The organism is Rhizobium aethiopicum (assembly GCF_014197535.1).
Classification (GTDB): Bacteria; Pseudomonadota; Alphaproteobacteria; order Rhizobiales; family Rhizobiaceae; genus Rhizobium; species Rhizobium aethiopicum_A.
Genome location: NZ_JACIFV010000001.1, coordinates 567,606 through 624,426, shown reverse-complemented (window position 1 = coordinate 624,426; position 56,821 = coordinate 567,606). Strand labels below are relative to the sequence as shown.

The 56,821-nt window shown below is 59.7% G+C and carries 53 protein-coding genes and 1 tRNA gene (1 of these 54 running past the window's edge); 26 read left to right on the top strand and 28 right to left on the bottom strand.

Going from position 1 to position 56,821, the window contains the following annotated elements; translation table 11 throughout:
- The 4 genes in view from GGD53_RS03130 to GGD53_RS03115 are tightly spaced (at most 12 nt apart) and all read right to left on the bottom strand, a layout consistent with a single transcriptional unit that may run on beyond the window.
- Positions 1–600, bottom strand: partial view of an RNA polymerase sigma factor gene (locus tag GGD53_RS03130; protein WP_184453448.1) — the start only. It extends 642 nt beyond the left edge of the window; only the first 600 of its 1,242 coding nucleotides appear in the window; its start codon is at positions 598–600; the stop codon falls past the left edge of the window.
- Positions 601–610: 10 nt separating this feature from the next.
- On the bottom strand, positions 611–970 hold the full coding sequence (locus GGD53_RS03125; RefSeq protein ID WP_184453447.1) for a YciI family protein: 360 nt from the start codon (positions 968–970) through the stop codon (positions 611–613).
- A gap of 2 nt (positions 971–972) precedes the next feature.
- Positions 973–1,332, bottom strand: coding sequence for a YciI family protein (locus tag GGD53_RS03120; protein ID WP_184453445.1), 360 nt, complete (start codon positions 1,330–1,332; stop codon positions 973–975).
- Positions 1,333–1,344: 12 nt separating this feature from the next.
- Positions 1,345–1,695, bottom strand: a complete 351-nt coding sequence (locus tag GGD53_RS03115) for a YciI family protein (RefSeq protein WP_184453443.1) — start codon at positions 1,693–1,695, stop codon at positions 1,345–1,347.
- 156 nt (positions 1,696–1,851) lie between these two features.
- Between GGD53_RS03115 and GGD53_RS03110 the strand changes: the two genes are divergently transcribed.
- Positions 1,852–2,067, top strand: a complete 216-nt coding sequence (locus GGD53_RS03110; protein WP_246717689.1) for a hypothetical protein — start codon at positions 1,852–1,854, stop codon at positions 2,065–2,067.
- A gap of 9 nt (positions 2,068–2,076) precedes the next feature.
- Here the strand turns inward: GGD53_RS03110 and GGD53_RS03105 are convergent, their stop codons facing one another.
- The 3 genes from GGD53_RS03105 to GGD53_RS03095 form a co-directional block, all read right to left on the bottom strand.
- Entirely contained in the window at positions 2,077–3,579 is a 1,503-nt protein-coding gene (locus GGD53_RS03105) for an AMP nucleosidase (RefSeq protein WP_184453440.1), read from the bottom strand.
- A gap of 87 nt (positions 3,580–3,666) precedes the next feature.
- A complete protein-coding gene (locus tag GGD53_RS03100; RefSeq protein WP_064809967.1) occupies positions 3,667–3,846 on the bottom strand; it encodes a hypothetical protein in 180 nt (59 codons plus the stop codon).
- 215 nt (positions 3,847–4,061) lie between these two features.
- Complete coding sequence (locus GGD53_RS03095) at positions 4,062–4,400, bottom strand: DUF2147 domain-containing protein (protein WP_085858965.1); 339 nt, start codon at positions 4,398–4,400, stop codon at positions 4,062–4,064.
- 444 nt (positions 4,401–4,844) lie between these two features.
- Between GGD53_RS03095 and GGD53_RS03090 the strand changes: the two genes are divergently transcribed.
- Both GGD53_RS03090 and GGD53_RS03085 read left to right on the top strand, forming a co-directional pair.
- On the top strand, positions 4,845–5,114 hold the full coding sequence (locus tag GGD53_RS03090) for a sel1 repeat family protein (RefSeq protein WP_011424668.1): 270 nt from the start codon (positions 4,845–4,847) through the stop codon (positions 5,112–5,114).
- A gap of 197 nt (positions 5,115–5,311) precedes the next feature.
- Positions 5,312–5,749, top strand: a complete 438-nt coding sequence (locus tag GGD53_RS03085; RefSeq protein WP_184453437.1) for a VOC family protein — start codon at positions 5,312–5,314, stop codon at positions 5,747–5,749.
- 61 nt (positions 5,750–5,810) lie between these two features.
- On the opposite strand, the gene GGD53_RS03080 is transcribed toward GGD53_RS03085, so the two are convergent.
- Both GGD53_RS03080 and GGD53_RS03075 read right to left on the bottom strand, forming a co-directional pair.
- Positions 5,811–6,923: a pyridoxal phosphate-dependent aminotransferase gene (locus tag GGD53_RS03080; protein WP_184453435.1), complete on the bottom strand. Its 1,113-nt coding sequence runs from the start codon at positions 6,921–6,923 to the stop codon at positions 5,811–5,813.
- 169 nt (positions 6,924–7,092) lie between these two features.
- Entirely contained in the window at positions 7,093–7,518 is a 426-nt protein-coding gene (locus GGD53_RS03075; protein ID WP_184453433.1) for a PilZ domain-containing protein, read from the bottom strand.
- Positions 7,519–7,935: 417 nt separating this feature from the next.
- On the opposite strand from GGD53_RS03075, the gene GGD53_RS03070 reads away from it, so the two are divergent.
- On the top strand, positions 7,936–8,382 hold the full coding sequence (locus GGD53_RS03070; RefSeq protein ID WP_184453431.1) for a host attachment protein: 447 nt from the start codon (positions 7,936–7,938) through the stop codon (positions 8,380–8,382).
- A 54-nt stretch (positions 8,383–8,436) separates the two neighbouring features.
- On the opposite strand, the gene GGD53_RS03065 is transcribed toward GGD53_RS03070, so the two are convergent.
- A complete protein-coding gene (locus tag GGD53_RS03065) occupies positions 8,437–9,303 on the bottom strand; it encodes a LysR family transcriptional regulator (RefSeq protein ID WP_184453429.1) in 867 nt (288 codons plus the stop codon).
- Positions 9,304–9,392: 89 nt separating this feature from the next.
- Here GGD53_RS03065 and GGD53_RS31585 point away from each other — a divergent pair, with 89 nt between their 5' ends.
- Complete coding sequence (locus GGD53_RS31585) at positions 9,393–9,641, top strand: hypothetical protein (RefSeq protein WP_246717688.1); 249 nt, start codon at positions 9,393–9,395, stop codon at positions 9,639–9,641.
- Here the strand turns inward: GGD53_RS31585 and GGD53_RS03060 are convergent.
- On the bottom strand, positions 9,592–9,924 hold the full coding sequence (locus tag GGD53_RS03060; protein WP_184453427.1) for a hypothetical protein: 333 nt from the start codon (positions 9,922–9,924) through the stop codon (positions 9,592–9,594). The genes GGD53_RS31585 and GGD53_RS03060 overlap by 50 nt on opposite strands.
- Positions 9,925–9,985: 61 nt before the next feature.
- Here GGD53_RS03060 and GGD53_RS03055 point away from each other — a divergent pair, with 61 nt between their 5' ends.
- The 3 genes from GGD53_RS03055 to GGD53_RS03045 all read left to right on the top strand — a co-directional run bounded on the left by GGD53_RS03055 (position 9,986) and on the right by GGD53_RS03045 (position 12,161).
- A complete protein-coding gene (locus tag GGD53_RS03055; RefSeq protein ID WP_184453425.1) occupies positions 9,986–10,165 on the top strand; it encodes a hypothetical protein in 180 nt (59 codons plus the stop codon).
- Between the two features lie 113 nt (positions 10,166–10,278).
- A complete protein-coding gene (locus tag GGD53_RS03050; protein WP_184453423.1) occupies positions 10,279–10,713 on the top strand; it encodes a glyoxalase superfamily protein in 435 nt (144 codons plus the stop codon).
- An 83-nt stretch (positions 10,714–10,796) separates the two neighbouring features.
- On the top strand, positions 10,797–12,161 hold the full coding sequence (locus tag GGD53_RS03045) for an MATE family efflux transporter (RefSeq protein ID WP_184453421.1): 1,365 nt from the start codon (positions 10,797–10,799) through the stop codon (positions 12,159–12,161).
- A gap of 45 nt (positions 12,162–12,206) precedes the next feature.
- On the opposite strand, the gene GGD53_RS03040 is transcribed toward GGD53_RS03045, so the two are convergent.
- The 8 genes from GGD53_RS03040 to GGD53_RS03005 all read right to left on the bottom strand — a co-directional run bounded on the left by GGD53_RS03040 (position 12,207) and on the right by GGD53_RS03005 (position 20,627).
- Positions 12,207–12,368, bottom strand: coding sequence for a hypothetical protein (locus tag GGD53_RS03040; RefSeq protein ID WP_164517773.1), 162 nt, complete (start codon positions 12,366–12,368; stop codon positions 12,207–12,209).
- A 98-nt stretch (positions 12,369–12,466) separates the two neighbouring features.
- Positions 12,467–13,306, bottom strand: coding sequence for a helix-turn-helix transcriptional regulator (locus tag GGD53_RS03035; protein WP_184453419.1), 840 nt, complete (start codon positions 13,304–13,306; stop codon positions 12,467–12,469).
- A 72-nt stretch (positions 13,307–13,378) separates the two neighbouring features.
- Positions 13,379–13,600 carry a DUF1127 domain-containing protein gene (locus GGD53_RS03030; RefSeq protein ID WP_184453417.1) on the bottom strand — a complete coding sequence of 74 codons (222 nt, stop codon included), beginning with the start codon at positions 13,598–13,600 and terminating at the stop codon, positions 13,379–13,381.
- Between the two features lie 88 nt (positions 13,601–13,688).
- Complete coding sequence (gene iolB, locus GGD53_RS03025; protein WP_184453416.1) at positions 13,689–14,486, bottom strand: 5-deoxy-glucuronate isomerase; 798 nt, start codon at positions 14,484–14,486, stop codon at positions 13,689–13,691.
- Positions 14,487–14,690: 204 nt separating this feature from the next.
- Entirely contained in the window at positions 14,691–15,608 is a 918-nt protein-coding gene (gene iolE, locus GGD53_RS03020) for a myo-inosose-2 dehydratase (RefSeq protein WP_184453414.1), read from the bottom strand.
- A 68-nt stretch (positions 15,609–15,676) separates the two neighbouring features.
- Entirely contained in the window at positions 15,677–17,527 is a 1,851-nt protein-coding gene (gene iolD, locus GGD53_RS03015; RefSeq protein WP_184453412.1) for a 3D-(3,5/4)-trihydroxycyclohexane-1,2-dione acylhydrolase (decyclizing), read from the bottom strand.
- A gap of 198 nt (positions 17,528–17,725) precedes the next feature.
- On the bottom strand, positions 17,726–19,660 hold the full coding sequence (locus GGD53_RS03010; RefSeq protein WP_184453410.1) for a bifunctional 5-dehydro-2-deoxygluconokinase/5-dehydro-2-deoxyphosphogluconate aldolase: 1,935 nt from the start codon (positions 19,658–19,660) through the stop codon (positions 17,726–17,728).
- 91 nt (positions 19,661–19,751) lie between these two features.
- Positions 19,752–20,627 carry a MurR/RpiR family transcriptional regulator gene (locus GGD53_RS03005; protein WP_184453408.1) on the bottom strand — a complete coding sequence of 292 codons (876 nt, stop codon included), beginning with the start codon at positions 20,625–20,627 and terminating at the stop codon, positions 19,752–19,754.
- A 208-nt stretch (positions 20,628–20,835) separates the two neighbouring features.
- On the opposite strand from GGD53_RS03005, the gene GGD53_RS03000 reads away from it, so the two are divergent.
- The 4 genes from GGD53_RS03000 to GGD53_RS02985 all read left to right on the top strand — a co-directional run bounded on the left by GGD53_RS03000 (position 20,836) and on the right by GGD53_RS02985 (position 25,102).
- Complete coding sequence (locus tag GGD53_RS03000) at positions 20,836–21,951, top strand: Gfo/Idh/MocA family protein (protein ID WP_184453406.1); 1,116 nt, start codon at positions 20,836–20,838, stop codon at positions 21,949–21,951.
- An 86-nt stretch (positions 21,952–22,037) separates the two neighbouring features.
- Complete coding sequence (locus GGD53_RS02995; RefSeq protein ID WP_184453404.1) at positions 22,038–23,255, top strand: NAD(P)/FAD-dependent oxidoreductase; 1,218 nt, start codon at positions 22,038–22,040, stop codon at positions 23,253–23,255.
- A gap of 169 nt (positions 23,256–23,424) precedes the next feature.
- Positions 23,425–23,515 (top strand) — tRNA-Ser (locus tag GGD53_RS02990).
- A 564-nt stretch (positions 23,516–24,079) separates the two neighbouring features.
- Positions 24,080–25,102 (top strand): porin, encoded by a 1,023-nt coding sequence (locus tag GGD53_RS02985; RefSeq protein ID WP_184453402.1) that lies wholly within the window; start codon positions 24,080–24,082, stop codon positions 25,100–25,102.
- 181 nt (positions 25,103–25,283) lie between these two features.
- Here the strand turns inward: GGD53_RS02985 and gmd are convergent, their stop codons facing one another.
- Genes gmd through GGD53_RS02960 form a run of 5 tightly spaced genes read right to left on the bottom strand, consistent with a single transcriptional unit; the run spans position 25,284 to position 31,818 of the window.
- On the bottom strand, positions 25,284–26,375 hold the full coding sequence (gmd, locus tag GGD53_RS02980) for a GDP-mannose 4,6-dehydratase (RefSeq protein WP_184453400.1): 1,092 nt from the start codon (positions 26,373–26,375) through the stop codon (positions 25,284–25,286).
- A 52-nt stretch (positions 26,376–26,427) separates the two neighbouring features.
- Positions 26,428–28,635, bottom strand: coding sequence for a GumC family protein (locus GGD53_RS02975; RefSeq protein WP_184453398.1), 2,208 nt, complete (start codon positions 28,633–28,635; stop codon positions 26,428–26,430).
- Positions 28,632–29,777, bottom strand: coding sequence for a glycosyltransferase family 4 protein (locus tag GGD53_RS02970; RefSeq protein ID WP_184453395.1), 1,146 nt, complete (start codon positions 29,775–29,777; stop codon positions 28,632–28,634). Before GGD53_RS02970 ends, GGD53_RS02975 begins: the two co-directional genes overlap by 4 nt.
- Entirely contained in the window at positions 29,768–30,871 is a 1,104-nt protein-coding gene (locus GGD53_RS02965; protein WP_184453393.1) for a glycosyltransferase family 4 protein, read from the bottom strand. The genes GGD53_RS02970 and GGD53_RS02965 overlap by 10 nt, the downstream gene beginning before the upstream one ends.
- Positions 30,868–31,818 (bottom strand): glycosyltransferase family 2 protein, encoded by a 951-nt coding sequence (locus GGD53_RS02960; protein WP_184453391.1) that lies wholly within the window; start codon positions 31,816–31,818, stop codon positions 30,868–30,870. Before GGD53_RS02960 ends, GGD53_RS02965 begins: the two co-directional genes overlap by 4 nt.
- Before the next feature lie 616 nt (positions 31,819–32,434).
- Between GGD53_RS02960 and GGD53_RS02955 the strand changes: the two genes are divergently transcribed.
- Both GGD53_RS02955 and GGD53_RS02950 read left to right on the top strand, forming a co-directional pair.
- Entirely contained in the window at positions 32,435–33,754 is a 1,320-nt protein-coding gene (locus GGD53_RS02955) for an O-antigen ligase family protein (RefSeq protein WP_184453389.1), read from the top strand.
- The gene (locus tag GGD53_RS02950) at positions 33,751–35,880 is read left to right on the top strand and encodes a right-handed parallel beta-helix repeat-containing protein (protein WP_184453387.1); all 2,130 of its coding nucleotides are present in this window, start codon (positions 33,751–33,753) and stop codon (positions 35,878–35,880) included. Before GGD53_RS02955 ends, GGD53_RS02950 begins: the two co-directional genes overlap by 4 nt.
- A gap of 135 nt (positions 35,881–36,015) precedes the next feature.
- Here GGD53_RS02950 and GGD53_RS31580 read toward each other — a convergent pair whose 3' ends face one another.
- Entirely contained in the window at positions 36,016–36,936 is a 921-nt protein-coding gene (locus GGD53_RS31580; RefSeq protein ID WP_246717687.1) for a phytanoyl-CoA dioxygenase family protein, read from the bottom strand.
- A 289-nt stretch (positions 36,937–37,225) separates the two neighbouring features.
- Here GGD53_RS31580 and GGD53_RS02935 point away from each other — a divergent pair, with 289 nt between their 5' ends.
- The 5 genes from GGD53_RS02935 to GGD53_RS02915 all read left to right on the top strand — a co-directional run bounded on the left by GGD53_RS02935 (position 37,226) and on the right by GGD53_RS02915 (position 42,768).
- Entirely contained in the window at positions 37,226–38,092 is an 867-nt protein-coding gene (locus GGD53_RS02935) for a WecB/TagA/CpsF family glycosyltransferase (RefSeq protein ID WP_184453383.1), read from the top strand.
- Positions 38,093–38,099: 7 nt separating this feature from the next.
- Entirely contained in the window at positions 38,100–39,554 is a 1,455-nt protein-coding gene (locus GGD53_RS02930; RefSeq protein ID WP_184453381.1) for a sugar transferase, read from the top strand.
- 46 nt (positions 39,555–39,600) lie between these two features.
- The gene (locus GGD53_RS02925) at positions 39,601–40,653 is read left to right on the top strand and encodes a UDP-glucuronic acid decarboxylase family protein (protein WP_184453379.1); all 1,053 of its coding nucleotides are present in this window, start codon (positions 39,601–39,603) and stop codon (positions 40,651–40,653) included.
- Between the two features lie 130 nt (positions 40,654–40,783).
- Positions 40,784–41,593 carry a glycosyltransferase family 2 protein gene (locus tag GGD53_RS02920; RefSeq protein WP_184453377.1) on the top strand — a complete coding sequence of 270 codons (810 nt, stop codon included), beginning with the start codon at positions 40,784–40,786 and terminating at the stop codon, positions 41,591–41,593.
- 128 nt (positions 41,594–41,721) lie between these two features.
- Positions 41,722–42,768, top strand: coding sequence for a glycosyltransferase family 2 protein (locus GGD53_RS02915; RefSeq protein WP_184453514.1), 1,047 nt, complete (start codon positions 41,722–41,724; stop codon positions 42,766–42,768).
- Between the two features lie 142 nt (positions 42,769–42,910).
- Here GGD53_RS02915 and GGD53_RS02910 read toward each other — a convergent pair whose 3' ends face one another.
- Positions 42,911–43,666 carry a response regulator transcription factor gene (locus GGD53_RS02910; protein ID WP_064801485.1) on the bottom strand — a complete coding sequence of 252 codons (756 nt, stop codon included), beginning with the start codon at positions 43,664–43,666 and terminating at the stop codon, positions 42,911–42,913.
- A 556-nt stretch (positions 43,667–44,222) separates the two neighbouring features.
- Between GGD53_RS02910 and GGD53_RS02905 the strand changes: the two genes are divergently transcribed.
- From GGD53_RS02905 to GGD53_RS02880, 6 genes are read left to right on the top strand one after another with little or no spacing between them, the layout of a single operon-like run.
- Positions 44,223–44,729: an acyltransferase gene (locus GGD53_RS02905; protein ID WP_184453375.1), complete on the top strand. Its 507-nt coding sequence runs from the start codon at positions 44,223–44,225 to the stop codon at positions 44,727–44,729.
- Positions 44,726–45,763, top strand: a complete 1,038-nt coding sequence (locus GGD53_RS02900; protein ID WP_184453373.1) for a Gfo/Idh/MocA family protein — start codon at positions 44,726–44,728, stop codon at positions 45,761–45,763. The genes GGD53_RS02905 and GGD53_RS02900 overlap by 4 nt, the downstream gene beginning before the upstream one ends.
- Positions 45,760–46,863, top strand: coding sequence for a DegT/DnrJ/EryC1/StrS family aminotransferase (locus tag GGD53_RS02895; RefSeq protein ID WP_184453371.1), 1,104 nt, complete (start codon positions 45,760–45,762; stop codon positions 46,861–46,863). The genes GGD53_RS02900 and GGD53_RS02895 overlap by 4 nt, the downstream gene beginning before the upstream one ends.
- On the top strand, positions 46,853–47,569 hold the full coding sequence (locus GGD53_RS02890; RefSeq protein WP_184453369.1) for an acyltransferase: 717 nt from the start codon (positions 46,853–46,855) through the stop codon (positions 47,567–47,569). Before GGD53_RS02895 ends, GGD53_RS02890 begins: the two co-directional genes overlap by 11 nt.
- Positions 47,566–48,540 (top strand): NAD-dependent epimerase/dehydratase family protein, encoded by a 975-nt coding sequence (locus tag GGD53_RS02885; protein ID WP_184453367.1) that lies wholly within the window; start codon positions 47,566–47,568, stop codon positions 48,538–48,540. The genes GGD53_RS02890 and GGD53_RS02885 overlap by 4 nt, the downstream gene beginning before the upstream one ends.
- Positions 48,537–49,754, top strand: a complete 1,218-nt coding sequence (locus GGD53_RS02880) for a DegT/DnrJ/EryC1/StrS family aminotransferase (RefSeq protein ID WP_184453365.1) — start codon at positions 48,537–48,539, stop codon at positions 49,752–49,754. Before GGD53_RS02885 ends, GGD53_RS02880 begins: the two co-directional genes overlap by 4 nt.
- Before the next feature lie 192 nt (positions 49,755–49,946).
- On the opposite strand, the gene GGD53_RS02875 is transcribed toward GGD53_RS02880, so the two are convergent.
- Complete coding sequence (locus GGD53_RS02875) at positions 49,947–51,452, bottom strand: O-antigen translocase (protein WP_184453363.1); 1,506 nt, start codon at positions 51,450–51,452, stop codon at positions 49,947–49,949.
- 19 nt (positions 51,453–51,471) lie between these two features.
- Entirely contained in the window at positions 51,472–52,788 is a 1,317-nt protein-coding gene (locus GGD53_RS02870) for a polysaccharide biosynthesis/export family protein (RefSeq protein ID WP_184453361.1), read from the bottom strand.
- Between the two features lie 625 nt (positions 52,789–53,413).
- Between GGD53_RS02870 and GGD53_RS02865 the strand changes: the two genes are divergently transcribed.
- On the top strand, positions 53,414–56,821 hold a 3,408-nt coding region (locus tag GGD53_RS02865), incomplete at its 3' end, for a DUF4082 domain-containing protein (protein WP_246717686.1).

Genomic DNA, 56,821 nt, shown 5'->3' with positions numbered 1-56,821 from the left:
TATACCTGACGAGGCGGAATAACCCTCGTTGAAGACGAGATAGATGACGTGCAGCACCTGATCGAGCCGCTGAGGCAGTGCGTCGCGGTCCGGCACTTCGTAGGGAATCTTCGCCGACCGAATCCTGTTCTTGGCGCGGACGATCCGCTGGGCGACCGTCGGCGCCGGAACGAGAAAGGCATGGGCGATCTCTTCGGTGGTCAATCCGCAGATTTCCCGCAGCGCCATCGCCGTCTGCGCGTCGGCGGGAATAGCGGGATGGCAGCAGGTGAAAATCAGCCGCAGCATGTCGTCTTCGATCGCTTCCATATCGCCGATCTCCGTTTCGTCGACGCTGTAGAGGCTGTCCTCGATGTGCTGCTGCGAGGCATCGAAGCGCGCTCGCCGCCGGATGGTGTCGATCGCCTTGAAACGTCCCGTTGAGACGAGCCAGGCGAACGGGTTACCGGGGATGCCATCCGTCGGCCATGTCCGGGCGGCCGCGGCAAAGGCATCCTGAAGCGCTTCCTCCGCCCGATCGAAATCTCCGAGCAGGCGGATTAGCGTCGCCAGCACCCGGCGCGAATGCTGTCGATAGAGGTCCTCGATCACCCGTTCCAAGTGCCTATCCTCACTGTGGCAGGGTGAGCGTTCTCACCGGCCGCAATTCGATCGCCCCGACCCGGACGCTTGGAATGCCCGCGACGACTTTGCGCGCCTCTTCGAGATCGGCGGCCTCGATGATGTAGATGCCGGCCAGATGTTCCTTTGTCTCGACATAGGGGCCGTCGGTCGAAGACAGAATGCCATGGCGCACTCTCAGCACCGAGGCGCTGTCAGGACCTTCCAATGCATCGGAATGGATCATGATGCCTTTGTGCTCGAGCTCCTCGTCATAGCGGAAATGCGCCCTCACGAGCTCATCGCCCTCGGCCTGGCTGAGTGTGCTGTCCGCGTCGGCGGGATTATAGATGAGGCAGACGAAGCGCATGGCTATTTCCCATCCTTGATCGAATAGGCCGGCCGGATTTCGATCGATGCATATTTGAGGATCGGGAAGGTGGAAATGATCGACTGTGCTTCCGCCATATTCTTGGCCTCGATCACCACGAAGCCGCCGAGATGCTCCTTGGTTTCGGCGAAGGGACCATCTGTGGCGGCGACGGAGCCGTTGCGAACCCTAAGCGTCACGGCCTGTTCCGGCTCATAGAGCGCCAGCGCGCTCAACATATGACCGCTGTCGCGCCAGTGGTCGTCACTGACGATGCATTCCTGCGTAACGGCCTCCCACTCCTCACGGGTGACACGTTTGCTCTTTTCGGTATCGAACCAGATCTGACCCAGAAACTTCATGATATGACCTCCTCAGCCGAATTCGTGTATTGGCCGCACTTCGATAGCGCCGAGCATAGCGAGCGGGATGCCGGCCGCAACGAGGATTGCTTCATTGAGATCCTTGGCCTCGATCAGGATGAAGCCGCCGAGCGCTTCCTTCGTCTCGGCGAAAGGACCGTCCGTCACTGACGTCTCACCGCTTCGTACCCGGACGGTCACCGCCGATGTCGGCGGCTGCAGCGCATGGGCGACGATCAGATGCCCGCTTTCGGCAAGCGCCTTGTCATAGTTGAGTGAGTCCGTGCCGAGTTCGGCCTTTTCCTCTTTCGTCCTGGCGCCGAGCACTGCGCCATCGAACCAGACCTGACAGAGATATTTCATCGCGGACAGCCTCCTTGTGCGTGTTCAACAACCCTGGACGACCGAGCCGCACGCATTTCGACAGCGGCGGAAAAAAATCTTTTGTGCCGGTCCGGCGTCGAAATCGCAAGACAGCACTCGACAACGCTTCGTCGAAACCTGTCGAGGAGAATGGCAATGAGTATTCTTGAAATCGCACTGGCAAGCCAGATCTGGGCGCGGCGCCATGAGAAGCGCGCGTTGGCATTCGACGAAAGCGGTGGCCTGAAGGCCCTTCTGCGCGTCGCTTTCATCTTCGTCGCTTTTACCCTGTTGATTGCAGTGCTGAATATTGCTGCCGGCAGGCCGCAGATGCCTGCCCAGAGTTCGGCGCCTGTCCTGACGGGCCGATGAAGAAACGGCCTATTGGAAGGCCGTTTCGAAGAAGCTGCGAAGTTTGCGCGAATGCAGCGCTTCCTTCGGCATGGCGGCCAGCTTCTGGACGGCACGGATGCCGATCTGAAGATGCTGGTTCACCTGCGTGCGGTAGAAGGCCGTCGCCATGCCAGGCAGCTTCAACTCGCCGTGCAGCGGTTTGTCGGAGACGCAGAGCAGCGTGCCGTAGGGCACACGAAAGCGGAAGCCGTTGGCGGCGATCGTGGCCGATTCCATGTCGAGCGCGATGGCGCGCGCCTGGGACAGCCGCTTCACCGGCCCTCGCTGGTCGCGCAGTTCCCAGTTGCGGTTGTCGATCGTGCCGACTGTGCCGGTGCGCATGATGCGCTTCAGCTCGAAACCCTCGTAACCGGTGATTTCGGCCACGGCCGCTTCCAGCGCCACCTGCACTTCGGCCAGCGCCGGAATCGGCACCCACACCGGCAGGTCGTCGTCGAGAACATGGTCCTCGCGCATATAGGCATGGGCGAGAACGTAATCGCCGAGCCGCTGGCTGTTGCGCAGGCCGGCGCAGTGGCCGAGCATCAGCCAGGCATGCGGGCGCAGCACGGCGACGTGGTCGGTGATCGTCTTGGCGTTGGAGGGGCCGACGCCGATATTGATCATGGTGATCCCGGCATGGCCCTTTTTCTTCAGATGATAGGCTGGCATCTGCGGCAGGCGGGTCAGTGTAGCATCCGTTTGCGGCACGCTCGAGCCGGGCAGGGTGACGATGTTGCCGGGCTCGACGAAGGCCGTGTAGCCATCGCCGCCCTGCGCCATCAGCTTGCGCGCCCAACTGCAGAATTCGTCGATATAGAACTGGTAGTTCGTAAACAGAACGAAGTTTTGGAAATGCTCGGCATGCGTCGCCGTATAATGCGACAGCCGGGCGAGGGAATAGTCGATGCGCTGCGCGGTGAATGGCGCAAGCGGCGAGGGCTCTCCCGGCGGCGGAATATATTCGCCGTTGGCGATCTCGTCGTCGGTGGTGTTAAGATCGGGCGTATCGAAGATATCGCGCATTGGAACGTCGACGAAGGCTGAGGCCGATGCTTCGACATGCGCGCCCTCGCCGAAGGCGAAGTGCAGCGGAATCGGCGTCGAGGATTCCGAGACGACGATCGGAACATTGTGGCTCCGTATCAAAAGCGACAGCTGCTCCTTCAGGTAATGCTTGAAGAGCTTCGGCCGGGTGACCGTCGTCGTGTAGATGCCGGGCGCCGTGACATGGCCGTAGGAGAGGCGCGAATCGACATGGCCGAAGCTCGTCGTCTCGATGCTGACCTGCGGATAGAAGGCGCGGTAGCGCGAGGCGATCGGAGCGCCCTGGGCAAGGTCGGTGAAGCTCTGGATCAGGAACGCCGTATTGCGTTCATAAAGCGCTGTCAGCGTCTCGACGGCCTTGGCCGGATCATCGAAACTCTCGGGCTGGAAAGGAGGCGGAGAGGATATGTCGAGGGGCGACAGAGGGGAGATTCGTTTGTTCATGACGCATTATAGAGAGTTGTTTTTGACAAGCAAACGACGCGCGCCGGCGGAATCCGATTTTTTATCTTCTCGCGAGTCTGATGCCGGTCACCGCACCGTGGGTGCGCAGAAGGTTCCGCTTCTCTCCAGGCAGGTATAGCTCGCACCGAAATGCGACTGCGTGCCGCCGCCGCCATTGTGCACGACGACCGCCGAAAATGTGACGGCGAAGATCGCCGCGAACAGCGTGATGATGGTGAAACGTCTTGCCAGAATATAGAAGTTCATCCCAGGCCCCCGATACGCAACCTAACCGTGACATGAGTTTTGCCACACCTCGGCTGAACGAGTGCTGAGATGCCGGTTCATCCGCCGTTCAGCTTGCGGGGCAGTTCGGGCGATTGCAGTGAGGATCGGCAAGCCGGAGAAGGCTTTGAGGCACGCCGGCATTTCGGCCGGCATGATTAGATGTTTGGGATGATTGTTGCGTCGGCCTTAGCGCGTCAGAGCCGCGTCCAGGTCTGCGTCTTGCAGAGGATATTCATCACGCAGCCCTGCATCTTCAGTGAATTGCCGGAAATCTTTCCTGAGCCGCTATAGGTCTTGTCGGCGGCGGGGTCGGTGATCTCACCGGCATAGCTGCCGCCGGTCCCGGCGAGGGTGCCGATCTTGCGGCCGGTATATTTGCCGGTTTTCAGCGTCACGCAATAACTCCCGCCGCAGGCGGCAATCACCGCCGTTTCGCCGGAAGCCGTCTTCCACTTGCCGACGATAGGTTCCTCGGCATGGGCTGTACCCGCGATCACGGCGATAGCGCCGGCAAGAATGAGACTGCGGATCATCTTTTCCTCCCTGATGTCCTCTGACCGGTCGCAAAAATAACTGACGCGAACGTAAAGGTAAATAGAGCCGGCTGTCCGTTCGCCGCTAGCTGAAAGCAGCCGAAAAGCCGACCGTAGAGCTTTTAAACCCGTCACCTGCTGATTTCATGATGAATGATCCGTTTATTTGGGAATCTGAATTTTTTGTAAAATTTGAGCGAAAATGCTTAAATCCCAGGGAATCCGATGTTTAACAAAAACCCAATTTTACCAAGCGTTTGCAGTTTGTTTGTCTCAAATTAATCATGCATTTTAGGCGTTTTTTGAAAGCCCTTTGGCATAGTCAAGCCATCAGACGAGCGGGGCCAAACCCGCCGGACCGGAAGGGCCGCAAAGCCGCGATAGACGGCAGGGTCCGAAGGTAAAACAGGGTAAGTCATAAACAGGCTAACAGGGATAAAACCGATGGCACGCTTTGAAATGCACAATGCTGAAACGGCCACCATGGGTGGCGACAACAACAGCGCCGATGTCTTCTGCGAAATGGGTCTGATGTACGCAACCGGCCGCGGCTGCGCCGTCGATCTCGTTGCCGCCCACAAGTGGCTGAACATCGCCGCGATCAAGGGCAACGACCGCGCCGCCGAGCTTCGCGCCGACGTGGCCGCCGCTATGAACAAGATGCAGCTCGTGGAAGCACTGCGCGCTGCCCGCGAATGGATGACGGTTCACTAACGCATCGACCGAAAATCTGAAGCGATTTCAGTCGGAATAATACCCCAATTCGACGTGTTGGAGCGCCGCGTGTCCAAAAGGACCTACGGCGCTCCAACAGACGTTTCTGAGGCTGTCGGTGTTGGGACGCCTCAGACGTCCTTTGTTGGACGAGGCGATACCTTGTCGATTGCAACGACACCTTGGAGATCAAAAACATGGCGCTCAAGCGAATGGACAATGTGGGAATCGTCGTCGAAGACCTCGGAGAGGCGATTGATTTCTTTCGCGAACTCGGCCTCGAATTCGAAGGGCGGGCCACGGTCGAAGGTGAATGGGCCGGACGGATCACCGGACTGGGCGATCAGCGTGTCGAGATTGCCATGATGCGCACACCGGACGGCCACAGCCGGCTCGAGCTCTCCCGCTTCCTGGCGCCTGATGTCGTCGCAGATCACCGGAACGCCCCGGTCAACGCCCTCGGCTACCTCCGCGTCATGTTCGCAGTGGATGACATTGACGAGACGCTTGAAAGGCTCCGCAGGCGCGGCGCGCAGCTCGTAGGGGAGGTCGTTCAATATAAGGACGCCTATCGGCTCTGCTATATCCGCGGACCTGAAGGGATTCTGATCGGCCTCGCCCAGGAACTCAGCTGACGCAATACGCAGGCAAATGCCGAAGACCTGACCATGTCGGCGATCGGGCAGAATGACAACCTCAGGCGAGCGTTTTCAGGACCTGCGGCAGCGCTTCCTCGAACAGCGCCATCTCAGCCTCCGGTCCGACGCTGACGCGGATGCAGCGATTGAGCGGCGCAACGCCCGGCATGCGGATGAAGATGCCGTGCTCCATCAAGCCATCGACGATCGCCCGCGCATGGGCGCCGTCGCGGCCGGTATCGATCGCCACGAAATTCGTCGCCGAGGGCAGCGGCTCAAGACCGTTTGCCCGGGCGATGCGGCCGATCCGCTCCCGTGCTGCATGGATTTTCCCGACCACCTCGGCCAGATAAGCCTGGTCCTTGAGCGCGGCCAGCGCTGCGGCCGTCGCCAGCCGGTTCATGCCGAAATGATTGCGGATCTTGTCGAAGGCCTGCGCCGTGCCTGAGGTCGAGATCACGTAGCCGGTGCGGGAGCCGGCAAGCCCGTAAGCCTTGGAAAAGGTGCGGGTGCGCACGATGTTCGGCAACTCGATGAGCGAAGCGATCGACGGCAGCGAATGTGCCGGCCCGGTTTCGCTATAGGCTTCGTCCAGCACCATCATCGTGGTCTCGGGCAGCGCCCGGGCGAAAGCGACAATGCTGTCGGCGTCCCACCAGCTTCCCATCGGATTGTCGGGATTGGCGAAATAGACGAGGGGCGCATTCTCGCGCCTGACCGCGTCGAGCAGCCCGTCGAGATCCTCGCGGTCGTTTGCGTAGGGGACGGTCACCAGCCGGCCGCCAAAACCGGCGACATGGAAATTGAATGTCGGATAGGCGCCGAGCGAGGTAACGACGGGCGCCCCCGGCTCGATCACCAGCCGGACGATCTGGCCGAGCAATTCGTCAATGCCGCCGGCGATGGCGATATTGGCGGCCGTCACACCAAGATGCGCGCCAAGCGCTTCCCTCAGCGCGAAATTTTCCGGGTCGTTGTATTTCCAGATGTCGCGTGCCTCTTCGCGCATCGCGGCAAGCACGGAGGGGGCCGGGCCGAAGCCGTTCTCATTGGCGCCGATGCGCGCCAGAACGGCACGTCCGCGCTGGCGTTCGATGGCCTCGGGGCCGACAAAGGGAACTGTGGAGGGCAGGCCGCTGATAAGGGGCGTGAAGCGCGAGAAGGCGGACATGCGAAGGCGGTTTCCCGGACATGTTGAGATCAGGCGCAACAATAGGCCCGGGCACGGCCAAGGCAAGCAAGATTATTCCGCAACCACAGCAGCCCGGCCCGCCTATTCAAACGCGGCAGGGACGGCGAGCGCTTTGAATCGCCGCCTGATTTCGTCTTCGATCGACGACTTATGCGAGACTGGCCGCCGGCCTCGTCTCGCGGAACATCGGTGCACGCCGGGCGTCGATCGCTTCCATATTGCCGACAAGGAAATCGGCGCGCACGACGCGGCGCAGAACCTCGGGGTCCAGGAGGTTGATGAACCTTACGCCGATGCGTTCTTTATTGCGATAGACCTCGGCGCAACCGATGCGATAGGCCAGGCCGAGAATGTTGAGATAATAATGTTTCGGCAGACCAGCCGTGGTCGAGACAATGAACGTCGCACCGCCCTGCGATATGTCGATGATCTCGGCGCTTCGCATCGAGACGCCGGTGAGGCACGGCCGGACGGCGACGATACGGGCCGGGCGCTTGACGTTGAACTCTTCCCAGCGCAGGTCGTAAATGGCGGACTTGACCGTTGCAAGGTGTGTGGCGCGGAGCATAGTCATCTTACATTCTCCGTCAGACAGGGCACAATTGGGGGTTCTTGCTCTGGAGCAAGCTGATCTTGCTTCAGCCACGGTCACATGAATGTTTTGCACATTCGTCAAATATAAAAAGACAATTTTAACGAGTTCAAATTTTGTTTCCATGCGGGACGCCGAATGTTCACAATCGGCACGCAGACTGTGCTGCCAAAACGCATTACGGACTGTGCCCCGACCGATTTCGGCGCAGTTTTCCCGAACTCTTTCAATGGCCGGGCGTTCTGCCTAAAGCATGTCGCCCAAAAGTGTCATCGGTTTTGCGGTAACGACATGCGTAAAAACAAACACCGAAAGCGCAAGGAGCGAATCTGAAAGATCGCGACGCGCTTTCGATCGATGAAGCGAGGGCGCTTCGATGACGACAGCGAGGAGTTGAAGATGACCGACATCAGAATCCCCGGGAAATCATGGGTCGTAGTCTGCAATGGAGCCAAGGCCCTGATTATGCAGAATGCCGGCGATGCCCAGCTGATGAACCTGAAGGTGTTGGAAACCCTGACGCAGCCGAACGAGCCCGATCGCGAGCTCGGCACCGACAAGCCTGGCCGCAGCCATGCCGCTGATGGATGGAGCCGCAGCGCTGTCGAAGAGACCAGCTGGCAGGAGCAGGCCGAAGCGCAATTTCTGAAACATGTGGCGGAGCGAATGGACGAGCTGACGCAGGCAAAGGATGCGCGCCGTATCGTCCTCATCGCGCCGCCGAAGGCGCTCGGCACCCTGCGGCCGGCGCTGAGCGCCGAGACGCAGGCAGCGATATTAGCGGAATTGGCGAAAGACTATACCAATCTGCCGATCGACGAGATCGAGCGGCATCTCGCCGCGTGATGAAACCAACCGGTGAGCTAACGCGGGCCCGGTGGCCCGCATTTCTTGTTCGCTTCAGACCAACGGCCTCTCTCCGGCAAACAGATCTTCATGATCGGCAAACAATGTGGCCAGGCGATCGATGACCGTCCTGACTTCAGGCCTTTGCCGCTCGTCGTCATGCGCGACGATCCACATCTCGTAGGTCAATTCATCGATGATAGGCCCGGCGCGGACGAGCTTGCGCTCCCGGTCGCCGATGAAACAGGGCATCACGCCGCGGCCGGCGCCGCCTCGGATCAGGTAAAAGAGCATATGCGGCGTGTTCGTCCAGCTGGTGATCCAATAATCCGGCTGTTCGAAAGTCCACTTGTCCGCCGGTGTGATGGCGATGTCCGTTCCGAGCGAGATCCAGTTGCAATTGGTCTCGTCATAATCGGCTGCCTGATAAACCGCATGCGCGACGTTGACTGAACGGCGGATCGCGACGTTGCCGCTGTCCGGCCGGCTGTGGCGAATGGCGATATGCGCCTCGCGATAGGTGAAATCGACACTCGCGTCACGGGTCTTGTAGCACATGCGAAAGCAGTCTTTCGGCGTCCAGACGCTGGCCAGGTGGTCGGCGATGAAGCGCGACGTCCAGCTGTCGACGACTGTCGACACAATCGGCAGCGTCAGAACTTCACCGCGCCAGTCGGAGATCGCCCGCGCCGCATCCTGCATCAGCCGGACGCGATCGAGCAGCTCCTGGCCGTCCTTGGCAAGCAGGTAGCCTGTGGGGCCGCGGTTGAACAGCGACCGGCCGGTCACCCGTTCGAGTCCCAGCATGCGCCGGCCGATCGTCGGCGCACTGAGCCCCGTCCGCGCCGCCGCTGCCGAAAGCCCGCCGCCGGTCGCGACATGGAAGAAAAGCTGCAGATCGTCCCAGCTCGCCTCTTTCATGGATGAAAACCCCCTTTCCTCCATGCCTCTACATAGCGAGGGCGTGAAGGCCTAGCTCAACTACTCCAGCAATAGATGGAGGATAGGCAATGCTTCTCAACTGGGTAGTTCTCTTCAACGAAGTCGCGTCCCGCAATTACCGGGTGCGCCGCGATCCCATGGCCGATCCGCTCGATGGCCCGGAATGGCGCGGACTTCTCTGGATCATACCGATCATTGCGCATCTCTCGGCAAGAAGAGGCGAGACGAGGAGGCCGCGCCACGATCGGGCGGCGATTGGAAGACGCCTCAGTTTTCGAAGCTCAGTCGTAGCACGTGGTGCAGGAATTCCGGATTGAGCAGCATGTTGAAGCTGATCGTCACCAGTTCGTTCTCGCGTTTGACCACGGTGGCGCCGATCTCGTCATGGATGCCGAGTATTTCGAGAAAGAAATGGCTCGGCATCTCCAGGCTCGGACTGACTTCGAGCACCGCGCCGGCAAGCGTGATCGTGCGGATCAGGCAGCGCACCTGCGTCCCGGTGCTGAGGTGATGGCCGACGAAGATGATATTGCCGGGCCTGTCGAGGTGAAACTCCCTGTAGGCACGTTCCGGCTTGGGGTGTTCTGTGTCGAGGTGCATCTGAAAGGCCCTTTTAGCCTCCGCTCATCGTAGGCAGAGAATAATGCAAGAGTGCTGACGATTGCTGAAGATCATCGTTAAGATTGAAGGCTGTTGCCAAGAATCGCTGGAAATCGCACCGATTTCGGCCAGATCTGCTCCAAATTCGCGCAATTCCGCGGGCAGCCGCGTCATTCTTGACATGCAGACGGCGATCGCGCATACAAAACCCCGGTTCGAGGCACCGGCCGCTCGCGGATGAAAATCCATGGTGAAGCCCTCGCGATCATGGTCACGGCCCCTTGTGCATGCTGACTGACGGCAATGCGAGCTCCCATTGACAGTCGAAGAGCATGCCTTGCGAAGGCTCACTCCATGACGACCTATCCCGGCATTGAAGAACTGAAGGCCCAGGCTAAGCGCCTGCGCCAGGCGATGAACGATCGCGGCACCGCGCTGACCCACAGTGCGGCCTTGGAAATGATCGCCCGCCAGCATGGCGTGCGTGACTGGAACACGCTGGCCGCTCTGGCGGCAAAGCCCAATGCGGCTGCGAAGACGCCGCTCATCGTCGGCGCCCATATTCGCGGCCGCTATCTCAATCAGCCGTTCACTGGCGAAATCCTCTCGCTTTCGGCTCTGCCGGGCGGCCTCCACCGGATCACCATCCATTTCGACGAAGCGGTTGACGTGGTCACCTTCGAGAGCTTTTCAGCCTTTCGGCGGCGCGTGACTGCGCAGATCGATGGCGACGGCGTCTCCCCCAGGAAGACCTCGAACGGCGTGCCTCATCTGGTGCTCGATCTCTGATTTGCTCCTCATCCTTTCCAGGCTGCCCGCATGCGCTTGTTCAAGCCGCAGCGGATGTCGCCCGATATCGCACGGATTTCCCCATGACCAATCCTTCCAAAGGCAATGCTTTCCTCACCGGCTGGCTGCCGGGCGTATTCATCAGGACTGCGGCGCCGATCGTCGCGATCACCACTGTCAACGGCCTCTTTGCTGTCGTCGACGCCTATTTCCTGGGCGCCTATGTCGGCCCCGATGCGCTCTCAGCCGTCAGCCTGATCTTCCCAGGGCTTATGCTGCTGGTCGCCCTGCAATCGCTCGTCTCGAACGGCATGGGAAGCATCCTCGCCCGTCGGCTCGGTGCCGGCGATCGGCAGGGCGCGCGCCGGGTATTTTCCGGCGCCCATACGCTGGCGCTCGCCGTCATTGTGATCCTCATCATAGTCTACTGGGGCCTCGGCGGGCGGATCATCGATGCCGCCGCCGGCAACACCGCCGTGGCCGAGGGCGCCATGCTTTTCATGGGCGCGATGATCGCCTCGACGCCAGTGAGTTTTCTCCTGTCACTGCATCTCGATGGGCTGCGCTGTGAAGGCAGGATCGGTTTCATGACGGCGGTCACGGCCTCGGCCTCGCTGCTCAACATCCTCGCCAACTGGCTGTTCATGGCAGTGATGCATTGGGGCGTGCTCGGTTCGACCGCAGGCTCCATCGCTTCGCAATTCGTCTGTCTCGCCGCCGTGCTCGTCTATCGCTGGCGCCGGCCGGCGACGCTCAGGCCTTCTCCCACATTCGCCCTTGTCGAATGGCGCGGCATCGTCGCCTTGGGCGCGCCCATGAGCCTCGGTTTCATCGGCATATCGCTTGCCTCGGCCGCGATTCTGGTCAACGTCTCGCTCTGGAGCACGCGTGATTATACCGCCACCATTGCCGCCTACGGCATCATCACCCGTATCCTGACCTTCACCTATCTGCCGCTGCTTGGTCTCAGCATCGCCCTGCAGACGATCGCCGGCAACAATCACGGCGCCGGCCTTGGGTTGCGCGTCGGCCGCAGCCTGCAGATCGCCATGCTCTCGGCGCTGGTCTATTGCAGCCTGGTGGAGATCACGGTGGAACTGCTGGCTGGTCGCATCGGCGCCGCCTTCGTCGGCGATCCCGCCATTATCGCCGAGGTCAGGCGAATTCTGCCCTGGACGATCGGCGCCTATTTTCTGTTCGGGCAGATGCTGATCCTGTCGTCCTATTTCCAGTCGATCGGCGATGCGCCGCGCGCGGCGATCTTCGGTCTGTCGCGACCCTATCTTCTCACCCTGCCTCTCACCTTCCTGCTGCCCTTCGTCTTCGGCGAGCAGGGAATCTGGATGGTGCCTGTTTTTGCCGAGGCAGGCATGGTGGTGCTTGCCCTGCTGGTGCTGTCTGAGAATGCCAGGCGCCGCGGCTGGCGATACGGGCTTCTGCCCGCCTGAGACGTGGAAGCCGCGCTTCCTGGCGCGGCCTCTGTCGATTGCCCTCTATTCCTTGCTGCTCTGAGCGGCCGACGTCGACGCTTCCGCCTCGTTGAGCGCCTCGGCGCATTCCTGACAGCAGACTTCGACGGTCCTGCCGCCCAGCTTGACGGTGATGATCTCGGCGCCGAGTTCGCAGTCGCAGGCAGCGCATGTGGTCTTCTTCATCGGGTAATCCTCCATTGATCGTCCCCGGATCGGGACAGCGTCATAAGAGCATCGAAGACCGCATCACCGCTGTCGAAAACTTTAGCGATCAATCGGGATTAGGGTCGGCGCCGCAGTTGCGCCGAGCGCTGAAATTCGGCCGGAGTCTGACCGAAGGCCTGTTTGAAAGAAGCGCTGAAATGACTGTGGCTGGAAAAACCGAGATCGAGGCCGAGTGAGGTCAGATCGTCATACTGGCCGAGCAGATCGAGCGCCCGGGCAAGCCGCAGCCTCAGCTGATAGCGATAGAGCGGCGTGGCCTCGACCTGCTGGAAGACCTGGGTGAGGTAAACAGGGGAAACGCCGACTTCCCAAGCGATTTCCGCGAGCGTCCAGCGTCTCGCGAGATCGGAGGAAAGCACCAGCTTTGCCCGGTCGACGAGTTTCTGCCGGCCGACGCTGGCGCCGGCTGCATGCGACGTGCGCTCGCCGAGCGAGCGGCGAACCAGCGTCAGGGCCAGCGTTTCCGCCTCGAGCGTTTCGGCGACGTTGCGCCTGAGGCCGTGACGCAGCAGCGCGATCAGCGCCTGCGCGCGCGGGTCGATCCGCCGGCGCTGGCGACGGAAGGAAAAGGCCGGGCCGGGCTGGGACTGCTCCTTCGGCGCCAGCTCTTCCAGCATGGATTCGTCGATCGACAGGTCGATGCAGGCGTCGCCGCCCTCGATCGGATGACTGATCCGATAGCCCTGACCGGCATTGAAGAACAACACCTGATTGGCTTCAGCCACCGTATCGGTGCGGCCGACATGGCGCATGAAGACGCCGCGATAGGGATAGACGAGGCTTGTCTTGTGCGCACATTCCTCGTCGCTCTTGTGGCGGCACTCGCCATTGCAGACAACGTCACGAATGGTGACGGTCTTTGTTTTCAGGAGCAGTGCTGTTGAAAACTGCGACATCGTATCGTCCGGGTTCAGACAGCAGCCCGACAAGGCTGCGCAGGGGCACAGTACCACAGCGAGTCTGATGCTTCAGTAGCGGCTGTAAACGTGCACGTCGCTTTCTGTCTGCCCGCGGGAGAGGCCGACATCCTTCAACTGAGCGTCGGAAAGTTCCATCAGCGCATTGTAGTTGCGCCGTTCGCTGATCTTGCGCCCCAGCCAGCGGACTGCTGTGGCCGCTGCAGAAAGAAGTCCGGGCCGCCGCGAAGAGCGGATATTGCTGGCCGGTATCGTGAAATGCGAGCTGTGCATGATGATACTCCATCCTCATTGGACGGAGGCAGTGAACCATCACCGACAGTTTGGCGCTGTCAGATTATTTAGCGATCGAGCGCGGCCTTCATGCCTTCAGCAGCCATTCGTGCTCGGCGGCATTGTGGAATTTCCAGATCCGCTTCGGCCCGGCCATGACATTGAGATAATAAAGATCATAGCCATGCGTTGCGGCGCAGGGATGATAGCCCTTCGGCACCAGCGTCACGTCGCCGTCCTCGATCGCCATCGCCTCGTCGAGCGAGCGGTCGTCGGTGTAGACGCGCTGGAAACCGAAACCCTGCGGCGGGTTGAGGCGGTGGTAGTAAGTCTCCTCCAAGAAGCTCTCGTTCGGGAGGTCGTTCTGATCGTGCTTGTGCGGCGGATAGGAGGAGGTATGGCCACCTGGCGTGATCACCTCGACGACGAGCAGCGAATGCGCCGAATTATCGTCCTCAGGCATGATGTTGTTGACGTAGCGCACATTCGTGCCCTTGCCGCGCGTCACCTGCGGATGCGTGCCGGGCGGGATCGCCTTTGCCTCATAGCCGCCGCCGCCGGGCGCCGAGCAGACAGCGAGCTCCAGATCGGTCTCCGCCGTGACCGACCATGTCGAGCCCATCGGGATATAAAGCGCATGCGGAGCCCCGTCGAAGGGGTTCATCCGCTCGCCGAGCGTCCCGAAATCCTTCGAGCCGGCCGACGCCTTGCCCTTGCCGGTCACCCAGACCAGGCAGACCTCGCGCTCGCCGGTTTCCCCAGAAACGGTCTCACCCGGTTTGATCCGATGCAGATCGAAGCCGACATAGGTCCAGCCGGCATTCTCCGGGGTGACATGCGTCACGCGGCCATGCGTGCCGGATGGTTTCACCTTGAGGTTTGGCATTGGCGTTTCTCCTCGTATGTTGGTGGGCGCGGCCCCCTCATCCGGCTGCCGCCACCTTCTCCCCGAGGGGAGAAGGGATATGCCGCGCCGTCGTATTTCGCTTCTCCCCATAGGGGAGAAGGTGCCCGAAGGGCGGATGAGGGGGCCGCTTGCTCCAGCGGTCCGGCCAGTTCGTCCCTCTTGTGAGAGGGGTCTTTCGTCTCGTTACCCCTTCGGGTAGCCTTCCGTTTCCACAGTATAGCCTGCCGCCGTCATCACCCGCATCAGTTCGGCATGGCCGATCTCGGCCATCTTCTGCGGCGGCGCCTTGCGCGGATCCTGTTCGGCCTCGACGACGAACCAGCCTTCATAGCCGTGGTCGGCGAAACGCTGGACGATGGCGCCGAAATCGAGCGAGCCGTCGCCGGGGACGGTGAAGGCGCCAAGCGCCACGGCGTCGAGGAAGGACCGGCGGCTGCGGTCGAGCCCGTCCACCACCGACTTGCGGATATCCTTGACGTGGACGTGGTTGATGCGGGCGTGGTGATTGTCGATGGCGCGCAGCACATCGCCGCCGGCAAAGGCCAGATGCCCGGCGTCGAGCAACAGCGGAATACCTTCGCCCGAATTGTGCATGAAAGCGTCGAGTTCCGGCTCGGTTTCGACGACGGCGGCCATGTGGTGGTGATAGGAGAGCGGCATGCCCTGCTCGGCGCACCATTCGCCGAATTCGGTGACGCGGCGCGCATAGGCCTTCATCTCGTCGTCGGAAAGGCGCGGCTTGGTCGCGAGCGGCTTGGACCGATCGCCCTGGATGGAACGGCCGACTTCGCCATAGACGATGCAGGGCGCGTTGACCGCCTTGAACAGCTCGATCATCGGCGCGATGCGGTCCTTGTTGGCCGCAAGCTCTTCATTGACAAGCGTGCCGGAGAACCAGCCGCCGCATAGCGTCACGTCGGCGGCGCGCAGGATCGGCAGCATTTCTTCCGGGTTGCTGGGGAAGCGGCGGCCTTGTTCCATGCCGGTGAAACCGGCACTGCGCGATTGCCGCAGGCATTCTTCGAGGGACACATCGTCGCTAAGCTCAGGAAGGTCGTCGTTCCACCATGCGATGGGCGACATGCCGAGTTTGGCCTTCATCAATATTCTCCTTAAAGACATGGCGGAGGAGCGGGTCCGCTCCTCCGGAAAAATGGGGCTAACTTGTTTCAGCCAATGCGCTGGGAGCCGCGGGCTTCGACATAACCCTTGCGCGCCTTGTTGACCTCTTCGCGCGGGCTGACTTCCGGCACCGCGACATCCCACCAGTGGCCGCCGGCCTCAGTGGTGATCAAGGGATCGGTGTCGATGACGAAGACGGACGTGCGATCGTTCTTCTTCGAATCGACGATCGCCTGCTCGAGTTCGGCGATGGAACTGACCTTGACAGCGATGGCGCCCATGCTTTCGGCATGCGCGCGAAAATCGATCTCCGGCATCACCTCGTGATAGGAGTCCTTGAGCAGATTGTTAAAGTTGGCGCCGCCGGTTCCCATCTGCAGCCGGTTGATGCAGCCATAGCCGCGATTGTCGAGCACGACGATGTTGAGTTTGACCCCAACCATGACGGAGGTCGCAATCTCGGAGTTCATCATCATATAGGAACCGTCGCCGACCATGACGACGACATCCCGTTCGGGGCGCGCCATCTTGGCGCCGAGCCCGCCGGCGATCTCGTAGCCCATGCAGGAGAAGCCGTATTCCATGTGATAGCTACCGGGCGCCGTCGCCGGCCAGAGCTTGTGCAGCTCGCCTGGCAGACCGCCTGCGGCGCAAAGCACCGTCGTGTTCTCGGCGCCGAGCGTGCGCGCCACCGCGCCGATCACCTGCGCATCGGAGGGCAGGGCGATGTTGGTCGCCGCCATAGCCTTGGTGACAGCCTCCATCCAGATTTTCTTTTCCGCCGTTGCCTTCTCGGCAAGTGCTGCCGGCGCCTTCCAGCCGGAAAGGCCTGCCGAAAGCGCCTTCAGCCCTTCGCGGGCATCGGCCACCACAGGGTGGCTGTCGTGCTTCACCGCGTCATAGGCGGCGATGTTGAGGCCGACCATCTTCAGGCTGTCGTTCTTGAAGAGCGCCCAGGAACCGGTCGTGAAATCCTGGCAGCGCGTGCCGACGGCGATGACGAGATCCGTCTCTTCGGCGATCGCGTTCGCCGCCGATGTGCCCGTGACGCCGACCGAGCCGAGCGCCAGCGGATGGGTCTCGTTGATCGACGACTTGCCGGCCTGGGTGACGACGACGGGGATGGCATGGGCTTCGGCGAAGGCCGCGAGTTCCTTCGTAGCCTGCGAATAAAGCACGCCGCCGCCGGCGACGATCACCGGCTTCTCAGACGCCTTGACCAGCGCGATGGCATTTGCCAGCTCGTCCGCATCCGGCTGCGGCCGGCGGGTCGTCCAGACCTTTTCTTCGAATAGGCTTGCCGGATAATCGAAGGCCTCGGCCTGAACGTCCTGGCAGAGCGACAGCGTCACCGGCCCGCAATCGAGCGGATCGGTCAGCACCTGCATGGCCCGCTTCAGCGCCGTGATGATCTGCTCCGGGCGGGTGATTCGGTCGAAATAGCGCGAAACCGGGCGGAAGGCATCATTGGCGGAAACCGTGCCGTCGCCGAAATCCTCGATCTGCTGCAGCACCGGGTCGGGCGCGCGGTTGGCGAAGACGTCGCCAGGGAGAAAGAGAACCGGAATGCGGTTGACATGCGCGACACCTGCGGCCGTCACCATATTCAGCGCGCCTGGGCCGATCGAGGTGGTGCAAGCCATGAAGCGCGTGCGGAAATTCGCCTTGGCATAGGCAATCGCAGCATGCGCCATGCCCTGTTCATTGTGGGCGCGATAGGTCGTCAATTCCCCGCGCACCTGGTAGAGCGCCTCGCCGATACCAGCGACGTTGCCGTGACCGAAGATCGCCCAGACGCCGCCGAAGATCGGCACCTTTTTGCCGTCGACAACCGTCATCTGTACTTTCAGGAAATGCGCGACGGCCTGCGCCATCGTCAACCGTATCGTCTTGCCCATCGGGGCCTCCCGCAATCTTCGCTCTAGTTGGTTTCCCCTCCCCAACCCCTCCCCACAAGGGGGAGGGGCTAACTCGTGTGGCTCACCGCATTTCACCGCAACCTTGCGTCCGCAAGAGAGCTCGTTTGTGGCGTAAAGCGATGCCTCAACGTAAGTCCCTCCCCCTTGTGGGGAGGGGTTGGGGAGGGGTCTTAATTCTCAGTGAAGCCCACGCGTCTTAAGCCAGGCCTCTGTCAATTGCCGGAAGCGGCCGGCCATGTCGGCGATCGCCTCCTCGTCGTTCATGTTGCCCGAGAGCCAGGCGCGCGCCGGATCGGCAAAGATCGTCCGGCCGACGGCAAAGCCCTTCACGGAGGGAGCTGCCAGCGTCGCCTCGAAGCAGGAGATCAGCTCGTCGGCGGGCGCCTCAAGTCCCAGGAGCACGATACCACGGCACCATGGATCATTTTTGGCGATGACCGCATCGATCTTCTTCCAGGCTTCGCCGGAAGCCTGCGGCTCCAGCTTCCACCAGTCCGGCTTGATGCCGAGCGCGTAGAGCTCCTCCAGCGCGGTCGCGATCGTATCGTCGGTGAGCGGTCCGTTCTTGCCGGCGATGATTTCCACCAGGAGCTCGCGACCGACCTTGCGCGCGGCCTCGAATAGGGTGCGCAGCTTCTCCTGCTGCTCCGTCTTCAATTCGGCTGGATCGTCGGGGTGATAGAAGCACAGGCATTTGATGGAATGGCCGAGCGGCCATTCGACAAGCTGCGAGCCGATATCCTGGCTGAATTCGAAGCGCAGCGGCTTCGAGCCCGGCAGTTCGACAGGCCGGCCGATCCAGGAGAAGTTCTTCGTCGCCGCATCGAAGAAGGCGTCGCGGCCGAAGCGTTCGTCGATCAGCATTCCGTAGCCATCGCGGCCGTTCGAAACGCGCGCTGCCGCCTCGACCGCCAGCCGCTTGAAGGCGACGATCTTGTCATGGCCGACGCCGAGTTCGTCGGCGACGCTGACAAGCTGCGAGCGGTGGTCGATCGCCAGCGCCATCAGCAGCGGGATTTCGCCGCGCCGCGTCGATGCCCAGTGGATATGATTGATCGCCTCGTCCTTGCGCAGCGCCCGATGTTTGCTGCCGGATTTCAGGAAGAAGTCGAGCTCCGCCCAGGTCGGATATTCCGGCGAGCAGAGCAGGCGGGAGACGGCGAAGGCGCCGCAGGCATTGGCCCAGGTGGCGCAGGTCTTCAGCGGCTCGTCGCGCAGAAAGCCGCGCAGGAAACCGGACATGAAGGCGTCGCCGGCACCGAGCACGTTGAACACCTCGATCGGGAAGCCCTGGCCGACGATGCCGGCTTCGAGGTCGTCGGCGATCGGCCCGTCATAGACGATGCAGCCCATGGCGCCGCGCTTGAGCACGATCGTCGCCGGCGTCAGGCGGCGGATTTCCTTCAGCGCGCCGAGCACGTCGTCGGCGCCTGATGCGATCAGGATTTCCTCTTCGGTGCCGACGATGAGATCGCAATCCGGCAGCGTCTCCTTCATCTTCGAGGAGACGCGGTCGGATTTCACATAACGCTCGAAACCTTCCGCATGGCCGGCAAGCCCCCAGAGGTTCGGCCGGTAGTCGATGTCGAAGATCACCTTGCGGCCGTTCTCCTTGGCGATGCGGATCGCCTTGCGTTGCGCGGCCTCGGTATTCGGCCGGGAGAAATGTGTGCCGGAGACGAGAACGGCGCGTGAGGATTTGATGAAGTTCTCGTCGATATCGCCTTCTTCGAGCGCCATGTCGGCACAGTCGGAGCGATAGAAGATCATCGGCGATACGCCTTCGGCCTCGACCGCCAGCAGCACCAGCGCCGTCAGCCGTTCCTTGTCAGTGACGATGCCATCCGTCGCCACACCCTCGCGCGCCGCCTGCTCGCGGATGAAGCGTCCCATCTGCTCGTCGCCGACGCGGGTGATGAGCCCGGACTTGAGGCCGAGCCGCGCCGTGCCGATGGCGATATTGGACGGGCAGCCGCCGACGGATTTGGCGAAGGAGGCGATATCCTCCAGCCGCGAACCGATCTGCTGGCCGTAAAGATCGACCGAAGAGCGGCCGATGGTGATTACATCAAGCGCCGGCTCCGGCTGTGAACCCGGATTCGATTGTACCATGATGTCCTCCCGCTAGATTTTGCGCGGCTTCCAGTGCCTGCGAATGTCGATAATGAAACATTGGTTCCGATATTTTGTCAATTCGGAATGTTTATTCCATTTTCTCTTTTCCAGCTTTGTGATGTTGACGCTTGCGACGCCGCTCGGCGATCGCAACCGGCAGCGCCATGGTGAGCGCCATCGAGGCTGAAAGCGAGCGGAAGCCGGCGAAATCCGCTTCCGCCACCTCGAACCAATGTGTGGCGCAGGCGGCAAGCGGCGAGAAGGCGGAATCGGTGATCGCAATGACCGGGACGCCGCGGTCGGCAAGCTCCTGGCTCTGGCTAAGGCTGTCGGCTGCATAGGGCGAGAAGCTCGCCGCGATCGCCGCATCCCTCGGCGATGCGAACTGCACCATTTCAGGATCGACTCCGTTCGGCGAGGCGACGATCTGGTGGCGGATGTTGAGCTTGGAAAATGCGTAGCTCATATGCGCCGTCAGCGGATAGGAGCGGCGCTTGGCGATCAGGTAGATCGTTTCGGCGGCGGCGAGGATATCCACCGCCTTCGTGAACGTCTCGCTTTGAACCGTCGCGGCCAGCCGGTTGACCGATTGGTTCGCCGCGGCAATGAATCCAGAAAGCAGGTTGGCGTCTTCGTCGTCGCCGCTCGTTTGCTCCAGCGTGACGAGCCGCTCTTCATAGCTCAGCGTCCGGTCGCGCAGCCTTTCACGGAAGATGCTCTGCAGATCGGAAAAGCCGTCATAACCGAGATGATGCGCCAAGCGCACCAGCGTCGACGGCTGGACCTCGGAGGCGGCCGCGATGCTCGCCGTCGTGCCGAAGGCGATTTCGTCGGGATTGCCGAGCGCGAAGGCGGCGACCTGCGCCAGCCGCTTCGGCATGTTCGCCTTGCGCTCGATGATAGTGCTGCGCAGGCTTTCGAAATCGCGCGGCACGCGCGCGTGCCTTTGGGGATCATTATCCATGCTTGCGGCTCACGGGATGAAACAAATATTCCATATTCCTGAGCATAGACGATTTCGAACGGCGCGCCTAATTGTTTTTAATCGCCTGTAATTGAAGGGTTTTGTACAATCGCAGCGAAGAATGAAGGCCATATGCCTGCCAACGGTCTCTTGTCAAAATGATCCAAATATTCCAAAAATCCGCGCACAGTTCTGGAGGAGACGGAAAATGAAGCCACTTGGCATCGGTTTGATCGGCACGGGTTATATGGGCAAGTGCCATGCGCTGGCCTGGAATGCGGTAAAGACCGTGTTCGGCGATGTCGAGCGTCCGCGGCTCGTGCACCTGGCTGAAGCCAATGCCGCGCTTGCCGAGGCCCGTGCCGGCGAGTTCGGCTTCGAGAAGGCAACGGCCGACTGGCGGGCGCTGATCGCCGACCCCGATGTCGACGTCGTTTCCGTCACCACGCCCAACCAGTTCCATGCCGAGATGGCGATCGCGGCCCTGGAAGCCGGCAAGCATGTCTGGTGTGAGAAGCCTATGGCGCCCGCCTATGCCGATGCCGAGCGCATGCTGGCGACGGCAGAGCGCTCCGGAAAGGTTGCCGCTCTCGGCTATAATTACATTCAGAATCCCGTCATGCGGCACATCAGGAAACTTGTCGGCGACGGCGCCATCGGTGCGGTCAATCATGTCCGCGTCGAAATGGACGAGGATTTCATGGCCGATCCCGACGTCTTCTTTTATTGGAAGAGCGAGCTTTCCGCCGGCTATGGTGCGCTTGACGATTTCGCCGTGCACCCGCTGTCGTTGCTCTGGTATCTTTTCGGCCATGTCGAGGCCGTCATAACGGATATGGTGAAGCCCTATGCCGACCGTCCGCTCAGCCAGGGTGGCCGCCGTGCCGTCGAAAATCACGATGCAGCCAACGTGCTGATGCGGCTTGGCGGCGGCATCTCCGCCGTGTTGATGGCGAATCGCGCCGCCTGGGGTCGCAAGGGGCGCATCGCCCTGCAGATTTACGGCTCGAAAGGCTCGATCCTCTACGACCAGGAGCGCATGAACGAGTTTGAACTCTATCAGGCAGAAGGGCCCGGTTCGGAGCAGGGCTTCCGCAAGATACTGGCGGCGCCTGCCCATCGGCCCTATGATCGCTTCATCCCGGCTCCTGGCCATGGCCTCGGTTTCAACGATCTGAAGATCATCGAGTGCCGCGAGCTGATCCGGGCAATATCAGGCGAGCCGTCGTCGATCGTGACATTTAAAGACGGTCTCAGGATAGAAAAGTCGGTGCATGCCATGGCACAGTCCTTCCACGAGCGTCGCTGGATCGAAATCGGCTGAATGTAAGAAGCCGCTTTCCGTTGACGGCGCATGGGGCAGGGGATAGGCCTGGCGTAAATGTCGAGCCTAGTTTCAGGAGTGAGATCGTGACGGATAGAGTGGTGATCATCGGCGCGGGACAGGCGGGTTTCGCCTTGGCAGCCAAACTGCGTGCTTTGAAGGATACGCGCCCGATCACCCTCATCGGCGCCGAGGATGTAGCCCCCTATCAGCGCCCGCCGCTTTCGAAGAAATATCTGCTCGGCGAAATGAGCTTCGACCGCCTGCTGTTCCGCCCGGAACACTGGTATGCCGACAACGACGTCGATCTTCGCCTTTCGACCTGGGCCGAGCAGATCGAGCGGGACAGCAAGCAAGTTCTGCTGCAGGACGGCTCTGTTCTCGACTATGGTACGCTGGTGCTCGCCACCGGCTCGACGCCGCGCCGGCTGCCGGCAGCAATCGGCGGTGATCTCGAAGGCGTCTATGTCGCCCGCGACAAGCGCGATGCCGATCTGCTGGCCGATGAAATGCGCCCCGGCCGTCGCGTTCTCATCATCGGCGGCGGTTACATCGGCCTCGAGGCTGCGGCCGTCGCTCGCCATCGTGGTCTCGAAGTCACGGTCATCGAAATGGCCGATCGCATCCTGCAGCGCGTCGCGGCGAAGGAAACGGCCGACCTCATGCGCGCCATCCACGAGAGCCACGACGTGGTGATCCGCGAGAAGACCGGCCTGAAACATCTGATCGGCAAGGATGGTCGGGTTTCCGGCGCCGCCCTTTCCGACGACTCGGTCATCGATGTCGATTTCGTCGTCGTCGGCATCGGCGTCGTGCCGAACGACCAGCTTGCCAAGGAAGCCGGCCTGGAAGTCGCCAACGGCATTATCGTCGACGAATTCGCCCGCACCTCCGATCCGGCGATTTTTGCGGCCGGCGATTGCGCCGCACTTCCATGGCAGGGTGGGCGCATCAGGCTCGAATCGGTGCAGAATGCCGTCGACCAGGCCGAAGCTGCGGCAGCTCTCATCGCCGGCGGCGACGAGCCTTATGAGCCGAAGCCTTGGTTCTGGTCCGACCAGTACGACGTCAAACTCCAGATCGCCGGTTTCAATCTCGGTTATGACGACACGCTTTTGCGTCCGGGCGCCCGCGAAGGGGCTCATTCGATCTGGTACTTCAGGGAAGGTCAGCTGATCGCTGTCGATGCGATCAATGACGCGAAGGCCTATGTGACCGGCAAGAAGCTACTGGAATCCGGAACCAATCCCGATCGAGCGATTCTCGCCGACGCCTCGGCCGATCTCAAGAGCCTATTGAGCTGAGTCCGCGAGCGCGCGCTACAAGGCGTGTGCGCCTGGAGGATCGATCGGCCGAGCTTTTGGGGGCAGGCGCTGTCCGTCAAAAGCCGAAACGCCGGCCCCTGCATTTCTTCTGGTGAAAACTCAAAAAACCCTTGCATTCACAGACCGCTCACCCTAGTTAGGCGGCACCGGAGAGGTGGCCGAGTGGTCGAAGGCGCTCCCCTGCTAAGGGAGTATACGTCAAAAGCGTATCGTGGGTTCGAATCCCATCTTCTCCGCCACTTTGATTTCCACCGCGTATCTCTGATCTCAACTTCCGTCGGCGAATCACGGCCGCTTAATCGGCTATCCCTGCCAGTCGCGCGCAAGGGAGAATCGCTTCGAAGAGAGAGATCGCTGGCGGGAATCACGTCCCGCGCTTCTGCCCTCAGGCGGTAGCGAGAGCGGATGGGTGAACGTCCGGTTACGCTTTCGGGAACTGCCATCTCCACCGCAATAGCCTGAACTTGTCAAAAACGTGTCCAAAATGCGTCGAAGGGCGCATGTCCATCTCTTTGTTTGGCTCGCCTAAGCTGCGGCAAAATCAGGCTTTTCTTAACAAAGCATAAAGGAAATCAGGGCCGGTTGCCCGACTTGTGTCCTTTCGGCAACAGAGTGTCGGGAAGGCTCCCGCAAACCACCCATTCGAGTAAGTTGGTGATTGCGTGACGGCCGCCGTCTTGTATTTTCACCCTCGGAAGCAAGGGCGACGGATCGTCCACTTCTTAAAACACGGGGATGGGGCAGGGAACGCTGCTCAGCGAAAGATCCCAAACCCGATCGAAACTTTGAATTGGAGGTCATTTATGAACATCAAGAGCCTTCTTCTCGGCTCCGCTGCTGCTCTGGCAGTAGTTTCCGGTGCTCAGGCTGCTGACGCTATCGTTGCTGCCGAGCCGGAACCGGTTGAATATGTTCGCGTCTGCGACGCTTACGGCACCGGCTACTTCTACATCCCCGGCACCGAAACCTGCCTGAAGATCAACGGTTACATCCGTTTCCAGGTCGACGTTGGTGATCAGCCGCTCAACGGCTCGGCCAGCAACGACAGCGACTGGGATGCCCGTACTCGCGGTCAGGTTCAGTTCACTGCTAAGAGCGACACCGAATATGGTCCGCTGACCGGCGTCATCGTCATGCAGTTCAATGCTGACAACGCATCGGATCAGGGCGCCAAGCTCGACTCCGCTTACCTCGACATCGCAGGCTTCCGCGCTGGTCTCTTCTACAGCTGGTGGGACGATGGCCTCTCTGGCGAAACCGACGATATCGGTTCTCCGGTCACGCTGCATAACTCCATCCGTTATCAGTACGAAACCGACGCCTTCTACGCTGGCATCAGCGTCGACGAACTGGAAGACGGCTTCTACAAGTCTGACGAAGAAGCCAACAACGTTGGCGTTGCAGTCGGTCTCGGCGGCAAGGGTGGTATCTTCAGCTACCAGATCACTGCCGGCTACGACGTCGACAACGAAGAAGGCGCTATCCGCGCAATGGGTACGGTTGACATCGGTCCCGGCACGCTCGGCCTCGCAGCCGTCTACGCCACCGGCCCGAGCTCCTACTACACTGCAGCTGAATGGGCTATCGCTGCCGAATACGCAATCAAGGCAACCGACAAGCTCAAGATCACCCCCGGCGTCCAGTACTACAGCGACTACGGTGTTGACGGCAACGACTTCGCCGACGGCGATGCCTGGAAGGTTGGTCTGACGGTTGATTACCAGATCGTCGACAACTTCTACGCCAAGGCTTCGGTTCAGTACCTCGATCCGGAAGACGGCGACGACTCCACGTCGGGCTACTTCCGCCTGCAGCGTTCGTTCTAATCTGGTCTGACTTCGGTCGATCAGGAAAGCCCGGCTCTCGAGCCGGGCTTTTTTTGCATTTATGCGGGGGCAGCATTTGAATCTCGCAGCCCTCGGAGCGAGACGATCGCACGATCGCGGAGCAACCATGCCGCGGGGAGCGGCGGCCTAGACCCTTTTTCCGGCAAGGCTGTAGATCACCTCAGGCATAGGCAAAGCCTTTGGTTACACTCACCGCCGGAACATTTCGTGCCATGACTTTCAGATCCTCGCGGACCATCTCCGTAACCAGCTGATCAAGACTGGTCTCGTGTTTCCAGCCAAGCTTCGTATGCGCCTTCGTCGGATCGCCGATCAGAAGGTCAACTTCAGTCGGGCGGAAATAAGCCGGATCGATTTCCACCACGCAGCGACCGGATGTCTTGTCATACCCCTTTTCCTCAACTCCGGTCCCACGCCAATCAATTGGCATGCCCACCTTGGTAAAGGCCTTGTCGACAAAGGAGCGAACCGAGTGCGTTTCGCCGGTTGCAAGGACATAGTCCTCCGGTTCGTCCTGCTGCAGCATCAGCCACATCCCACGGACATACTCGCGCGCATGTCCCCAGTCGCGCTGTGCATCCAAATTGCCGAGATAGAGCCTTTCCTGCAGTCCAAGATGGATCGCAGCCGCCGCCCGGGTGATTTTACGGGTCACGAATGTTTCGCCGCGAATCGGGCTTTCATGATTGAACAAGATGCCGTTCGAGGCGTGCATGCCGTATGCCTCGCGATAATTGACCACGATCCAATACGCGTAGAGCTTGGCCGCTGCGTAGGGTGATCGAGGGTAGAAAGGCGTCGTTTCGCTTTGCGGGACTTCCTGCACTTTGCCGTAGAGTTCCGAGGTGGACGCTTGATAGAAGCGAGTCTTCCTGGTCAGTCCCAGGAGGCGAATTGCTTCAAGCAACCGAAGTGTGCCGGTTCCATCGGCGTTGGCCGTATATTCCGGCGTCTCGAAGGAGACTTGAACGTGGCTCTGTGCTGCGAGGTTATAGATCTCGTCAGGCTGCGTTTCCTGAACGACACGGATGAGGTTCGTTGAATCGGTCATGTCCCCGAAATGCAAGATGAACCGGGGATTCTCGACATGGGGATCCTCGTATAGATGCTCGATGCGGCTGGTGTTGAAGGACGATGAGCGTCGCTTGAGGCCGTGAACAATATAACCCTTCTCCAAGAGAAACTCGGCCAGGTAAGCACCGTCCTGACCTGTTATACCCGTAATCAGCGCAACCTTGTTTTTATTCTTCACTACGGTCTCCGTAATTTGTTTCGGCGGAACCAGATGTGAATGCACTCCCGGTTCAGGTGAATTCGTGGTATTTCCTCAGTGATTTCACAAACAATTCCGAATCGCTGAAGTTGTACATGGCGTGTTGTTTCGGATTGACGTTGTTTATGGCAACGCAGAGCTCTGCGTTGCGTGCGGTCCTCAGCTGATGTAAGCAAAATTCGACGGCGCGACGGCTCGTCTTACCCCATTTAACGACTACGAGCGTTCGTTCTGCTAACGCCGTCAGATGCATCGTATCAGCCGAGGCGAGCACGGGTGCGCTGTCGAAGATGACGACTTGGCCCAGCGAGGCGGCCATCGAGACGATGTCGGCCGCATCCGTCATACGGGCGCGCCGATGGAGAGTGGCATTGCCGGCCGGAATGAAGTCGATGCCGCTCGGATGGTGATCGATGATGTCCCGGATTCCAGCCTGTCGACACAGGAATTCGTTCAACCCCTGCTGTAGTTCTGACCTGAAAAACGAGTCGAGATTTCCGTGTCTGAGGTCGCCATCAACAAGCAGCACCGGAATTCCGTTGGCGGCGAGATCGATTGCCAGTGATCTGGCGACAAGCGACTTGCCCTCTCCGCTGTGAGCCGACGTCACGACAATACTGTTAGGCAGCTTTCCACCGTTGGACTGTTTGAGCGAAGTTATGACCGAGCGAATTGCTTCGTCAAACATCCCGTCTTGAATGTACCCAAAGAGCATAGATGGATCCCCCCGGTCCTTCCGTTTCAGGCGCGGGATGAATCCGGCTGGCACTATGCGAGGCATTCCGGCCATCTGATCGAAGCTGCGGACCGAGTTATCCAGCATCTCGACCACGAAAGCGGCTGTTACCGCGATCGATATCGAAGCCAGGAGGGCGCCGACCAGATAGAAAAGTCGTCCGCGCCCCTGCGGTGCCAGCGGCACTGCTGCCGGTGACAAAACTTCCAGTTCCGCTCCCGGCAGCATGGCTTGCGCAGCCAGGCCACGGCGCTGCTCCTCGAGCTTATCAAGCGCGGTCTGCTCCTTGTCAGACATGCGTTGGAGTCGCGCCAGCTCCGTTTGCGCCAGGGCAGAGCGAGCGCGTTTCTCATGCGCAACCGCCAAGGCCGACCGGACCGCGTCATCCTCATGATCGAGCGCCGCAAGCTTGGAGCGGATGGATTGAAGATATCGATCGACCGCAAGGCTGAGATCGGTGCGGGATTTAAGAATCTTCGCCCGCATATCGACCACGGCTTCGGCGGTGTTGCCATATATCTCGAGAAGGCGCTCGAGATCTTGCTCCTGCGAACGAAGCTCCCGTTGCGCCGCGCCAATGCTGTCGGGAATAACCATATTCTGCAGGGCAAGCGAGAGGTCGTCAGCCGCTTCCAGTGCAGATATCGTTGCTCTCGCTTCAGTGCGGCTTTGTTCGATTTTTGTCTGCCGCTCGCCCAGCTCCATTATTGACTTGATCTGTTCAACCTGATCGTCGTCATTTGAGACGACGTCCATCGTTTTCTGATACGCGTCGGCGGCATCGCGTGCTGCCGCAGCGCGGTCCTTCTGTTCGGCGATGCGCTGCAGAACCCATTCTTCTGCCGCATCCAGGCGCCCCCGCAGACCGTCCTTCCGCTCTTCGAGATAGATGCTGATGAGCCGGTTCGGGACTGAGGCTGCCAGTTGGGGATCGCTCGCATCGAAGCCGATCTGAATAACGTCACTCTGGCCATCGCGCCATACGCGCAATGCCTTGTAGTACTTCGGGATGATTGGCTCGATGCTGTTTCGTACCGGCGAGAATGGTTTTTCTCTGTCGACCAGACCGCGCAACATTGCTCGGACTCTGTCGATAAGCGAGCTCTCCTGCAGCGCCGGATTGAATTCCGGCCACTGATCGAGCCGCAGGTCGCGGATTACCCGCTCTGCAATGCTTCTGGAAAGAAGCCGTTCGGTCTCCGATGCGGCGTCCAGCGGATCGTTGCGACCGGAATCCTCAGGCCCGAGTTTCGTCGCCAGAGGTGTGTGGATTATCAGCCGGGACTCGGCATGAAAACTCGGCTTCAACCCCGAAACCATGATCGCGGCGATCGCCATAAACAGCGTGATGATAGCCGCGATCATCACCATCCTTCGCCGGATAAGACGCAGGCCCGATGTGAGGTCAAAGTCGTCCGACCTCGTTTCTACCTGAAACCGGGGATCGTAACGCATCGACGAGAGCGAGGCGTTGCGGTCTGGCGGGATAGTTGAAATGGTCATCGTTCACCAACCGACGTTTGAGGTTGCGCGGAGACGGCGTCGTAGAGTTTTTCCAGCGATCGCATGTAAGCTTTCATACTGAACTGATTGAGATAATGAGCTCGGGCCTTGGCCGAGAGGCGGTTGCGGATTTCCGGATCGCTGACGAGTTTTGCCAGCGCCGCAGCCAGGGCATCCTTGTCTCCGACAGGCACGAAGATGCCCGTTTCACCGTCGGAGATGACTTCGCCATGCGCGCCGACGCGCGTGGTAACGACCGCAAGCCCGTGGGCGAGCCCTTCGACCACAGCCATTGCCAAGCCCTCGGCATGCGAAGGTAGGACCAGGATATCTGCCCGTGCACACAAGGCTTGCGCCTCGTCGGCGCCGAGCCAGCCCGGCATTTTCACCAGATCTGAAAGGCCCAGGGCCGCGGCTTGGCGTCGGTAGTCCTCCACAGGTCCGTCGCCTGCCAGCACGGCTCGCCACTGGAGCGCCTTCATAATCGGATGACTTAAGGCAAGCAGAAGCTCCCCAACGCCTTTGCGTTCGCTCAGTCGGCCGAGAAAGACGATCAACGGCATCTTGCCGACGTGGACACTGCGCGCCCCGGGGTCGGGAACACAATTGCGGATGACGGCCACGCGGCGCTCGTCCACGCCCAGAAGCGTCGTTAGCGTCACACGATCGCGCTGCCCCAGCGCTACGACCTGGTCGGCATGTTGGAACATCCGGCGTATGAGCATTTGTTGCCGTGGCGAGCGTGCGGCAAAGTCACTCGCATAGTCGTAATCGTGCAGGTGTAATATGTGAGAGCATCCGAGGAGGCGGGCCGCCTCGGTGAGGATCAGTTTTCTTGTTGTGCTGCCGCGACCGGCGATATGGATATGGTGAATGCGTGCCGGAGCAATTATCCGATCCTTGGCCATCATCAAGATGGCGCTGAGCATGCGCATCGGCGACGTAACCAGGGACCAGCGCGGTCCTCTGGTGTCGGTGACGAGATGCGTTTCGCCCGCCTCCTTGGCCGTGCTCGATATATAGCCGACCATCCTGCCAATTCCGCCGCCGTTCTCGCGACCACCCGGGACGTAGTGGCGCACGGTCGCTGCTGCATTCCGCACCGCTGTCCGATCCCCCTCTGTGAGCGCCGTCATTCGCATGCTCCGACCACCTCACGATAAACGGCCGCGGCCTGTGCCCCGACCTGTTCAGGCGAATTCGGACCTGTGGCCCAGGCGAGCGCGCTGGTCCCGAAGCTGCTTCTCAGTTCGCTGTTATCAGCCAGTGTCCGGATGGCACTGGCGAGCTGTTCGACGTCCCCTGGCCGAACCACCATTCCCAGTCCGTTCGGCAGAACGGTGGCGCGCAATTCGCCGACATCGGTCACGATGACCGGTTTGCCAAATGCCGCGGCAAGGTTGAGCACACCACTTTGCGAGGCTTCCGTGTAGGGAAGAACAACGATATCGGCATCCAGAAAAAGCTGGGCGACCTCCATGTCCTCGATAAAGCGGTTGCGAATATCATAGCGGCCGGCTTCGCCCATAAGAGGCTGGAAGATCCAGGGATCATCGCCGCGGCCGGCGACCGTGATGCGCAGGTTGGGGAGCTGATCCTTCAGCATCGCCTCGGCGCGGACTAGATGTTCCAACCCCTTGTAAGCAAAAATCCGCCCGAAAAGCAGGACGCGCAAGGTTCCATCTGCGTGGCGCCGCGCCATCTTGTGCTGCCGAGCGAGTTCCGCGTAGCGATGAATGGCCGGATGCGACAGGACATGGACGCACTCGGGCGATTTTGAATATCGCTCGAGAACCATTCGTTTCAGCCCCTCGCCATGGACGACGACATGACCCGATTGCCGCACGATCAATTGCGGAGCCCAGGCCGGGAGCGTTCGGGTGTCGGAATCACCGGGATGCACGTCAACGTCATGGACGGTCGTCACGAGCGGGATCGGCCGCCAGAATGGCGCAGCAAAGTTCAACCAGAGTGTGGAATTGCTCAAAAGGTGAATGACGTTCGGCCGCTCGTGCCGGATGAGACGCGTGAGTTGGTGCAGAAACCAGGGATTGGAGAGTGAGCGGTGCCGTGGCCAGTCCAAAAGGTGCAGATCGACAGCCGGATCGAAAGAGGAGACAAGATTGGCGTAGCGCCGACGCGGGACTGCGAGCACGACCTGCAGGTGTTGCGCAACACCGCTGGCGAAGGAGATGGTGTAGTCTTCGAGTTCGGAAACCAGCATCAGCGCCTTCATCGTGCCGACTCCGACAAGCCAACCGCCTGACCGCGTCGAGGAAGGTCGCGGGCTGTCCGCAATGCCTCACGCATACGCCTCAGCAAGTTTGGTTCTCCGGCGAAAAAAAGTCCTTCGGCGACAAGTCTGAACCGGGTGCGTGCATCTGCGCCCTCCAGCCTGGCTGAGGCGACCCGATACGGAAAGTGATCGGTCAGACGCAGCCTTCCGGCTAAGCCGTGCGCGGAAAGAAACTGGTTCGTCGCGTCAACGACAGTCCGCCAATGGGCCATCCGCTTTCGCAGCATGGCGGCGTCATCGACTGACCGATACCAGTTGTTGTTGTGAATCCGGTAGAATCCGAGTGAATCCGACAGGGCGACAACATCCCCCAGAAATGGGTAGATGCCCGCGAGCCAGGCATCGGCGGAAATGTGAAACTGCTCGGGAATCTCTCCTGCCGCATCCCAGGCGCTGCGTCTTACAGCGATGGCTGATGTCAGTGGGAAGGGCCACCAGCCAGCCGATCTCGCAAGGCGCGGCGACAAATCTCCCGAACACAGGGTTCGAGGAATTGGCTTGAAGGCTATTGAGCCATCGGTCTGCGTTGGCTGAAGTCGGTGATAAACAAGCGATGCATGAGGATTCGACTGGAAAGCAGCGGCTGTTGCCGACAGCTTGCCCGGCGCCCACCAGTCATCGGCATCGAGAAAACAGAGGATGTCACCACTGCTTGCCTTTACAGCGGCATTAATGGCGGCGGCCTGTCCCTGGTTCTCCTGGAAGACCACCTTCACCCGCTTTTCATAACCTTCGAGAACCGAGCGCGACTGATCGCTCGAGCCGTCATCGACGACGATGATCTCGGCATCAGACGCCCTTTGGCGCAAGGCGCTGTCGATCGCCCGAGGAAGAAAGCAACCATAGTTGTAGTTGTTGATGAGGACGCTGATCGTCGGCCGCTCCATGACACCCCTCTCAAGCGCGTTGCTGCGCGACACATCGGTACGCCGGAGTTGCGAACGCTCGTTCGTTCGGCAACGCGAATTGATGGAAAGAGATGAGAGGCGGACAGGCATCATTCTGCGCGATCAGGCTTCTGCCCTGAGCTCGTAGGGTCACCACCGCAACGCGTGACGCTTCCGTTATAGTGCATACGAAACCAGGACCATGACGCAGAACCATAAGAATCCCAACCCTTCCAAGCGTCACTGCCAAACAGCCAGCTGCGCCAGAATTATTGCCTCACTTCACCACCAACTGCGGCTCAGCGCGATCTTCGCGGTATGTTTTCATCGCCAAGCTACCGGCGATTGGTCACCGGTGACATCTGCTCTTATGGGCAATGCCATTGGCCCAAGCACCAACTTTTGGGGGAGGGGTCGACCGTGAGCTTAATCCAACCAACGTCCTTGGACGGTGGGTATGCGCGTTAGGCTTAGCTCCGTCTTCGTTTGCGTCAGTTGACTGGGGAGGTGTCGGGATGTTCGTTGGTAAGCAGCGCAGCTGTGAAAGGGGACCCATGTCTTTCCAAATTGCCGCGATCAACAGCCCCTCATCTGTCCAGGCAAATCGGGACCGATAATGAGAGCCGATACGCTTAGAGCCGCGAATGGGCCGACCGTCAGTTGGCGAGCGATAGAATGCTGGGGCGCGGGCTTCTGCCTTTTCCTTCAGACAGGCGCCCTTTTCCCGCTCATGCTGGCGGACGCCGACGGAGCCCTTAGCGATCACGCCAGGTCTATATTGCGTCTGCTTTGCCTACCCGTATACGGCTTTACATTGTTGATGCTGGTACGGAATTTTCCGCAATTTCTAACGGCGCTCAAGCGAAATTGGTTTGTCCCGCTGATGGTCGCCATGCCGTTTGTGTCCGTCTTCTGGTCGGTAGGCCCATCAACGACATTCAGGCGAGCCATCGGCCTGCTCTTTACTGTGCTTCTGGCTTACGTGCTGGCGATACGCTTCACACCACGGCAGTTGCTTCTCCTGGCATTTGCCACCTTCGGAACATGCATCGTCCTCAGCCTGCTGGTCTTCGTGGCGTCGCCGGGTCTCGCTCGCATGCCGATGGACGGCGCCGTGCGTGGCATATTCATCCACAAGAACAGTCTCGGTTGGTATGCCGCGATGATGACACTGGTGTCGACGGCCGTTTTAATGGACGGTAACCGGGGTTTACGGCGAACCGCTTTGCTTTTCTTGATCGCGGGTGGGGCCTGTCTCATGGGCTCCGGATCGATGACCGCGATCATTGCGACGGTATCTGCCTATTGCTTGATCGGGTTCTATACCCTGTTGCGGCGGATCGGCGGCATCAGTCGCATCGTCCTCATCCTGTTTTTTGTTCAAATGTTCATCGGGCTCCTCCTATTGCTTCACGAATTCCTGGTTCCATTCCTGGAGGCGCTTGGCAAGGATGCCACTTTGACCGGCCGGGTACCCTTGTGGGAACTGGTCGATGGTCAGATTGCCGATCATCTGCTGCTCGGCTTCGGCTACCAGGCCTTTTGGACAGAAGCTAATCCCGACGCCTGGATTATCTGGTCGAAGATCGGATGGATGGCTCCCCACGCCCATAACGGATTCCGCGATACGCTGCTGAACTTCGGAATAAGCGGAATGATTTTGTTCGCTCTGATGCTTCTACAGGCATTGCGCCAAGGGGCGGTCCTCCAATGCCGGGATCCGCGCTATTGCTGGCTCTGGCTGAATGTCTTCACCGTCGTCATTTTGGTGATGAACATGACCGAGACAATCTTCCTAATCCAGAATGACGCGATTTTCGTTCTGTTTATGTCGGGCATCATCATGTTCTCTCTATACGAGCCCGTTGTTTCGATGACCCCCGGCCAGCAAATGCGGGCATCGGCGCGCAGCAAAACGGCGGAGCGGCAGATTTGAGGCTGCCTTTCGCACCGATCTTGAGCATTCTGTTTGCGACGCTCTTTCCGCAGCCGAGCAACCTGGCCCCAGTGACTCGGGACGCAGATGCGCCCGATAAGCTGCAGACGGCGCTCAGGGAAGCGACTTGCGCGGAAGCGTCGCCGGCGACCTTTTCGGACAGGCTGAAGGGGACTTCACTGAGCAAAGTACTGACGGGCACATCTGCGGCCCGGGCAGTATTCTATGTTTCTCCTGATGGCAAGGACAGTTGGAGTGGGCGTCTTCCCAAACCCAATCCTCAGCATACCGACGGTCCTTTTGTCAGCATCGAGAGAGCTCGGGATGCTGCGCGTGAGAAGCGCGGCCAAAACACGATCGCAATGGGCGGCGGAGACTATTATCTCACTGAACCGATCGTCTTCGACGCGCGCGACGCGGGCCTGGTCATCGCGGCAAGGTGCAACGAAACGCCGGTTCTGCACGGCGGCCCGCTTGTACGCAATTGGACGGCACAGGCCGATGGCCGCTGGACGGCATCACTGAAGCTGCCTGCAGGCAGGGAGGTGGGCGACCTTTTCGTCAAGGGCGCGCTGCAGACGCAGGCACGCTTTCCCAACGCCCCGCTCGATGGAGATCCGCGCAAAGGATGGCTTTTTGCGGCCAAGTGCACTGAGGATGACGACATATGGCATGGCAACACGCGCTTTTGCTTCCATGCCGGCGATCTTCCGATCTCGAAAAATACAGCGGGGCTTGTCGCCCACATCGTCGGTGGTTTTCGCCCCGGCAGCCAATGGGGCAGTGACACCCTCCCAGTGGTCTCAATCGACACCGCGAACCGGGCCATCAACACCAGAGGCACTGCCTATTTCTTCACCGCGGAAGGCAGTCGCTATTTCCTGACCGGGGCGGCGGCCCTGCTCGATGCTCCCGGGGAGTGGTGGTATGACCGCGCCAAGGAGCAACTCGTCTACCTCCCGACCGATGGATTGCCAATCAGCTCTACGGCTGTCACCGGCATCCTGCCGACATTCTTCAGGCTGGATGGGGCCGACGGAATGGTTGTATCCGGACTCCAGTTCCGGGATGGGGATCCGCGCGGCAGCGGCAAGTTCGGTACCGACACCAGGAGCTTTGGCGCCATACGGCTCGACCGGGCGGACGGCGTCCGGCTGCTCGGCAATTCCATCGACAATGTCGGCGTCGGCATCCATGTTTCCGAGAGCAAAGATGTCCTGATTGCCGGCAACGTGATTGCGGATGTGGCCGGCAATGGAATTTATGTCGGCACGACCTATGGCACCTTCCTCAAATCCCACGGTGCGACAATCCTGTCGAACCACATCCATGACATCGGCAGGGTCTATTTCGAAACGGCCGGGATCTGGTTCCAAGCTGCCGACAATGTCAGGATCGCTCATAATCTCATCGAAAACGCAGCCCAGTTCGGTATCGCCGGTGGCTCCCTATGGGGAGATCAGGACGCAGTCCATGACGCGGTCATCGAACACAACGTGGTCCGCAACGCCAATCAGCAAACGGCAGACGGCGGCGCCATCAAGCTGATGGGTGAGCAGACGGACCCTTTGAACAGCAGCATTCGCTACAATCTCGTCACCGGAACAGGTCAGCTTATGAACAGGATCGATGGGACATTCTGGCCGCCTGGATATGAAAATACCAGTGAATGGCCTTCTCCTATCAGTTGGGCGATCTATACCGACGGCAAGGCGAGTGGAGTGCGCATCGAAGGAAATAGGCTTTTGGATAACATATCGGCGATCGGCATAAACGGCGGCTGGAGCAACCTGGTGACGGGGAACACCATTACAGGCGGATCTGGGGCTGCCTTTCGCGTCGATGACGGTACGGGCCGGGGGTGGCGTCCGCCTTGGGCAGGCCCCAATCGTATCGAGGACAATATCGTGTCGGTCGACAGCGGTAATGGGCTTGCAGCATACATTTACGTGCCTGACCACAAGCTCGGATCGGTGCAATTTGCGCGTAACCGTTACAGCGGCAATCTGAACGACAAGAGCTTCAGGATCCACCCGGAGATCATGCCTTCGGGAGAGTTTGGCAGTCTAAGCGATCTTCAGAAGGCTGGGATCGATACAGGCAGCGTAGCGTCGCACGCCGAATAACAAGACCGGCGACGCGACGGAAATGACTGCTGCCGATAGGAGCTATGACATCATGGCCTCGGCGAACCGGCCCAGAGCGAAAATTCCAACGGATCGTGCGTCAGGTTCGAATCCATACGCCGACACAGCTACGCATCAAGTTCCCGGCCCGGAAACCTGCTGGGGTGCGACCGGCTTGCCGATAATGGGCGGACTGATGTTATTGGCCGCGAGCTGTTTCAGAACCTCTGCGCTCAGCGTCCCCCGAACGCCGGAATGGCGATTGCAGCCTTCTTCGGCATAAGAATGGGTGCATGAATCGGACGGACCAAAGGTCATGAAAAGCGCCATGCGGTCGGGGGTGCCGGCTATCCGTCGGAGGGCTGAACGTGTCAGGGTGAAAGCCTTTTGCGAGTCGAGCCGAAGTCGCGGCCCGATCCGCTCAAAGAACTTGCGTAGGCTTCTGTCGACGAGTGTCGGCATTTGGCCGGCATGTTCGATGCGCACGTCGAAGATGATGGCATCGCCTGCCCCTATACCCAAGCCCTTCTCCGGCATGCTCTCAACCAGGCCCTTGAGGTGAGATCTTGGTCGAACCTTCAATGTCGCCGGCGAATGTTCGTCCTGATCCTGTAGGTAGAATGCGATTTTGTAGACCCTGAAAGACTCGTCCGCGAAGATGGCTCCGTCGATGCAGGCAGGGTGGTGGGGAACGTCGTTATGCCATGACGATGTCGTGTTGATCATCATATCGCATTCGCCCGTGAGAACGACGTCAAGCGGCCGCGTGATTTCCTTGAGGCGATTGAGGATCACATCGGAACTCAGAAACTTGGCGATTTCCTCTGCGACATACATGGCATGAAGTTGGAATTTGCCGCCGTACTGGTAACGACCTTCCGACTTCAGGTGTTGCTTGATAACCAGCCGTAGGCGCTCCACCTGATCAGGGGACAATAGTTCTCTGATGATGATATACCCATCAGAGCTCAGGTCTTTCTGCAGCTGGTTGGTTTTGCCGGGCAGCTCTGAAGGCTCGCCAGCCGGGCCCGTCATCTCGCCTGTCGGGTTAACCATCTCTCCCCCGCTTCGTTCGCGCGCAGGTCCGCCCAGGCTTGGCGCGAGAGTGACTATCTTCCGCGGCGTTGTGAAGGTCAAACCGCTCTTTCGGGGTCGCACTCATCAAAAAGAGCAACGTGGCAAGCCGTGGGAGTACGCCGCCTTACTTCGAATATTGTAACTTATCTCGGCCGAAGGCGTAGGAATATGAAGTGTCTTCTACGTCCAATAGTTGGAACTGAAAGTATGGAGACAATCGCTCTGCCGGCATATTCTGGTGACAGTTTAAATCGCGAAAGCGTATGTCATGGGAAAGCAACCAGCAGACAGAGGCCAAACTTCAGTTCTTAAACAAAAGGACTCCCTGGAATGGACTAACGTCCTTGGTGTTCGCATTTCGGCAGTTAATCTTAAAAGCGCGACCGGTTTTATTCAAAAAGGGATTGAAGACGGCAGGAGGGAATATGTGTGTGTTCGCGACGCACACGGTGTCGTCCGATGTCAAGATGACCCAGAGCTCCGGTCGATACATAACCGGGCTTTCCTCGTAACCCCCGACGGCATGCCGTTGGTATGGGCGTTGAAGCGTGCTGGCCATGTGGAGAGCGACAGGGTCTACGGACCTGATCTGATGTTGTCTGTTTTCGAGGCCGGCACATCGAAGGGTATACGCCACTTCCTTTATGGCGCAACGCCCGAGACGCTGCAGCACTTGCAGGCGCGGCTTCTCGCGAAATTCCCGGAAGCTGAGATAGCCGGCTCCTATGCACCGCCTTTTCATAAACTGTCACCGCTAGAGGAAGCCGATATTGCGGACCGGCTCAATCGATCCGGCGCCGATATCATCTGGGTGGGGCTGAGCAGTCCCAAGCAGGAACTCTGGATGGCGCGCATGCGTGACCGTCTGGATGCATCGATGCTTATCGGCGTCGGAGCTGCATTCGATTTTCACGCCGGCCTCAAGCGGCAAGCTCCAAGATTCATTCAAAGAAGCGGCTTCGAATGGGCCTTTCGTCTTTTGTGCGAGCCGCGACGGCTGTGGCGGCGCTATGCGCTCGTCGTGCCGACCTTCATCTCACTGACAGCATTCCAGAGACTGGGTCTTCGGAATTTTCCGATCGAAGACGAGGTTTTTGGATCGAGTGCGCCAAAAGCAACAGCCGTAAAGGTGTGAAGCGACCATGTCCCTATTTGCGCCGTCAGCAATCACGTCCGACCTGCGGAAGGCGAACCCTTTCGTGGCAAACCCCACGCCGACCGCCGAATTCAGCACGCGGGCAGGGCTGAAGATACCGGTTCCATTCAGGCGCAGGTTGCCTCGGCTTGCTACGTCGTCATTTCTGGTTGCCGGCGACATCGCAAGCTATCTGATAGCCTATCTTCTTCTCCTGCCGTTTCTTCCGCACGGTTCGGAGAAAATGGTGCTGGAGCGCGCTTTCGCTCTCGCAGCACTGGCAGCGATCGTTCTTTATGCATCGAACGGGCTCTATCCCGGATATCGCCTTCACGACCACGAACATCTGCGCCGCCGCACGACGGCGTCCTTCAAGGTGTCCATCATAGCAGCGCTTGGGGCGATCCTTCTGCCGGAAGGGCTAGGACTGCTGTTTCCGATCATCGGCTTCCTTGGCCTCGGATTGGTTGTTCAACCTCTTATGCGCGGGGCCGCACGAGGACTGTCCTGGAGGCTTGGTATCTGGGGTGAGCGGGCAGTGATCGTCGGTGCCCGCAATCGCATCCCCTCGCTCATGGCGTATTTCTCAGAGCATTGGCACTACGGCATTCGGCCGGAATCCTTTTCTCCCGATACTTCGGAAGTATTAGCCGACAACGGGCCGTCGATTGCCTTGATCGCTGATGATACGGGCTCCTTTATCGCCGAGTTGGCAACGATGCGTCGGCAGTTCGCCGAAGTCATCCTCCTCTCCGACACGCCGAACCTCAAGATAACCGGATTGCGACCGGCGGACGTCGGCGGAGAGATCGGTGTTCGCTTGGCCGTCGGCGGGAGATCGGCAAGCTCGAACCTGGTTCGTCGAGTCCTCGATCTCGTGATCGCTATCCCTGCGACGCTGGTGCTGATGCCCTGTATTCTGGTTGCCGCCGCCGCGATCTATGCCATCGATCCGGGTCCCGTCTTCTTCAGACACGCCAGGGAAGGCTTGTCTGGCAAGCCGGTGCGCGTCCTGAAACTGAGAACGATGTACAGAGATGCGGAGCAGCGGCTCGAAACATTGTTCCGGGACAATCCGGACATACAAGCCGAGTGGTCGAACCACTTCAAGCTTCGGCAGGACCCGCGCATCCTGCCGGTGATCGGGCATGTCCTTCGCGCATCGAGTTTCGACGAACTCCCGCAGCTGGTGAACATCATTGCAGGAGAGATGTCCTTCGTGGGGCCGCGCCCCTTCCCGGAGTATCACCTTTCGGCGATGGATAGCGAGTTTCGTGCCAAGCGGCGCTCGGTAACGCCGGGGCTGACGGGGCTTTGGCAGATATCCGAACGAAGCAACGCGGATATCGAACTGCAGCAGCAACTCGACGAGTTCTACATCGACAATCGATCCTTGTGGTTCGACTGGCACATCCTTCTCAGCACAATTCCTGCGGTCCTGAAAGGCAAGGGAGCCTGCTGACATGTTCTCCATCCCTGTGGGCAAACATTAACAACGGAGCAAATCAATGCACGGACAGAAGCGAATTATGGTTACCGGCGGCACCGGATTCCTGGGATCATTCCTGTGCGAAAGGCTTTTGCGAGAGGGCAATGATGTCCTCTGCGTGGACAATTTCTATACCGGCTCGCGCGATAACGTGCTGCATCTTCTTGACGATCCTCGTTTTGAGATACTCCGCCACGACATCACATTCCCGCTTTATGTGGAGGTCGATGAGATCTACAACCTCGCCTGCCCAGCATCTCCGGTCCACTACCAGCACGATCCCGTGCAGACCGTGAAGACCAATGTGCACGGGGCGATCAATATGCTCGGCCTGGCCAAACGCACCAAGGCGAAGATCTTCCAAGCATCGACGAGCGAGGTCTACGGCGATCCGGCGGTTCACCCGCAGCCCGAGGAGTATCGCGGAAGCGTCAGTCCCATCGGCCCGCGGGCATGCTATGACGAAGGCAAGCGGTGCGCCGAGACGCTGTTCTTCGACTATCACCGTCAATATGGTGTGGAAATCCGGGTGGCGCGGATCTTCAATACCTACGGGCCACGAATGCAGACCAATGACGGCCGCGTCGTCTCCAATTTCATCGTTCAGGCGCTTCAAAACGAGCCGATCACCATCTTCGGCAATGGCACGCAAACGCGCTCCTTCTGCTATGTCGACGATCTGATCGAGGGCTTTATCCGCCTGATGGGTACGCCGGCTGGCGTAACGGGTCCGATCAATCTCGGCAACCCGGGAGAATTCCAGGTCCGGGAACTGGCCGAAATGGTCATCGACATGACCGGATCGAAATCAAGCATCGTCTTCAAACCCCTGCCGATCGACGATCCGACCCAGCGCAAGCCCGATATCAGCCGGGCAAAGCAGGAACTGGGCTGGCAGCCGACGGTGAGCCTGCGCCAAGGGCTCGAAAGAACGATCGCCTATTTCGAGTGGAAGCTTTCCGGCGAGGCCAGAAGCATGCCCGGCGTCAGATTTCCGCAGATGGCCTTCACCAGTCCGCCTGCTCCGGCCGTCGGCGTTCCCGTTCCGCACGCTGCGCCCTTGGGAACGTGATCGGCAACGTCAAAGCGCAAATCATGGCTCGGGTTTGGGTTTACTGAACCGAGCCCATATCGCGGTTTGTAAAAAGGGGCGGCGATCGTCGGACGTGCAAATCGCCGCAAAAACGCTGAGGACATGGGCAATGCGCGTTGCTGTTATTACACCATATTACAAGGAGCCTAACGAACTCCTTGAGCAGTGCCGGGCGAGCGTTGTCGACCAAACCGTTGCATGCGACCATGTCTTTGTTGCCGACGGCTTTCCGAACAGTTCCGTCGGTCGCTGGGGCGCAAAACATTTCATCCTGCCCAATGCTCACGGCGACGCGGGCAACATGGCTCGCGTAATCGGCAGCCTCAGCGCCTTCGCCCAGGGTTATGACGCGGTGGCGTTTCTCGATGCGGACAACTGGTACAGATCCGACCACATCCTGCGTCTGCTTGAACTTCACCACCGTACCGGTGCTGCGGTTTGCTCATCGAGACGTTCGATGCATCGCGCAGACGGTACCTACATGTTCGACGACTCAAAAAGCGACGGCCGCACGCACGTGGATACGAACTGCTTGTTTCTCACGCGGCCGTGCCTGCCGATCATCGCGCGTTGGGCTCACATGCCGAGGGAACTCTATCCAGTAGGAGATTCTGTCTATTGGAGCTCGATACGGAGCTCTGGGCTGTCGCGCTCTCATGAGCCGATCTCGACGGTCTGTTACCGCACGACTTGGGAAGCCGACTACAAGCGGATGGGTGAACCTGCCCCCGCGGGCAGCAAGACCCTCGCGTTCACTGACCAGCCCTACTACTGGTTCAAGTCCCTTCCGGTTCGAGACCGCTGGCGCATCTGGCAGGATTTCGGCTTTCCGCTCAGGCGGCGCACGGTAGCGAAGCTGGTCGGTCAATATGCGCTGTCAAGACTTTCCCCGTATTCCTATCTCGGAGCCAAAACATGAGTGCCGAGGCGGAAACATCTCTCAACGCACCTGCGAGCGGGAAGCAAACGCCACTTAACAACAAGACGATGCCGCGGGCGGAAGATCTGTCGAACCAAGCATGGCGCTGTACCAGCGGAGGAATAAGTTTGCAACGTGTTGATGTCGTCATTCCCTGCTATAACTACGCTCATTTCCTGCAGGAGTCTGTTGAGAGTGTCCTTTCACAAACAGGCGTCGATGTGCGCGTGCTTATTCTGGATGACTGCTCGCCGGACAATACACCTGAAGTCGGAAAGGCGCTGGCGTCCCGGGATGATCGGGTCACTTATCGGCGGCACACGACAAACATGGGCCACATCGCCACCTACAATGAGGGAATCGATTGGGCAGGCGGTGACTTATTCCTGCTTCTTTCTGCGGATGATTATCTTTTGCCGGGCTCGCTGGGCCGCGCGGCGGAACTGATGCGCACCTATCCGAATGTGGGGATGGCGTTCGGGAACGCGCTCATAGCTGAGCCGGACGGTAATACGAGCCGCGCTGATCCTCTCGGCGACAATAACGTGCGTCCCATGCAGGTCTTGTCCGGTCTGCAATTCATACGGTTGAGTGGGGCAAGCAATCTCGTTCCAACGCCGACGGCTGTCGTGAGGACAGCCCTGCAAAAGCAGGTTGGCGGCTATCGTAAGGAGCTGCCGCATGCCGGGGATATGGAAATGTGGCTGCGGCTCGCATCACATGCTGATGTAGGCTTCATCAAAGAGGATCAAGCAGTATACCGCCGACATGCTTCGAATATGTCGCTGCAATACTACGGAGAAAACATTCTTTCGGACCTTCTGCAAAGAAAAAAGGCTTTTGATGCCCTGTTTAGCCAAGCGACAGATAGCCTCAAAAAGGATCAGATGCTGAGACGCTTTCTTGCCAGGGAGCTCGGAAATAAGGCGCTTCAACAGGCTGGCATCGCCTTCAACAACTTCGACCTTCCAACGGCCGCGGCCATTCAGCGTTTTGCACTGGAGGTCTCTCCTGAGCTGCGAAATTCGTTGCCCCGGCTCAAATTGGCCTGCAAGCAAACGATCGGGCCGAAGCATTGGTACGCCTTGAAGTCCATCGCGCGACGAGTTGCAGGATGCATGCGCAGGAACCGGGTTAGTTCATCTGCAAGTACGGGAACAACGGTCGGCAGCTGAGCGCTCGATCGCTCTTCACGCCATACACGACAGACCTGCCCGGTATAAAAAACCCGGTGACGCATTTCGCGCCACCGGGTGATTTGAGCACAAATGTGCTGCAAAATACGAAAAGATTTACCCGAAGAATTGTATCAGCACATCACGCCGGAACACCACTTTGGAACAAGTCGTTGAGCTTGAAAACAACTTCCGTTCTGTTGGTCGCTTTGACCTTTTTCATGATGTTGCGAACATGCACCTTGACGGTGCTCTCTCGAAGATTGAGCTCATAGGCGATGATCTTGTTCGCCTTTCCGCGTCGGAGCGCCTCCACCACTTCTGCCTGACGATCGGTGAAGATGCCGGAGAGCGGGCGGGCCGTCGAGTTGCTCGAGTCCAGCAGGTGACGCATGGCGAACAGGGCGCTTGCAGGCACGAATATTCCTCCTGCCACCGACAGCGCGATCAGCTCCATGCAGACACTGACGCTGACCGAGGCGGGTATGAACCCTTTGGCGCCGTACTCAAGAGCCCTAACGATTTGGCCGAAGTCGTCGCTATCGGCCAATACGATAAGAGGTGTAGACGCGAATTCCGACGAAAGTTTCCGGATTTGCTCCGAAACGGCCGGTTCATCGACCTTCTTGCCGCCGACGTTCAAGAGGATTGCCGCAAGCGGAGCGTATTCGTCGCGCTTCTGCTTCCACTCCTCAATCGATCCAAACGCCAGAATCTGCAAATCCGCCTTTTGGGCAGCCATGCATTGCGCCAGGCATTGACGATCAAGTTCGCGATTATCGAGAATGACGAGCGAATGCGTCTGTCCTGCCGACAGGGCAAGTGTGTGCGCGTTATTAAGGGGAAGAGCTACGTTTTCCTGCCTGAGGTCCAAATTCGGTATAAGTGCTGAATTCACAGCTTCACCCTCCCTCTAACACGTTACGCTTCACTACGACCCGAGTACCGACCCCTCTCAATACGGGGGTTTAGGAAACTCTAAAGTAGGAATCGAATACCACAATTCGCGGAACGTTACAGTAGCTAATATAGGCTAAGTACAGCACAACTTCCATAAATGGCTGGAAATTGGAAGGTAATCATGAGTATAGACTTAGGTCTTACTGGATTCCCCGCAGGATAGTCTCTGTTTTTACATATCAGTTTTATGACAAGCCACTAAATGCATGGAAACAATCGCTGTCTCCAGCGTAGGCCCGCATTGCGTGCGGGATGTGACCCAAGCCACCAGTGCTGGTCGATAGCGTTAGCCAGGGCGTAAGTCGTCATAAGTAGATACGCCTTTAGGTGAGTGAGCTTAACCGTTTTGTTTCTTTACTCGGATGACGAAAACAATTCTCTTTGAAGTGTAGGGAAATATTTGTCCTGTTGGTTTGAAACCTTGGACGCAATCGCCCGATTGTTTGTTTCAACTGAAAATCGGGCCCTGTCAGGAGTAGTAGGGGTTTTCAGGGATGATTGCATCAGATGTCAAGCTGGGTGACGGCAGCGTCATTCACCATCGAGATCTCGTGAATCTGTATGGCTGCACGATCGGCGCAGGAACGCGCATCGGCACCTTTGTCGAAATCCAGAAGAATGTCGTGGTCGGGAGAGACTGCAAGATTTCCAGCCATTCCTTCCTCTGCGAGGGCGTGACACTGGAAGACGGTGTGTTCATCGGCCACGGGGTCATGTTTACGAACGACACCTACCCGCGCGCCATTAACCCGGACGGCAGCCTCCAAACGGAGACCGACTGGATACTCATCCCCACTTTGGTCAAGCGCCACGCTTCGATCGGCAGCAATGCCACCATTCTGCCTGGCGTGACCATCGGAGAGGCCGCGCAGGTCGGCGCCGGAGCGGTTGTAACAAAGGACGTGCCTGACGGCGCCATCGTCGCGGGCGTTCCGGCTCGGGTGATCGGCCGCGTCAATGACGGACCGGTGGATATGTTTGCGTTGGGAGAAATGGAATGATCGGTATCGCTGTTGTCGGATATGGGTATTGGGGTCCGAATCTGGTTCGTAACATCTCGGAAGCGGCCGGCGCCCACCTTGTTTCAGTCTGTGATCTCAATGTCGAACGGTTGGGAGCCGTCAAAAGCCGGTACCCCGCAACAACGGTCACCGACAATTTCGAGGAAGTCTTGCGCGATCCGAGAGTGGACGCGATCGCCATCGCGACGCCGGTCTCGACGCATTTCAAGCTTGCAATGCAGGCGATGATGGCCGGAAAGCATGTCTTCGTCGAAAAGCCGATGGCAGCGACGGCGGAAGAAGCCTCGCGAATGGTCGACGAAGCTGCGCGCCGACGCCTCGTGCTGGCCGTGGATCACACCTTCGTCCACACCGGCGCCGTGCGCAAAATGCGCGAACTGGTCGAAAGCGGCCTTGGCGACATGTATTATTATGACTCGGTTCGGGTCAATCTCGGGCTCTTCCAGCATGATGTCAGCGTCATCTGGGACCTCGCCGTGCACGACCTTTCCATCCTGGACCACGTCCTGCAGGAAAAACCGGTGGCTGTCTCTGCGACGGGCATGAGCCACGTGCTCGGCGAGCCGGAGAACATCGCCTATCTGACGCTCTTTTTCGAGAGCAAGCTCATCGCGCACATCCACGTCAATTGGCTGGCGCCGGTCAAGGTGCGCCGCACGCTGATCGGCGGCAGCAACAAGATGATCGTCTATGACGATCTCGAGCCCAGCGAAAAGATCAAGGTCTATGACAAGGGCATCACCATGTGCCCAAATTCCGATGCGTATGGCGAGAAGGTGCATCAGATGCTGGTCGGCTACCGCAGCGGCGATATGTGGGCGCCCAAGCTCGATATGACCGAGGCATTGAAGCGCGAACTGGATCACTTCGTCGAGTGCATCGAGCAGAATTCCCGGCCCATTACGGACGGGCATGCCGGGTTGCGTGTCGTTCGAGTCCTTGAAGCCGCAAGCCGGTCGCTCGCACAGCGCGGTCGTATCGTCGAGCTCGAAGAGGCGAGGCGCATCGCATGATCCCCTTTCTGGACCTCAGAGCACAATATCAATCGATCAAGAGCGAAATCGACGCCGCCGTGCTCGGCGTGCTCGCCTCTGGGCAATACATACTGGGCGAGGAAGTCATCCGCCTCGAGCAGGAATTCGCTGATTATTGCAATGTCAAACACGCGATCGCCGTCAACACCGGGACGAGTGCCCTGCATCTGTCCTTGCTTGCGGCGGGCATTGGTCCCGGCGATGAAGTCATCACCGTGCCGTTCACCTTTGTCGCGACTGTGTCGGCGATCTGCTATACCGGCGCAACACCCGTATTCGTCGATGTCGAGCCGGTGACGCTGACCATGGATCCGGCTCAGCTCGAGGCGAAGATCACCTCCCGGACCAAGGCCATCATCCCCGTCCATCTCTACGGTCAGATGGCGGATATGGATGGCATCATGGCAGTCGCTGATCACTACCAGATCCCGGTCATCGAGGACGCCTGCCAGGCACATGGCGCCCGGTATAAGGGTGCGCGCGCCGGCAGCATCGGCGCATCTGGCTGCTTCAGCTTCTATCCGGGCAAGAACCTCGGCGCCTGCGGCGAGGGCGGGATCGCCGTCACGAACAGCGATGAGCAGGCCAAGACAATGCGCATGCTGCGGGATTGGGGTCAGGAGCAGCGCTATCACCATCTGCTGAAGGGCTTCAACTATCGCATGGACGCCATCCAGGGAGCCATTCTGCGCGTCAAGCTCCGGCATCTCGAAGCCTGGACCGAAGCCCGTCGTTCGCATGGCCGCCGCTACTCCTCGCTGCTTGCAGGATCGCCGCATTTGCGAACGCCTGTCGAAGTGCCGGAGCGGCGGCATGTCTACCATGTCTACGCCATCAGAAGCCATGATCGGGACGGCCTGCAACGTGTGCTCACAGCAGAGGGCATTCCATCCGGTCTGCACTATCCTATTCCCGTTCATTTGCAGAAGGCCCATGCCGACCTCGGTTACCAGGCAGGCGACTTCCCGGTCTCGGAAGCCGCCGCACGCGAGGTTCTCTCCTTGCCGATCTATCCTGAAATGCCCGTGCAGCACGTCGATCAGGTCGCGGCTGCGCTGGAGTATGCCTATGTCAGCTAGTCCACGCGAGGCTCGCGTCGTGCAGGCCGTCCACGGCCGCGGCCAGAAGCCGGCAGATCCAGCCTATCAGGCGGGCCTCGCCGAAGAACTCAGGCAAGCATATGGGCGCGCCGGCCTGATCGAACTCTACGGCCGCTTCGCGACAGGCGACGGCGTCGTCGACGCGCTGATGCGCAAAGCCATCTGGCAGGCTATCACACGGAGTTGCGGCGAAGGTCTGCAGGTCGCAAGCGGCGCCGGTTTCAAACATCCGGAAACGTTCGAAATCGGCAATGGCGTGTTCATCGGCGCTCAGGCCTACATCCAGGGACGCTACGATGGCACTTGCGTCATCGGCGACAATGTCTGGATCGGCCCGATGGCCTATTTCGACGCGCGCGACCTGGTGATCGAGGATTCTGTCGGGTGGGGGCCGGGCGCCAAGGTGCTTGGCTCGACCCACACCGCACTGCCGATAGACGTGCCGATCATCCGTACGGATCTTGAAATCAAGCCGGTACGCATCTGTGCAGAGGCCGATATCGGAACGAATGCGACCATTCTTCCCGGCGTGACCATCGGGAAGGGGGCAATCATTGGAGCGGGAGCCGTCGTCGTTTCCGACGTCGAGCCGTTCTCGGTTGCCGCCGGTGTACCGGCGAAATTCATACGTTGGCGTTCGGAGAATGATCCCATGACGAACATGTCGCGTGAGGGAAGATCATGAGAAACAAACGGGTGCTCATCACCGGCGGTGCCGGTCTGATCGGTTCGCATATTGCCGATCTTGTCGCATTGGAAAAGCCTCGCGAGATCATCGTCCTCGACAATTTCGTGCGTGGGCGGCGGGACAATCTCAGCACGGCAATATCAAGCGGCTCCGTCAACATCATCGAGGGCGATATCCGCGACAGGGCATTGCTGGCGAAAACCTTCGACGGCGTCGACATCGTCTTTCACCAGGCTGCGATCCGCATCACGCAATGCGCGGAAGAACCGCGGCTCGCCTTCGATGTTCTGGCCGAGGGCACGTTCAACGTCCTCGAAGCTGCGGTCAAGGCTGGCGTGTCGAAGGTCGTTGCTGCTTCCTCCGCCTCCGTGCTGGGGCTTGCCGAAAGCTTCCCCACGACCGAGCAGCATCATCCCTATAATAACCGGACGATCTACGGCGCGGCCAAGACCTTCAACGAGGGTCTATTGCGCAGTTTCGCGGAAATGTACGGCCTGCGCTATGTGGCGCTGCGCTATTTCAACGTCTACGGGCCGAGAATGGACGTTTACGGCGCCTATACGGAAGTTCTGATCCGCTGGATGGAACGTTTGGCGGCTGGAATGCCGCCGCTCGTCTATGGAGACGGCAGCCAGACGATGGACTTCGTCGATGCACGCGATATCGCGCGGGCAAACATTCTGGCGGCAAAGAGCGACGTTACGGACGAGGTGTTCAACGTGGCGAGCGGCAGGGAAATAAGCCTGCTGGAACTCGCGCAGATGCTGAGCGATATCATGGGATCCTCACTCGAGCCGCAGCACAAAGAGGCGCGCGCCGTCAACGGCGTCACACGTCGTCTTGCCGACACCAGCAAGGCCGAAAGGCTTCTGGGCTTCAAGGCGGAAATCTCGATGGAGCAGGGGCTTCGTGACCTTGTCGCGTGGTGGCAGTCGAAGACTGCTTCGGCAGGAGGCCAGGCTGCATGAGCCCGTTATTATCGACGATTCCCGTCGCCAAACCCGTTCTCGGAGAAGAAGAGGCTGAGGCCACGCGTCGCGTCATCCTGTCGGGATGGGTGACGCAGGGGCCGGAAGTCGCGGCATTTGAAAAGGAATTCGCAGCCCTCGTCGGCACCGAGCACGCTTGTGCGGTTTCCAACTGCACAACCGCGCTTCATCTCGCCTTGATGGCGGTCGGCATCGGTGCCGGCGATGAAGTCATCACGGTCAGCCATTCGTTCATCGCCACCGCGAACGCCGTTCGATACTGCGACGCAGTGCCCGTCTTCGTCGACATCGAGCCGGGTGGCTACAATATCGACCCCAGCTTGATCGAAACGGCAATCACGCCCCGCACCAAGGCAATCCTGTGCGTGCATCAGCTCGGCATGCCCTGCGATCTCCGTTCGATCGTTGAGATCGGCAAACGCCATTCGATACCGGTTATCGAGGACGCGGCCTGTGCGACGGGAAGCGAAATCCTTTGGGACGGGCGTTGGGAAAAGATCGGCAAGCCGCATGGCGACATTGCCTGCTTCTCCTTCCATCCCCGAAAGGTCGTCACCACCGGTGATGGCGGCATGCTGACGACTGTGAATCCGGAATATGACCGAAAATTCCGGCTGTGGCGCCAGCATGGCATGAGCGTCACCGACGCTGTCCGCCACGGCTCGAAACAGGTGATTTTCGAAGACTATGATGAACTGGGCTACAACTATCGCATGACCGACCTCCAGGCCGCGGTCGGACGGGTGCAGCTCCGCCGGCTGCCGGAGCTGGTTGCAGAGCGAAGGCGGATTGCCGCTCAATATTGCGAGCGCCTGTCGACGATCGCCGGCCTAACGCTGCCGATGGAGCCTCATTGGGCCCGCAGCAACTGGCAGAGCTTTTGTGTGAGATTACCTGATGCCGTCGACCAAAGGGCAGTCATGCAGGTGCTGCTCGATCAAGGGATATCGACCAGGCGCGGCGTGATGAACATTCATCTGGAAGGAGCCTATTCCGGCCAGAGCGTCCATCGAGCCGCCGCTGGCCTGGCGCGAAGCGTGTCAGCGCAGCAGGAAACGATAATCCTGCCGCTCTTCGCCCAGATGACCGACCTCGACATCGTCAGGGTTGTTGAGGCACTTCGCGCAGCCCTTGAGGAGGCGACCGTCGGAGCCGCCAGCGTCCAGCCTGCCATGGATATCGCTGTCGCCTGAATGCCATCTGCCTGACGCGGCAATTTGCATAACAAACAATGCGCGGATCTGAGGATGCGCGCATTGTTCGTTAAAGCACCAGGTAAGTGCGAAGCGGTTTTCCCGGGCAAAGCGCGAAGCGCTTTTGCCGGGAATTGCCGTAAACGCAGAAGGTTGGAGCGGTCCTGCGTTTCCGTGAAGAGCTGAATCGCTCTAGGCTGACTTCGTGATCCATCCGCGAATCATGGCCGGCACGGACTCCGGCGGAAGCAGGTCGACCAGCATGCGCAGTGAATACAACCCACAGACAAGGACGGCGACGAAGCCGATCACCGTCGCCGGCCACAGCGGCAAAATTGAGAACATCAGGAATACCAGTCCCGATGCGGGCAAGAAAAGCAACGCGTGTCGGCGATTGGCGGCGGACCAGCGAAAACCGGTCAATTTGCGGACGATCACATAGATCAGGATGGCGTGCCAGACATACAGGCCAAAAAATGCCATGCCGGCTCCTTGGGTGCCGAGCAGCGATACCAGGAGCCAGGCAAGCCCAACATGCACGACTGCAGCCGCAACCTCAGTCCAGAAGAAAATCGCCTGGGTGTTCTTCGCCACGACGATGAAACCCATCGGCCAGGAAATAATGCGCAGCATCATGCCGAGACAGATCCAGCGCAGAAGTTCGACTGCACCGTGGAATTCTGCCGAATAGAACAGGCTCATCATGAGCGGCGCCAGCGTCAGCGTGCCGAGCAGGCCGGGGCCGGCGAGCAGCATGCTGGCTTCGGCCTGTTCGTTGACGAGCCGGTTGCATTCGACATTGTTGTCGATCATTGCAGTCAGGCGAGGATAGAAATCCGTCCCCATGGCCTGCAGGATGAAGCCGGCGTAGAGACCGCCGAGACCCCAGGCAGCTTGATACAATCCCGCCGCCATGACGCCGCCTTCCTTCAGCACGATGATGCGGATGGCATAGGCCGCGCCGAAGGTCAGAAGCCCGCTTGCCATAAAGACGAACCCGAGCCGGAGCAGCGCCGACACCTGCCGGCTGAACTGGCGCGCCGACATCGGGTAGGGATTTGGAAAGATCCGCCGGCTGTACCACCACGTCGGAACGATTGAGGCAGCTGCAATGAGCACAAGCGACGGTGCGATCGCCTGCACCCCGAAGAGATAGATCAGAGGGATACTCACCGCTGTACCGAAGAGCCCGGCAAGCACGTTGATACGGGCAAGATCCGCAATTCCGCGCATACCCTGAATCAATGCGCCTTGCCCCGCAGACACCAGCCGGAAGAAAACGGCGAGCGACAGCAGCACAATGCCCCCGACGTGCTGGTAATCACCGAAGGTGAAACTTGAGACAGGATACGCCAATGCGGCAAGAAGGAGCGCCCCAAAGAGCGCCAGCACCACTGATATGCGTCTCAGTACGGTCGCCGATTGGGCAATCCTGGTTGTATCGCCGGTGCCGGCTGCCTCAGCGACCTGACGCACGCCACTGCCGCCGACGCCCAGACCAGCGAGGGACTGCGCCATATCCACGATCGAGCTGTAAAGGCCGATCAGCCCGATGCCTTCCGGCCCGAGCAGGACGGCCATGGCTTTGTTTCTGACGATGCTGAGTGCGACGTTGACGAGCGAAGAGCCGCCCATCAGCATCGTCGATTTGAGGATCTGGGTATAGGTCTGGCTTGGTGGGATCATTCTGAAAGTCATCGAAAATCCCAGCCCGTTATCATCGGCTTACCTGACTGACATTCGCCCCTGTCTGGACAGGCAGCGCAGCGGCGTCTTCGGATGACGCATCGGCGGTGCGTACCCGAGTCACCTTGACCACGTCGCCCGGTGCCAGCTCCGTCATTTCGGAAGCCTGGAACTGACTGACCTCACCCTTTTCCCGCCGGCTCACGATGAACGTCAGCGGAAGTTCTTCATTGTAATTCTTCACGCTGGCGCCGCTCGCCAGTTCTTCGACAAGCAGCTGTTGCGTGGTGTCACGCTTCAATTTGAGCTGATCGAGGTTGGCCTTTTCCGCCTGTAGCTCGGTAGCGAGCTCGTTGCGGCGAGTGTCGGAGAGGCCCTCGAGACTGCGCGTCGTCTCGTTGATTGCCTGGCGTCCCCGCATGATGGCGGTCACGAGATCGAGCCGATCCGAACGATAGGTGGTGAGCAATCGTTCCAGATCCATCTGACGTGAGCTGATCGACAGGCCCTTCTGGACCAACGTCTTCACGCTCGTCAGTTGTTCCTCCACCGACTGGATATTGTCATCCGAGCCTTTCAGCTTTTCTTCCAGCGTTTCGATTTCCGCAGTCAAGAGATTACGCAATTCGACGAGCGCTACCGACTGTCTGTCCAGCGCGCTTGCACGGGCCTGAAAAATGACCCGCTCCTCCTCGTAGATACTCTCGGCATATTGCCGATCGGCGGCGGACGGCTGATCGAAGACTATCTCCTTCGCACCGGCCATCTCCGCCTGCAGCCGCGCGAGCTTTGCCGAACTGCGCAGCAGCGAGTGGTCAATGTCCCGCAAATCGCCGGCAAGCCTGATCGCCTGCGATTGCTGCTGCGCCGCCGCCCGCAACGGGCCGCCGCTCATGGCGAGGGATTGCAAGACGCTGAGGCCGGAGCGAAACTTGTATTCTCCGGGCGCCATCACGTCTCCCACCACGTAAATGGAGGAATAGTCCAGAACGTCGATGGTCACTGCAGGTGCCTGGGTCAGACCCATTTTCGCCTGAAGGCGCTTGGCAATCTCGATGGTAAGGCCCTCATTGTCGAGATTGGCGACCGCCAGCGACCCCAAAAAGGGCAGGGAAATTATGCCTGAATCCGAAACAGTGTATTCCCCACTGATCCCATCCAACCGATCAAACTGACCCTTGGACGGTATCCATTGCACGACGCTCAGTCGGATTTTCGTTTGTGGAGCGAAGAACGCGCTGTCGGCGAGAGCCGGCGACACCGCTCCGGCAAGAAATGCGAGTGCACCGATGACAAACGTCGTGCGAAAGAGCAGCTGAGGGATGCGGTGCGATGAATTCATATACATATCTCGCCTGCGAAGCATCCTTGAACGGATGCTGATCCAATGCCTTGACGCCATTCGACCGCCGGCCGGCAGGTCCGAAGCCGCATCGTTAGTGTGCCGTCTGGCGAAGGCTTGAGGAAGGTGAAGGTCGTTTGCTTTGCCTCATCACTATTGATGAGATGGGGTGGGTGCCTCAGTCTAAATCGAGCAGGAGCGTATATCTCAGAGAGGGATCATCCTGAAAAATCACGAGATCATGCACGCAGGAATAGGTGCGCTCGCAGTGAAGGACCGCGATCGCATAAGCGTGCCGGATCGAAGGCGCCCCGATGCAGACGGCCTTTGCATCGCTTGGTCGACCCGGTCCGTTGCTTCCTGCTTGGGCGTTTCCAGCGTCAGTGCCGCCAAGTGGCGATGGTGGACTAAGCCGCCGCCGCGGCTTGAGCCCCTGCACCGGACGCGGCGCAGCTTCACGGCCCGTCGCACCCGTCACTAGTTCATACAACACGGCTGTTGCCCAAAGGATGGCGCCCGTAGAGCGAAAGGCGTAGGATATACTCGCTTACTTTTCGACTATACTTCCCAGAGTCGTGTCAAACGATCCTCATAGATTTGATCCTGATAAATATAGCGAGAGGTACCCGCCATGTATCGCAACGCTCGCCGGTGGATTTCGCACTCACTTCTGGTGGATTCGTTGGTGCCCCGATGGTTGACCGTCGGCGGAAAAGAAAGATCGCGCAAACCTGCCGAAAAACATAAGGATAGTGCTCAACTTGCGGCATCTGTGCAAACCGCCGATGGACACAAGCAGGGCACCCTTGTCGACGATCCCTATAAGGATGCGGCCCTCAACGAGCATGATGGCGGGCAGAGAGCGCACGTGAACGGCGACGCGGTCAACAGCCTCGAAGAGCGACCGTTGCCTGACACTTTCGCAACGCCTGGCGAAATGGGAATTCGAAGCGGCGATGTGGCCGCGCTGTCGGCGCTTAAGCCGGATTTTGCACGTTTCCAATGGCACGCGGATGGAGTTGCGTTCGGGGCCGCATCGTCCCTTCAGCGCACCGATACCGCAATGAGCTCCATGGGCGACGATCCTCTGGCTCCCTATCTGCCGCAAAGCCCCGCACCGACAGCTTCGGGGCGTGGGGCTCCTAAGGTGGCGGCCGGGCGTGCTCATTCGGGCAAGGTCGTCATTCTCGAATCGAGCCCGTCAGGCCAGGCGACTGCGCACGACGCCGGCGCGAATTCGCTGGCCTTCGGCATGCCCTTTGGCGTGTGCGGGTGCGGCTATTTTACCTCCCCCACGCGGATTCTCGATTGGGCCCATGGCGGCGCCCTGCTTCAACAGGACGGTCAATTGCCGGGGACCAGGCTGACCGAAGGGCCGGATTATGTGGCGACGATCAAGCAGGCCATCGGCGCCTCGGTCAGCGATCCGCTTCTCGATCGTGACTTGTCCCCACTCTCGGGCTGGACCGGCACTGCAACATGGTCGGACGCGGCGCTCACCAATGGAACTCTGCCAGGCGGGGGAGAGACGGGAACGGGAACAAAATCCAAGGATATCGGTATCCTGTCCGGCTCTGTGACGAAGCCACCTAAGCCTTCCACGCAGGGGTCTTCGACGACGCAGAGTCTGGCGGCTGCGGCGGCGGTCAGCAACGCGATCGTGCTGGAAAACCAGAAGCAGGGCAATCCGGAGAGCGAGTGGGGCATCGACGGTGCCGGCAGCTCCAACATCGAAGGGTTTGCGACCGATATCAGCGTCGATAATGGCAAGACGATCAGCTTCAAGATCAATACCAATTCCACCAACTACCGGATCGATATCTATCGGCTCGGCTATTATGGCGGCATGGGGGCGCGCAAGGTCGCGACCATGCAGCACACAGGATTGCAGACCCAACCTAGTCCGTTGCGCAATGCGACGACCGGCACGGTGGACGCCGGTAACTGGGCCGTCTCGGCGTCCTGGACCGTTCCGGATGATGCCGTTTCAGGCGTCTATATCGCCAAGCTCGTCCGTCAGGATGGCACCTCCGGCGAAAATCACATCCCGTTCATCGTGCGCGACGACGACAGCCACAGCGACGTTGTCTTCCAGACCGCGGATGAGACCTGGCAAGCTTACAATGGTTGGGGTGGCGCAAACCTCTATGGCGGCAACGGTCCGGCGACAGGGCAGGGTGCCGGTCGCGCCTATGCCGTTAGCTACAACAGGCCGATCGCGACTCGCGGCGGGGTCGGCACTTACGCCGGTCCCCAGGACTATCTGTTCGGTGCTGAATATGCGGGCATCTACTGGCTGGAACAGAACGGCTATGACGTCTCCTACCTGTCGGGTGTCGACGCCGACCGCTATGGCAGCCTGTTGCTCAATCACAAGACCTATGTCGATGCCGGGCATGACGAATACTGGTCGGGACAGCAGAGAACCAATGTCGAGGCCGCGCGCGATGCGGGCGTCAACCTGATGTTCTGGAGCGGTAACGAGGTCTATTGGCGAACTCGCTGGGGCAACGCCTATAGCGCCGACGGCACGCCTTACCGCACCCTGATCACCTACAAGGAGACATGGGCGGGCGGCGATATCGATCCTTCCGACCAATGGACAGGCACCTTCCGCGATCCACGCTTCAGCCCACCTGCCATTGGCGGCGGCAATCCGGAGAATTCGCTGACCGGTCAACTGTTCAAGGTCGACGATGTCGGCAGCAATCTCGGCGCGATCACCGTTGGCTATGATGACGCTAATTTGCGCTTCTGGCGCAATACGAGCGTTGCCAATCTTCAGCCGGGGCAGACGGCGACGCTCACCAAAAACTATCTCGGTTACGAGTGGGACGAAGCGCCCGATAACGGCTTCGATCCGGCTGGCCTGGTGAAGCTGTCGTCGACGACGCTTCCGGTCAGCAGCTATTTGCTCGATTACGGAAACACGACCGGCAATGCGACGGCGACCCACAATCTGACGCTCTATCGCGCCCCCAGCGGCGCGCTGGTGTTCGGCGCCGGCACGGTCTACTGGACGTGGGGTCTCAGCGACAATCACGACCTCACGGCGACCCGGACGGACTCGCGCGTACAGCAGGCAATGGTCAATTTGCTTGCTGACATGGGCATTCAGCCTGGAACGCTACAGTCCGGGCTCACCGCCGCGACCGCTTCGTTGGACCACACTGCGCCGACATCGGTCATTACGGTGCCCGCCACGGCGACCGTTGGATCCACCGTGACGATTACCGGCACCGCTGCCGATACCGGAGGCGGGGTCATCGCCGCGGTCGAGGTTTCGACCGACAACGGCGCGAGCTGGCATCCGGCGACGGGAGATGAGAACTGGACTTATACCTGGCAGCCGCAAACCGCGGGCACCTATACCATCCGGTCTCGCGCAGTCGATGATAACGTCAACCTGGAAACGCCCTCGGCGGGACGAACGGTCACCGTCAGCGGGCCGAGTTACACCTCTCTCTTCGGTTCGGGGACGCCAGCGGTCGTCAACACCAACGATACCTCGGCGGTTGAACTCGGCTTCAAATTCCAGACGTCCGTGGCAGGTACCGTCACCGGCATTCGTTTTTATAAGGGCAGTCTGGATACCGGCACGCATACCGGTTCACTGTGGTCGAGTACCGGCACGCGGATTGCGACTCTCACCTTCACTAACGAGACTGCCAGCGGCTGGCAGACCGCCTATTTCACCAGTCCGGTATCGCTGACGGTCGGACAAACCTACACTGCATCTTACCATACCAATACCGGTCACTATTCCTCAACGACCGGCTACTTCACTTCAAATGTAACCAGCGGTCCGCTCACGGCGCCGGCCAGCGGCAACGGCGTCTATGCCTATGGCAGCAACAGCCTGTTCCCCACGAGCACCTTCCAGTCGACGAACTATTGGGTCGATGTGATGTTTACGACGCCGAGTTCGAACACGACGCCGACAGCGGTTGCCGATACGGGGGATGCGACCGAGAAGGGTGGTGTGGCCAATGGTTCGGGCGGCGTGGCCGCCAGCGGCAACGTGCTGACCAACGACACC

Coding starts and splice junctions, on each gene's coding strand:
- GGD53_RS03125 (WP_184453447.1), bottom strand. CDS start 970: ATGCGCTTCGTCTGCCTCATCTATAATCCCGCCGACGCGGACAGCACA.
- GGD53_RS03120 (WP_184453445.1), bottom strand. CDS start 1,332: ATGAAGTTTCTGGGTCAGATCTGGTTCGATACCGAAAAGAGCAAACGT.
- GGD53_RS03115 (WP_184453443.1), bottom strand. CDS start 1,695: ATGAAATATCTCTGTCAGGTCTGGTTCGATGGCGCAGTGCTCGGCGCC.
- GGD53_RS03110 (WP_246717689.1), top strand. CDS start 1,852: ATGAGTATTCTTGAAATCGCACTGGCAAGCCAGATCTGGGCGCGGCGC.
- GGD53_RS03105 (WP_184453440.1), bottom strand. CDS start 3,579: ATGAACAAACGAATCTCCCCTCTGTCGCCCCTCGACATATCCTCTCCG.
- GGD53_RS03100 (WP_064809967.1), bottom strand. CDS start 3,846: ATGAACTTCTATATTCTGGCAAGACGTTTCACCATCATCACGCTGTTC.
- GGD53_RS03095 (WP_085858965.1), bottom strand. CDS start 4,400: ATGATCCGCAGTCTCATTCTTGCCGGCGCTATCGCCGTGATCGCGGGT.
- GGD53_RS03090 (WP_011424668.1), top strand. CDS start 4,845: ATGGCACGCTTTGAAATGCACAATGCTGAAACGGCCACCATGGGTGGC.
- GGD53_RS03085 (WP_184453437.1), top strand. CDS start 5,312: ATGGCGCTCAAGCGAATGGACAATGTGGGAATCGTCGTCGAAGACCTC.
- GGD53_RS03080 (WP_184453435.1), bottom strand. CDS start 6,923: ATGTCCGCCTTCTCGCGCTTCACGCCCCTTATCAGCGGCCTGCCCTCC.
- GGD53_RS03075 (WP_184453433.1), bottom strand. CDS start 7,518: ATGACTATGCTCCGCGCCACACACCTTGCAACGGTCAAGTCCGCCATT.
- GGD53_RS03070 (WP_184453431.1), top strand. CDS start 7,936: ATGACCGACATCAGAATCCCCGGGAAATCATGGGTCGTAGTCTGCAAT.
- GGD53_RS03065 (WP_184453429.1), bottom strand. CDS start 9,303: ATGAAAGAGGCGAGCTGGGACGATCTGCAGCTTTTCTTCCATGTCGCG.
- GGD53_RS31585 (WP_246717688.1), top strand. CDS start 9,393: ATGCTTCTCAACTGGGTAGTTCTCTTCAACGAAGTCGCGTCCCGCAAT.
- GGD53_RS03060 (WP_184453427.1), bottom strand. CDS start 9,924: ATGCACCTCGACACAGAACACCCCAAGCCGGAACGTGCCTACAGGGAG.
- GGD53_RS03050 (WP_184453423.1), top strand. CDS start 10,279: ATGACGACCTATCCCGGCATTGAAGAACTGAAGGCCCAGGCTAAGCGC.
- GGD53_RS03045 (WP_184453421.1), top strand. CDS start 10,797: ATGACCAATCCTTCCAAAGGCAATGCTTTCCTCACCGGCTGGCTGCCG.
- GGD53_RS03040 (WP_164517773.1), bottom strand. CDS start 12,368: ATGAAGAAGACCACATGCGCTGCCTGCGACTGCGAACTCGGCGCCGAG.
- GGD53_RS03035 (WP_184453419.1), bottom strand. CDS start 13,306: ATGTCGCAGTTTTCAACAGCACTGCTCCTGAAAACAAAGACCGTCACC.
- GGD53_RS03030 (WP_184453417.1), bottom strand. CDS start 13,600: ATGCACAGCTCGCATTTCACGATACCGGCCAGCAATATCCGCTCTTCG.
- iolB (WP_184453416.1), bottom strand. CDS start 14,486: ATGCCAAACCTCAAGGTGAAACCATCCGGCACGCATGGCCGCGTGACG.
- iolE (WP_184453414.1), bottom strand. CDS start 15,608: ATGAAGGCCAAACTCGGCATGTCGCCCATCGCATGGTGGAACGACGAC.
- iolD (WP_184453412.1), bottom strand. CDS start 17,527: ATGGGCAAGACGATACGGTTGACGATGGCGCAGGCCGTCGCGCATTTC.
- GGD53_RS03010 (WP_184453410.1), bottom strand. CDS start 19,660: ATGGTACAATCGAATCCGGGTTCACAGCCGGAGCCGGCGCTTGATGTA.
- GGD53_RS03005 (WP_184453408.1), bottom strand. CDS start 20,627: ATGGATAATGATCCCCAAAGGCACGCGCGCGTGCCGCGCGATTTCGAA.
- GGD53_RS03000 (WP_184453406.1), top strand. CDS start 20,836: ATGAAGCCACTTGGCATCGGTTTGATCGGCACGGGTTATATGGGCAAG.
- GGD53_RS02985 (WP_184453402.1), top strand. CDS start 24,080: ATGAACATCAAGAGCCTTCTTCTCGGCTCCGCTGCTGCTCTGGCAGTA.
- GGD53_RS02975 (WP_184453398.1), bottom strand. CDS start 28,635: ATGACCATTTCAACTATCCCGCCAGACCGCAACGCCTCGCTCTCGTCG.
- GGD53_RS02970 (WP_184453395.1), bottom strand. CDS start 29,777: ATGCGAATGACGGCGCTCACAGAGGGGGATCGGACAGCGGTGCGGAAT.
- GGD53_RS02965 (WP_184453393.1), bottom strand. CDS start 30,871: ATGAAGGCGCTGATGCTGGTTTCCGAACTCGAAGACTACACCATCTCC.
- GGD53_RS02960 (WP_184453391.1), bottom strand. CDS start 31,818: ATGGAGCGGCCGACGATCAGCGTCCTCATCAACAACTACAACTATGGT.
- GGD53_RS02955 (WP_184453389.1), top strand. CDS start 32,435: ATGAGAGCCGATACGCTTAGAGCCGCGAATGGGCCGACCGTCAGTTGG.
- GGD53_RS31580 (WP_246717687.1), bottom strand. CDS start 36,936: ATGGTTAACCCGACAGGCGAGATGACGGGCCCGGCTGGCGAGCCTTCA.
- GGD53_RS02935 (WP_184453383.1), top strand. CDS start 37,226: ATGGGAAAGCAACCAGCAGACAGAGGCCAAACTTCAGTTCTTAAACAA.
- GGD53_RS02930 (WP_184453381.1), top strand. CDS start 38,100: ATGTCCCTATTTGCGCCGTCAGCAATCACGTCCGACCTGCGGAAGGCG.
- GGD53_RS02925 (WP_184453379.1), top strand. CDS start 39,601: ATGCACGGACAGAAGCGAATTATGGTTACCGGCGGCACCGGATTCCTG.
- GGD53_RS02920 (WP_184453377.1), top strand. CDS start 40,784: ATGCGCGTTGCTGTTATTACACCATATTACAAGGAGCCTAACGAACTC.
- GGD53_RS02905 (WP_184453375.1), top strand. CDS start 44,223: ATGATTGCATCAGATGTCAAGCTGGGTGACGGCAGCGTCATTCACCAT.
- GGD53_RS02900 (WP_184453373.1), top strand. CDS start 44,726: ATGATCGGTATCGCTGTTGTCGGATATGGGTATTGGGGTCCGAATCTG.
- GGD53_RS02895 (WP_184453371.1), top strand. CDS start 45,760: ATGATCCCCTTTCTGGACCTCAGAGCACAATATCAATCGATCAAGAGC.
- GGD53_RS02890 (WP_184453369.1), top strand. CDS start 46,853: ATGTCAGCTAGTCCACGCGAGGCTCGCGTCGTGCAGGCCGTCCACGGC.
- GGD53_RS02885 (WP_184453367.1), top strand. CDS start 47,566: ATGAGAAACAAACGGGTGCTCATCACCGGCGGTGCCGGTCTGATCGGT.
- GGD53_RS02880 (WP_184453365.1), top strand. CDS start 48,537: ATGAGCCCGTTATTATCGACGATTCCCGTCGCCAAACCCGTTCTCGGA.
- GGD53_RS02875 (WP_184453363.1), bottom strand. CDS start 51,452: ATGACTTTCAGAATGATCCCACCAAGCCAGACCTATACCCAGATCCTC.
- GGD53_RS02870 (WP_184453361.1), bottom strand. CDS start 52,788: ATGTATATGAATTCATCGCACCGCATCCCTCAGCTGCTCTTTCGCACG.